This window comes from Paracoccus sp. J55 (assembly GCF_000513975.1).
In the GTDB taxonomy this organism is placed as follows: Bacteria; Pseudomonadota; Alphaproteobacteria; order Rhodobacterales; family Rhodobacteraceae; genus Paracoccus.
The window spans coordinates 1-57,671 of record NZ_AZVA01000013.1 but is presented as its reverse complement, the minus strand read 5'-3'; the positions used below and the strand labels follow the sequence as shown (position 1 = coordinate 57,671).

General features: G+C 65.4%; 46 protein-coding genes (1 of these 46 running past the window's edge). 22 read left to right on the top strand and 24 right to left on the bottom strand.

Annotation, left to right across the window (positions count from 1 at the left end; genetic code table 11):
• From PARJ55_RS0113090 to PARJ55_RS0113065, 5 genes are all read left to right on the top strand, one after another.
• Positions 1 to 1,090: the 3' portion of a hypothetical protein gene (locus PARJ55_RS0113090; protein WP_028713460.1), read on the top strand. 29 nt of this gene lie to the left of the window's left edge; only the last 1,090 of its 1,119 coding nucleotides appear in the window; its start codon lies off the left edge, out of view; the stop codon is at positions 1,088 to 1,090.
• Between the two features lie 127 nt (positions 1,091 to 1,217).
• Positions 1,218 to 2,027 (top strand): enoyl-CoA hydratase/isomerase family protein, encoded by an 810-nt coding sequence (locus PARJ55_RS0113085; RefSeq protein WP_036714128.1) that lies wholly within the window; start codon positions 1,218 to 1,220, stop codon positions 2,025 to 2,027.
• Between the two features lie 224 nt (positions 2,028 to 2,251).
• Entirely contained in the window at positions 2,252 to 3,307 is a 1,056-nt protein-coding gene (locus tag PARJ55_RS0113080) for an MBL fold metallo-hydrolase (protein WP_028713458.1), read from the top strand.
• A 162-nt stretch (positions 3,308 to 3,469) separates the two neighbouring features.
• Positions 3,470 to 4,720 carry a cytochrome P450 gene (locus PARJ55_RS22030; protein WP_051419508.1) on the top strand — a complete coding sequence of 417 codons (1,251 nt, stop codon included), beginning with the start codon at positions 3,470 to 3,472 and terminating at the stop codon, positions 4,718 to 4,720.
• A gap of 318 nt (positions 4,721 to 5,038) precedes the next feature.
• Positions 5,039 to 6,196, top strand: a complete 1,158-nt coding sequence (locus PARJ55_RS0113065) for a hypothetical protein (protein WP_051416263.1) — start codon at positions 5,039 to 5,041, stop codon at positions 6,194 to 6,196.
• 299 nt (positions 6,197 to 6,495) lie between these two features.
• On the opposite strand, the gene PARJ55_RS0113060 is transcribed toward PARJ55_RS0113065, so the two are convergent.
• Complete coding sequence (locus PARJ55_RS0113060; RefSeq protein WP_028710054.1) at positions 6,496 to 6,813, bottom strand: 2Fe-2S iron-sulfur cluster-binding protein; 318 nt, start codon at positions 6,811 to 6,813, stop codon at positions 6,496 to 6,498.
• Positions 6,814 to 7,083: 270 nt separating this feature from the next.
• Between PARJ55_RS0113060 and PARJ55_RS0113055 the strand changes: the two genes are divergently transcribed.
• The 5 genes from PARJ55_RS0113055 to PARJ55_RS0113035 all read left to right on the top strand — a co-directional run bounded on the left by PARJ55_RS0113055 (position 7,084) and on the right by PARJ55_RS0113035 (position 12,738).
• Positions 7,084 to 8,001, top strand: a complete 918-nt coding sequence (locus tag PARJ55_RS0113055) for an SDR family NAD(P)-dependent oxidoreductase (RefSeq protein ID WP_028713456.1) — start codon at positions 7,084 to 7,086, stop codon at positions 7,999 to 8,001.
• A gap of 124 nt (positions 8,002 to 8,125) precedes the next feature.
• Entirely contained in the window at positions 8,126 to 9,307 is a 1,182-nt protein-coding gene (locus tag PARJ55_RS0113050) for an acetyl-CoA C-acyltransferase family protein (protein ID WP_028713455.1), read from the top strand.
• Between the two features lie 242 nt (positions 9,308 to 9,549).
• The gene (locus tag PARJ55_RS0113045) at positions 9,550 to 10,740 is read left to right on the top strand and encodes an acyl-CoA dehydrogenase family protein (RefSeq protein ID WP_028710051.1); all 1,191 of its coding nucleotides are present in this window, start codon (positions 9,550 to 9,552) and stop codon (positions 10,738 to 10,740) included.
• 3 nt (positions 10,741 to 10,743) lie between these two features.
• On the top strand, positions 10,744 to 11,814 hold the full coding sequence (locus PARJ55_RS22020; RefSeq protein WP_051416262.1) for an acyl-CoA dehydrogenase family protein: 1,071 nt from the start codon (positions 10,744 to 10,746) through the stop codon (positions 11,812 to 11,814).
• A 132-nt stretch (positions 11,815 to 11,946) separates the two neighbouring features.
• Positions 11,947 to 12,738 (top strand): enoyl-CoA hydratase/isomerase family protein, encoded by a 792-nt coding sequence (locus tag PARJ55_RS0113035; RefSeq protein ID WP_028713454.1) that lies wholly within the window; start codon positions 11,947 to 11,949, stop codon positions 12,736 to 12,738.
• 50 nt (positions 12,739 to 12,788) lie between these two features.
• Here PARJ55_RS0113035 and PARJ55_RS0113030 read toward each other — a convergent pair whose 3' ends face one another.
• The 4 genes from PARJ55_RS0113030 to PARJ55_RS0113015 form a co-directional block, all read right to left on the bottom strand.
• The gene (locus PARJ55_RS0113030; protein ID WP_028713453.1) at positions 12,789 to 14,402 is read right to left on the bottom strand and encodes a GMC family oxidoreductase; all 1,614 of its coding nucleotides are present in this window, start codon (positions 14,400 to 14,402) and stop codon (positions 12,789 to 12,791) included.
• Positions 14,402 to 15,859, bottom strand: a complete 1,458-nt coding sequence (locus PARJ55_RS0113025; protein WP_028713452.1) for an aldehyde dehydrogenase — start codon at positions 15,857 to 15,859, stop codon at positions 14,402 to 14,404. Before PARJ55_RS0113025 ends, PARJ55_RS0113030 begins: the two co-directional genes overlap by 1 nt.
• Before the next feature lie 122 nt (positions 15,860 to 15,981).
• A complete protein-coding gene (locus PARJ55_RS0113020) occupies positions 15,982 to 17,178 on the bottom strand; it encodes an MFS transporter (protein ID WP_028713451.1) in 1,197 nt (398 codons plus the stop codon).
• A 356-nt stretch (positions 17,179 to 17,534) separates the two neighbouring features.
• On the bottom strand, positions 17,535 to 18,716 hold the full coding sequence (locus PARJ55_RS0113015) for an acetyl-CoA C-acyltransferase (RefSeq protein ID WP_028713450.1): 1,182 nt from the start codon (positions 18,714 to 18,716) through the stop codon (positions 17,535 to 17,537).
• A gap of 148 nt (positions 18,717 to 18,864) precedes the next feature.
• On the opposite strand from PARJ55_RS0113015, the gene PARJ55_RS0113010 reads away from it, so the two are divergent.
• The 4 genes from PARJ55_RS0113010 (at position 18,865) to PARJ55_RS23355 (ending at position 23,170) form a co-directional block, all read left to right on the top strand.
• Positions 18,865 to 20,913, top strand: a complete 2,049-nt coding sequence (locus tag PARJ55_RS0113010; RefSeq protein ID WP_028713449.1) for an FAD-dependent oxidoreductase — start codon at positions 18,865 to 18,867, stop codon at positions 20,911 to 20,913.
• A gap of 153 nt (positions 20,914 to 21,066) precedes the next feature.
• The gene (gene dctP / locus PARJ55_RS0113005; protein WP_028713448.1) at positions 21,067 to 22,194 is read left to right on the top strand and encodes a TRAP transporter substrate-binding protein DctP; all 1,128 of its coding nucleotides are present in this window, start codon (positions 21,067 to 21,069) and stop codon (positions 22,192 to 22,194) included.
• A gap of 75 nt (positions 22,195 to 22,269) precedes the next feature.
• Positions 22,270 to 22,452, top strand: coding sequence for a thiamine pyrophosphate-dependent enzyme (locus PARJ55_RS0113000; protein ID WP_028713447.1), 183 nt, complete (start codon positions 22,270 to 22,272; stop codon positions 22,450 to 22,452).
• Positions 22,453 to 22,459: 7 nt separating this feature from the next.
• Entirely contained in the window at positions 22,460 to 23,170 is a 711-nt protein-coding gene (locus PARJ55_RS23355; protein ID WP_084637850.1) for a hypothetical protein, read from the top strand.
• Here PARJ55_RS23355 and PARJ55_RS0112995 read toward each other — a convergent pair.
• The 8 genes from PARJ55_RS0112995 to PARJ55_RS0112960 form a co-directional block, all read right to left on the bottom strand.
• Positions 23,101 to 24,447, bottom strand: coding sequence for an FAD-dependent oxidoreductase (locus PARJ55_RS0112995; protein ID WP_028713446.1), 1,347 nt, complete (start codon positions 24,445 to 24,447; stop codon positions 23,101 to 23,103). The two genes, PARJ55_RS23355 and PARJ55_RS0112995, sit on opposite strands and share 70 nt — an antisense overlap.
• Positions 24,448 to 24,602: 155 nt before the next feature.
• Positions 24,603 to 25,712, bottom strand: coding sequence for a TRAP transporter substrate-binding protein DctP (dctP, locus tag PARJ55_RS0112990; RefSeq protein ID WP_198019358.1), 1,110 nt, complete (start codon positions 25,710 to 25,712; stop codon positions 24,603 to 24,605).
• A 51-nt stretch (positions 25,713 to 25,763) separates the two neighbouring features.
• A complete protein-coding gene (locus tag PARJ55_RS0112985; RefSeq protein WP_028713444.1) occupies positions 25,764 to 27,356 on the bottom strand; it encodes an AMP-binding protein in 1,593 nt (530 codons plus the stop codon).
• Between the two features lie 26 nt (positions 27,357 to 27,382).
• Positions 27,383 to 28,255: an alpha/beta fold hydrolase gene (locus PARJ55_RS0112980; protein WP_084637848.1), complete on the bottom strand. Its 873-nt coding sequence runs from the start codon at positions 28,253 to 28,255 to the stop codon at positions 27,383 to 27,385.
• On the bottom strand, positions 28,255 to 29,376 hold the full coding sequence (locus PARJ55_RS22015) for a CaiB/BaiF CoA-transferase family protein (RefSeq protein ID WP_051416260.1): 1,122 nt from the start codon (positions 29,374 to 29,376) through the stop codon (positions 28,255 to 28,257). Before PARJ55_RS22015 ends, PARJ55_RS0112980 begins: the two co-directional genes overlap by 1 nt.
• A 99-nt stretch (positions 29,377 to 29,475) precedes the next feature.
• Positions 29,476 to 30,861 carry an FAD-dependent oxidoreductase gene (locus tag PARJ55_RS22010; RefSeq protein ID WP_036714120.1) on the bottom strand — a complete coding sequence of 462 codons (1,386 nt, stop codon included), beginning with the start codon at positions 30,859 to 30,861 and terminating at the stop codon, positions 29,476 to 29,478.
• The gene (gene fdxA / locus PARJ55_RS0112965; RefSeq protein WP_028710036.1) at positions 30,858 to 31,202 is read right to left on the bottom strand and encodes a ferredoxin; all 345 of its coding nucleotides are present in this window, start codon (positions 31,200 to 31,202) and stop codon (positions 30,858 to 30,860) included. The genes PARJ55_RS22010 and fdxA overlap by 4 nt, the downstream gene beginning before the upstream one ends.
• Positions 31,203 to 31,227: 25 nt before the next feature.
• Positions 31,228 to 32,466, bottom strand: a complete 1,239-nt coding sequence (locus tag PARJ55_RS0112960; protein WP_084637847.1) for a cytochrome P450 — start codon at positions 32,464 to 32,466, stop codon at positions 31,228 to 31,230.
• 179 nt (positions 32,467 to 32,645) lie between these two features.
• Here PARJ55_RS0112960 and PARJ55_RS22005 point away from each other — a divergent pair, with 179 nt between their 5' ends.
• Positions 32,646 to 33,488, top strand: coding sequence for a LysR family transcriptional regulator (locus PARJ55_RS22005; protein ID WP_051416259.1), 843 nt, complete (start codon positions 32,646 to 32,648; stop codon positions 33,486 to 33,488).
• 18 nt (positions 33,489 to 33,506) lie between these two features.
• Here PARJ55_RS22005 and PARJ55_RS0112950 read toward each other — a convergent pair whose 3' ends face one another.
• The 10 genes from PARJ55_RS0112950 to PARJ55_RS0112905 all read right to left on the bottom strand — a co-directional run bounded on the left by PARJ55_RS0112950 (position 33,507) and on the right by PARJ55_RS0112905 (position 42,936).
• Positions 33,507 to 34,280 carry an SDR family NAD(P)-dependent oxidoreductase gene (locus PARJ55_RS0112950; protein ID WP_028713441.1) on the bottom strand — a complete coding sequence of 258 codons (774 nt, stop codon included), beginning with the start codon at positions 34,278 to 34,280 and terminating at the stop codon, positions 33,507 to 33,509.
• A 24-nt stretch (positions 34,281 to 34,304) separates the two neighbouring features.
• Entirely contained in the window at positions 34,305 to 35,219 is a 915-nt protein-coding gene (locus PARJ55_RS0112945; protein WP_028713440.1) for an electron transfer flavoprotein subunit alpha/FixB family protein, read from the bottom strand.
• Positions 35,219 to 35,980, bottom strand: coding sequence for an electron transfer flavoprotein subunit beta/FixA family protein (locus tag PARJ55_RS0112940; protein WP_028713439.1), 762 nt, complete (start codon positions 35,978 to 35,980; stop codon positions 35,219 to 35,221). The genes PARJ55_RS0112945 and PARJ55_RS0112940 overlap by 1 nt, the downstream gene beginning before the upstream one ends.
• On the bottom strand, positions 35,980 to 36,873 hold the full coding sequence (locus PARJ55_RS22000) for a CoA ester lyase (protein ID WP_198019357.1): 894 nt from the start codon (positions 36,871 to 36,873) through the stop codon (positions 35,980 to 35,982). The genes PARJ55_RS0112940 and PARJ55_RS22000 overlap by 1 nt, the downstream gene beginning before the upstream one ends.
• Positions 36,870 to 37,325: a MaoC family dehydratase gene (locus PARJ55_RS0112930; RefSeq protein WP_028710032.1), complete on the bottom strand. Its 456-nt coding sequence runs from the start codon at positions 37,323 to 37,325 to the stop codon at positions 36,870 to 36,872. Before PARJ55_RS0112930 ends, PARJ55_RS22000 begins: the two co-directional genes overlap by 4 nt.
• Before the next feature lie 23 nt (positions 37,326 to 37,348).
• The gene (locus PARJ55_RS21995) at positions 37,349 to 38,614 is read right to left on the bottom strand and encodes a MaoC family dehydratase N-terminal domain-containing protein (protein ID WP_051416258.1); all 1,266 of its coding nucleotides are present in this window, start codon (positions 38,612 to 38,614) and stop codon (positions 37,349 to 37,351) included.
• Positions 38,615 to 38,657: 43 nt separating this feature from the next.
• Positions 38,658 to 39,833 (bottom strand): acyl-CoA dehydrogenase family protein, encoded by a 1,176-nt coding sequence (locus tag PARJ55_RS0112920; RefSeq protein ID WP_028713438.1) that lies wholly within the window; start codon positions 39,831 to 39,833, stop codon positions 38,658 to 38,660.
• Between the two features lie 11 nt (positions 39,834 to 39,844).
• The gene (locus PARJ55_RS0112915) at positions 39,845 to 40,843 is read right to left on the bottom strand and encodes an acyl-CoA dehydrogenase family protein (protein ID WP_028713437.1); all 999 of its coding nucleotides are present in this window, start codon (positions 40,841 to 40,843) and stop codon (positions 39,845 to 39,847) included.
• 297 nt (positions 40,844 to 41,140) lie between these two features.
• Positions 41,141 to 41,977, bottom strand: coding sequence for a ferredoxin--NADP reductase (locus PARJ55_RS0112910; RefSeq protein WP_028713436.1), 837 nt, complete (start codon positions 41,975 to 41,977; stop codon positions 41,141 to 41,143).
• A gap of 95 nt (positions 41,978 to 42,072) precedes the next feature.
• Complete coding sequence (locus PARJ55_RS0112905; RefSeq protein WP_232215704.1) at positions 42,073 to 42,936, bottom strand: MaoC/PaaZ C-terminal domain-containing protein; 864 nt, start codon at positions 42,934 to 42,936, stop codon at positions 42,073 to 42,075.
• 137 nt (positions 42,937 to 43,073) lie between these two features.
• On the opposite strand from PARJ55_RS0112905, the gene PARJ55_RS0112900 reads away from it, so the two are divergent.
• Both PARJ55_RS0112900 and PARJ55_RS0112895 read left to right on the top strand, forming a co-directional pair.
• Positions 43,074 to 44,048, top strand: a complete 975-nt coding sequence (locus tag PARJ55_RS0112900) for an NADPH:quinone oxidoreductase family protein (protein WP_028713434.1) — start codon at positions 43,074 to 43,076, stop codon at positions 44,046 to 44,048.
• 151 nt (positions 44,049 to 44,199) lie between these two features.
• The gene (locus PARJ55_RS0112895) at positions 44,200 to 45,375 is read left to right on the top strand and encodes a lipid-transfer protein (RefSeq protein ID WP_028713433.1); all 1,176 of its coding nucleotides are present in this window, start codon (positions 44,200 to 44,202) and stop codon (positions 45,373 to 45,375) included.
• Positions 45,376 to 46,275: 900 nt separating this feature from the next.
• On the opposite strand, the gene PARJ55_RS0112890 is transcribed toward PARJ55_RS0112895, so the two are convergent.
• Entirely contained in the window at positions 46,276 to 48,183 is a 1,908-nt protein-coding gene (locus PARJ55_RS0112890; RefSeq protein WP_232215703.1) for a DUF927 domain-containing protein, read from the bottom strand.
• A gap of 997 nt (positions 48,184 to 49,180) precedes the next feature.
• On the opposite strand from PARJ55_RS0112890, the gene PARJ55_RS21990 reads away from it, so the two are divergent.
• The 5 genes from PARJ55_RS21990 to PARJ55_RS0112860 all read left to right on the top strand — a co-directional run bounded on the left by PARJ55_RS21990 (position 49,181) and on the right by PARJ55_RS0112860 (position 57,383).
• Complete coding sequence (locus tag PARJ55_RS21990; protein ID WP_051416257.1) at positions 49,181 to 49,717, top strand: hypothetical protein; 537 nt, start codon at positions 49,181 to 49,183, stop codon at positions 49,715 to 49,717.
• Positions 49,718 to 49,876: 159 nt separating this feature from the next.
• Positions 49,877 to 51,043 (top strand): GIY-YIG nuclease family protein, encoded by a 1,167-nt coding sequence (locus PARJ55_RS24315; RefSeq protein ID WP_084637844.1) that lies wholly within the window; start codon positions 49,877 to 49,879, stop codon positions 51,041 to 51,043.
• A 333-nt stretch (positions 51,044 to 51,376) separates the two neighbouring features.
• A complete protein-coding gene (locus tag PARJ55_RS0112875; RefSeq protein ID WP_232215702.1) occupies positions 51,377 to 53,650 on the top strand; it encodes an AAA family ATPase in 2,274 nt (757 codons plus the stop codon).
• Between the two features lie 341 nt (positions 53,651 to 53,991).
• Positions 53,992 to 54,909, top strand: coding sequence for a hypothetical protein (locus tag PARJ55_RS0112870; protein WP_028713429.1), 918 nt, complete (start codon positions 53,992 to 53,994; stop codon positions 54,907 to 54,909).
• A gap of 761 nt (positions 54,910 to 55,670) precedes the next feature.
• Positions 55,671 to 57,383: a recombinase family protein gene (locus tag PARJ55_RS0112860; RefSeq protein WP_028713427.1), complete on the top strand. Its 1,713-nt coding sequence runs from the start codon at positions 55,671 to 55,673 to the stop codon at positions 57,381 to 57,383.
• Positions 57,384 to 57,671 lie beyond the last annotated feature (288 nt).

Sequence of the window (57,671 nt, the reverse complement as noted above, 5' to 3'; positions counted from 1 at the left end):
TGGCATCTTCCGGGCAAGGGTGATCGGCAGCATCACCGGCTGCACCAACCCCGAAAGCGCCGAGCTTCTGCCGGACGGCGAGACCTTCGTGTTCGGGAACTGCGCCCTGATGGTCGGCCACCCGGCCTATCGCGGCGGCAAGGGGATCGTCTATCTGGACAAGCAGGCCTTCATCAGCCGGGCGAAGATCGTCAATCGCGATACCGTCGTGCTGGATGAGCGCAAGCTGATCGACGGCCTGACCGCGACGCTGGGCTGCGACGTGCTGCCGGTGGCGACGGACAATTTCCCCGCCGGCACCGTGTTCATCTGCGAAGGCGCCAACCCGATCACCGCGCCGGGCGGCGATTCGCTGTTCGACCCGGACACCACCTATCCCCGGCTGCTGGCCTTTGATCCGGTCGCGGGCAAGATCCTCGGCCAGATCCCCCTCGAGGAGGAGGGCGAGATCGGCCAGGTCTATAACCGCATCGACCAGCCGAACGGGCTGGCCATCAACGGCGCCGGCGACATCTTCTTTGGCGACATTCCCAACGGCAACCCGGTCAGCCAGCTGCCGCCCCCGGTGCCGTCGGCGATCTATCGCATTCCGCATGACGACATCGACTACATCTCGGACAACATGCGCAGCACCGGCGATGCGGTGCAGCGGATCCCGACGCCGGGCTTCGTGAACGGGCTGACCGTCTCCAAGGACGACGACACGCTGTGGATGGTCAGCTGCTCGGTCCATGACCCGGTCAAGGGCGGCTGCTACCGCATCACGCTGGAGGATTTCGAGGCCGGCGTTCAGCCCGAGCCCGTCATCAAGGGCCTGGGCATCATCGACGGCATCGCGGTCAGCAAGCGCGGCACCGTCTTTGCCTCGACCCCGCAATCGGGCGAGATCCACGCCTTTGGCAAGGACGGCAGCCATAAGGTGATCCGCATCGGCGACCAGGACGACAGGATCGTGCCGATGCCCGCGGATTTCAACATCTGCTATCCCAAGGCGCTGGACGGAGAGCCGGCGCTGCTGGTGACGGATATCGCCGTGGGCCGCGCACCGGAGACCGCCAGCGTCGTGGTGGTGGACATCACCGGCTTGTAACCTGCATCGGCGGCGGTAGGACAGTCGGCCTCGGGCCGGTCCCGCCGCGTCCGGGCGCAGCAAAAGGCGTGGCCGCACCGTGCCGCACCGCGCGCAAGCGCAATTCAAACCGAATGGGAATGATGCAATGAATGTTTCGGACGAAGCCGACCCGCTCTTGCGCAGCGGAGACATCATCACCGAAATCGTGGACCGGGTTCTGGTGATCCGCCTGAACCGTCCCGACAAGCTGAACGCGATGACGCGCGCGATGCTGAATGAACTGGGCGAGATCTTCACCCTGGCGGGTCAAGACCCGCGCATCCGCTCGCTGGTCCTGACCGGCACGGGCAAGGGATTCTGCGCGGGCGCCGATGTCGGCGGGCTGAAGGCATCCGCCGAACAGGATCTGGACGAGCGTCTGGCCGCCCGGCCGCGCTTCACGCCCCGCATGGTCGGGCTGTGGAAGCCAACGATCTGCGCCGTGAACGGGGTCTGCGCCGGCGCGGGGCTGCATTTCGTCTCGGACCTGGACATCGTGATCTGCAGCGAGAACGCGGCCTTCACCGATACCCATGTCAACGTGGGCCAGATCACGGCGATGGAGCCGATCGGCCTTGCGCGCCGGATGCCGCTGGGCTCGGTGCTGCGCATGGTCATCCTGGGCAAGGCCGAGCGGCTGACCCCGCAACAGGCGCTTGAGGCGCATCTGGTCAGCGAAATCCTGCCGGCCGATGCCCTGATGGATCGCGCGATGGAACTGGCCCGGATCGCGGCATCCGTGTCACCCGCGGCCGTGCAAGGGTCCCTGAAAGCGGTCTGGGGCAGTTTCGACATGCCGCTGGAAGACGCGCATACCATGGGCTTCGAGGAAGTGATGCGGCACCGCAATCACCCGGACGCTGCGGAAGGGCCGGCCGCCTTCCTGGAAAAGCGCGAACCCCGCTGGCAGGACTGATATGGAAGCGGTCCGCGGCAGGCGAAACGCCGTGACCGCCGGCCGCGCCAAGAGGATCTGGCCGCAGTCGGCAGCACTGCAAGGCTGGCGCTGTCGGCGCTCGCATTCCGACTTTGGCGGCAACAGAGACCATCGCCTTTCGCCGGCGCCGGGCCAGTGTCTCGCAGCGTGCAGCAAGCTTGCGCATGGCGCAAGGCGCGGACCGCAGCATTAGGAGGAAGGGAATGGCAAGGTTACCCGATCTGCTGACCGGCGAGGTCGATCTGCTGGAGCGCCGACTGGCGGAAGCCACCCCTCCGCCCGGAGAATTCGCCCGAATCGGCAATGATCTGTGGTGGTATCGGATCGCGCTGAACTTCCCCCCGAACGAGGTGAATGTCTGGGCCTTCGGCCCCCCCGATGACATCACCCTGATCGACACCGGCTTCAACCTGCCGAATGTCCACGACGGACTCGCGCGCTTCATTTCCGCCCTGCCCGGCCCGGTCCGCCGCGTCTTCGTGACCCATCACCACGCGGACCATATCGGCAATGCCGGATGGCTGTCGCGCAATTACGGGCTGCCCGTGTACATGGGGCGGCTGGAATGGATGATGGCACGGGTCGAGCAACTCGCCACGTTCGAGGCGCAGATCGCCAACCTGCGGCGGTTCTTCGCAAGCTGCGCAGTGCCCGAGGAATTCATGCAGGTGATCGAGACGCAACGACGCCCGATGTATCACACCAGTTCCGACCTGCCGCTGAACTATCATCCGGTCCAGAACCGGGAACGCTTTTCCACCGGCGCTGCCGAATGGGAAATCCGAGAGTATGGCGGCCATTCGCCGGCCCAGCATCTCTATTGGAATGCGCAGGGCCGAATCCTGTTCGGCAGCGATCACGTGCTTCCACGCATCGCCCCCTTCGTCGGCATCCATCCCGACGAGCCGGACGCCGATCCCGTCGCGGACTATCTCGACTCGCTTGCCGACCTCCGGGGACTGCCCGCCGAAACGCTGGTCCTGCCCTGCCACGGCCTGCCCTTCCGCGTCCTTCATGACCGTCTCGGCCGGCTGTCCTGGCATCACGAATACCGGATTAGCAAGGCCGAGGCCGCCTGCCGCGACCAGCCCGTCTCGGCCTTCGCGGTGGCGAAACGGGTGATCAACCGCCCGATCGACAAGGTCTCGGTGTGGGCGGCTGTCCGTAACGTGCAAGCATACTTGAACAATCTGTGTAACCGGCAAAGGATCAGAAGCATCCGGCAGCAGGACGGAACCCTTGCCTATATTGCCGCCTGACCTGCGACCGCACCAGGCCGACACGGCGACAGAATCTATTGAGATATCTGTTTGGATGGTTTAGCAGTGATGACAGAGTCTCACCGCGTGAATCCTACCCGGCACAAACACCCTGCCCCAGGCCAGGACGCGCGAAGGTCGTCTTCATGAGGAGGAGAAGCGATGAACCAGCACATCACGGCAGCCCCGGAGCACGTTCCGGCGGACCTCGTGGTTTCGTTCGATCAGTTGAACGGGCCAGAGATATTGGCTTTCCCGCCCACCGCCGCAAAGCGCGTCGCGAATGGCCGCCCGATCTTCTATTCGAACTACTATGGCGGCTACTGGGTGGTTGCGAACTACGAATATGCGCGGGAAGTATACCAGAACGCGGAGCTGTTTCAGCAATGGCCGAACGGCGTTCCGTTCAACCCCTTCAGCAAACTGTTCAAGCCGCTTTACCTGAACCCGCCGGAGCATGGAAAATGGCGCAAGGTGCTGACGCCGCTGTTCTCGCCGCGCGCCCTGCAAAAACAGGAAGACTTCATCCGCGGCATCGCCCGGGAACAGGTCGCCCTGCTTGCCCCGCGCGGCAAGGCCGAGCTGGTGCAGGATTATGCCGAAATCATTCCTTCGCGGATGTTCGGCTTCTTCCTCGGCCTGCCCATGGAGCGGTTTGAGGAATTCGCCCAGATGGGCTTTGACCTGATCTTCGGCCCCGCGCAGGCAATCAAGAACGGCGCGACGGCGGAACAGGCCAAGGCCGTCCGGGCCAAAGCCAATGCCGAGATCGACGAGTTCATTGCTCGGCTCATTCCCGAGCGCCGCAAGAATCCGGGCGACGATCTCGTTTCGATCCTGCTGGCCGGTGAGGTCGACGGCCAGCCGCTGAGCGAAGAGGACGTCATCAACATGACGACCCTGCTGTTCTTTGCGGGCACCGATACCACCCGCGCCGTGCTGACCTTTGCCTTCATGCATCTGGCCAACCATCACGAGTTGCGCGACCGGCTGGTTAACGATCCCGCTATCGTGAAGAACGCCTCGGAAGAACTGATCCGCCTGCACGGTTTCCACCTTTCCGCCCGGCAGCTGACCGAAGACGTCGAATTCCATGGCGTCCAGATGAAGAAGGGCGAGTTGGTGCTGCTTTCGACCGGCGCCGCCGGACGGGACGAGAACAAGTTCCCCGATGCGGAAACCGCCGATTTCGACCGCCGCAACGCCCACAGCCACCTGACCTTCGGCGCGGGCATCCACCGCTGCATCGGCTCGCATTCCGGCACCCTGCAACTGCGCATCGCGCTGGAAGAATTCCACAAGGTGATCAAGGACTATCACAACGACCCGGACGGGCAGCCGACCCGCTTCGTTGGCGGTCAGGGCAAGGTGATCCCGGAAAACCTGGACTTGGCCTGGACGCCGGTGCGCTGACCTGCCGATTGCCCTTCCCCTGGTGGTGTCCCGCCGGCTCTGGGAAGGGTCTGCCCCGGTCCGCGCATCCTGCCTGGACCGGCATCGGCCGCCAGGCCCGCGCCCTGCCGTTCCTCCCCGGCCGGGCGCGGGCTGGCTAGTTATCGTGCTGCGGATCAGGAGGCCGCCGCAGGCCGGCGTCCCGCCGCCGCACCGGCCCCTGGAACGAAACTGTCGCGGCGCATCCGCACGCGCGACAGGACCACGCGCGACAGACGTTGTCGCGGCCTGCACACTCCCGTTAGTCGACCTGTGCCTCAGCACTGAAAAGGAAGAAGCATGACCACCTGGATGGATAGGGAAAACCTGGACGTGAAGCCCACGATCCACATACCGGGCTACAAGTTCCGCACCATCATCCCTTATGGCGACGTTCTATACGACCCGCACCTGTGCAACTGGGTGGCGCCGGACGGCAGCGTCCCGATCTGCGATGTCGGCGGCCAGCCGCGCAACAGCGTCTTCGACCCGCATCACGGCCATGGCGCCATCTGGTGGCTGCGGCCCGACGACAGCCTGGAGCCCGCGGTTCCGTGGGGCCATGTTCACCTGGGGATGCCGATGTTCCCCCGCCGCGCCCCCGTGTCGTTCGGTCACTGGGCCGGGCACTTCCTGATCCTGGCCCAGCTGCATCCGGGCCGGCCCGGCGCGCATTGGGACCACGTGATCCATAAATGGGACGGCCGGAGCGATCAGTTCGAGATCTTTGCCATTCTGCCGCGCAACAATTCCGCCCAGGGCGAAGGCATCCCCTCGGCCCTGATCCCCGGCGAGTTCGGCCCCGAAGGCACGGAATACGAAGGTTCGTATTTCTGCACGGCGTTGCGCAACAACACGATCTATCGGATCCATGGCAACGGCCGCGCCGATTCGCACGTGATCCTGGACGGCGCCGACAACCCCTCGCTGCTGCCGCGCGCCTTCTGCTTTGGCAGCGACGACATCTTCCCGGACTATCCCGAGGTGCGGGGCAAGATGATCGTGGGCGGCGTGCCGAACACGAACTTCACTGCGACGGGCGACGACAACAAGGGGCGCGTGGTCGGGCAAGAGGTCGCCTTCCACGTGATCGAGAACGGGCGTTGCGCCGCCGAGCCCTTTCATGTCGGCAACCGGATGCTGGCCTTCCCGACCCGCGGCTCTGCCGATTTCGGCCCGCTGTCGAACGCGCTGCTCTATACCGACCACGGGTCGATCATGCAGTCGCAGTCGATCCGGGATTTCGTCGCTTATCCGCATGACGCCCAGATCCTGTATCGCAGCGAGGATGGCAGCCTGCAGCCCTTCATCACCGGGCTTCGCGGCGGGCGGAACGATTTCCAGTTCGCCGGCAACCGCCTGCTCATCACGAACTGGGGCAAGAGCTACTCGACCGGCGAGTTCCACGAAGCGGACGGCGCGATCTGGGAGGTGACCTACGATCCGGCCGCGGCCTGATCCTGGCAGCCACGGTTCCCCGCGGAACCGTGGCCGCAAGCAACATTTGCGCCGGCGCCCGGTCCAACCAGGCAGGGCGCCGGCCATTTCAAGCCGGCGGGGCCCGTTCAGATCGAAGCCGCTGCTGGCGGTTCGGCCCGTGAGTGGCGCGGAACGGAACGTGCTCCGGGCCGCCCAGCCGTCATTCCTGCCGGCCGGCAGCCAGAATGAACCGAGGAAAGGGTGGCAGACGCGGGGTTTCTGGCCTCGCAGCGCCGAAGAGCCCCCGCACCTGAAGCAAGGGCTCGATCCGATATGCGTCAGTCGCCTTCCGGAATGACCAGGCTCAACCCTTCCAGCTCGCTCGACATCGTGATCTGGCAGGACAGGCGCGAATTCTCGCGGCGGTGCAGACTCCCGTCCAGAAGATCGTTCTCGTCCTCCGTGATCGGCGGCATCTTGTCCATATAGGCCGGATCGCAATAGACGTGGCAGGTCGCGCAAGAGCAGCATCCACCGCAGGTGGCAAGAATGTCCTCGAAATCATTGTCCCGCAGCGTCTGCATCAGCGAGATGCCGTCCTCGGCGTCGATCTCGCGCGTTTCGCCCTGGCGGTCGGTTACAGTTATGCGGGTCATGGCTCCTCCTCGTCAGCTTCCAAAACATTTACTTCAATTGGCAGGCAATGCAATGCCCCCAATTCCGGCCGATCTTTCGCGACCGCGGCGCCCGCCCCCTCCTCCGACAAGGAAGCCGCCGTGAAATACGCGGTTCTCCGGCCGCACGCCCGGCATTCATGCACGATCCGCCCAAGCAGGGGCAGCGGAGCTTGATTCTATTAAGGTATCTCTATTGTGTTCCTGGGCGTAAGGCAATAAAGTCGGCGCCAAATTCGAGGAGTTGGGAAAATGACGATTCTTTCTGGTCGTGTCATCATGGTGACCGGCGGCGGCCGCGGGATCGGCCGCGAGTGCGCGCTGATCGCTGCGCAACTGGGCGCGAAGGTTCTCGTGAACGATCTTGGCGGTTCGATCTCGGGCGACGGGGCCGAGAAGTCGAACCCCGCGCAGCTTGTGGTCGATGAGATCGTGGCGGCGGGCGGCACCGCGGTCGCCAACAACGAAAGCGTCACGGAAATCGCCGCCGTGCGCCGCATGGTCGAACAGGCCAGGGACGAACTGGGCGGACTGCACGCGGTGGTCAACCCCGCCGGCATCCTGCGCGACAAGATCTTTCACAAGATGGACGAAGCGGACTGGGACAGCGTGATCCACGTTCACATGCGCGGTTCGTTCAACGTCGCCCGCTGCACCATCGAGCATTTCCGCGAGCAGCGCGACGGGAACTATGTCTATTTCAGCTCCACCTCGGGGCTGATCGGCAATGCCGGCCAAGCCAATTACGGCGCCGCCAAGATGGGCATCGCCGGCCTGTCGCGCATCCTGGCGATGGAGGGGCAGTCGCGCGGCATCCGCTCGAACGTCATCGCACCCTTCGCCTGGACCCGGATGCTGGACGGCGTGAAGCCTGCCGACGACGAAATGGCGGCGCGGCTGGAGCGGATGAAGAACACCATGCGTTCGGACCAGGTGGCGCGGTTCGCCCTGGCCCTCTGCGCGCCGGGCGCCGAGGCCAGCGGCCAGATTTTCGGCGTGCGCGGCGACGAGATCATGCTGTTCAGCCAGCCGCGCCCGATTCGCTCGGTTTCGCGCGTCGGCGGCTGGGAGGTCAAGGACATCCTCGATCACGGCCTGGGCGCGCTGGCGCCGTCCTATGTCGATCTGGGGGCCCCGTCTGCGGTCTTCCCATACGACCCGATCGGCTGAACACCACATTTACAGATTGGGTGCCGCAGCGATTCACACGCGTAAGTTTGTCGAAGCGGACTGCTCAAGCAAATCTGCATCTTGAACTTCACCTCACAGATTGCAGCATTTTTCTGGAGGAATCATGTCCGAGGACGAAATCGTCATCCTGTCCGGCGCGCGCACGGCCATCGGCACCTTCGGCGGCAGCCTGGCGGGCGTGCCTCCGATCCAGCTGGCCGCGACCGTGACCCGCGCCGCGATCGAGCGCGCCGGCATCGGCGCCGATCGCATCGGCACCGTGGTCTTCGGCCATGTGCTGAACACCGAGCCGCGCGACATGTATCTGTCGCGCGTGGCGATGCTGGAAGCCGGGGTGCCCGACACCACGCCGGCGATGAACGTGAACCGGCTCTGCGGCTCGGGCGCGCAGGCCATCGTCTCGGCCGCGCAGTCGCTCATGCTGGGCGATGCGGATTTCGCCGTGGCGGGCGGCGCGGAAGCGATGAGCCGCGCCCCCTATGCCGTGCCCGCCGCGCGGTTCGGCGCCAAGATGGGCGACGTGCAGATGCTCGACATGATGGTCGGGGCGCTGACCTGCCCGATGGGCACCGGCCATATGGGCGTGACGGCCGAGAACGTGGCGCGCGAACATGACATCTCGCGCCGGGCGCAGGACGAATTCGCGCTGGAAAGCCAGAAGCGCGCCGCCGCCGCCATCGCCGAGGGCCGCTTCAAGGAGCAGATCGTCCCCATCGAGATCAAGACCCGCAAGGGCGTCGTGGCCTTCGACACCGACGAGCATCCGAAAGCCACCGATCTCGAGAAACTGGCCGGGCTGAAGGCGGTGTTCCAGAAGGACGGCACGGTGACGGCCGGCAATGCCTCGGGCATCAACGACGGCGCGGCGGCGCTGGTGCTGGCCCGGGCCGATGCGGCCAGGGCGGCCGGTGCGACGCCGCTGTTTCGCGTGCTGGGCTATGCGGTCGCGGGCGTGCGCCCCGAGGTCATGGGCATCGGCCCGGTGCCCGCGGTCCAGGCGTTGCTGCAACGCACCGGCTTGAAGGCCGGCGATTTCGACGTGATCGAATCGAACGAGGCTTTCGCGGCGCAGGCGCTGGCAGTGAACAAGGGCCTGGGCTTCGACCCCGCCCGGGTGAACCCGAACGGCGGCGCCATCGCGCTCGGCCATCCCGTCGGTGCCACCGGCGCCATCGTCACCGTCAAGGCGATGTATGAACTGCTGCGAACCGGCGGTCGCAAGGCGCTGATCACCATGTGCATCGGCGGCGGCCAGGGCATTGCGCTGGCGATCGAGCGGATCTGACATGCCGCGGGAGTATTTGGAAAACGGTGAAAGGACAGGGGAAGGCGCCCCGTTTCACCGTTTGACAAATGCTCCGTGACGCATACCGCATGCCTTTGAGAGATATCGCACAAAAGCTACCCAGAGCATCTTTCGCTTGCTCCAATAGAGATAACTCTTTATGACTCCTTTTGAGAAACAGGTCGGGCGATTACCCCTGCCCAATGTTCCCTGAAAGGGCCGATTGTAGGAGACTGCACAACATGAAGCTGAGCTACTCTGCCGAGTACGAAGCGTTTCGCGACGAAGTCAGGCGCTTTCTTGCGGAAGAATGGTCGCGAGAGAAAGCAACGCAACGCGAATCCGGCGCCGAGTTCGTCCGCTCCTTCCGTGCCAAGGCCACCGGAAAGGGATACCTCTACCGCGGAATCCCGTGTCGTTTCGGCGGCAGCGAACAGCCCGCCGATGTCATCAAGGCGCAGATCATCTCCGAGGCCTTCGCCGAGGCCGGCGCGGCGGGCGAAGTGCCCGGCATCGGCATGATGATGCTCGTCCCCACCCTGCTGGAGGTTGGAAGCGAGGAGCAAAAGGAGATGTTCGTCGCCAAGACCGTGGCGGGAGACTACAAATGGGCGCAAGGCTATTCCGAGCCTGGCTCGGGCTCGGACCTTGCGTCGCTGCGTTCGACGGCCGTGGTCGATGGCGATGAATGGGTCATCAACGGCCACAAGATCTGGACGACGCGCGCGCAGGACGCGAACTACATGTTCGCCCTGCTGCGCACGGAACCGGATGCGCCGAAACATGCCGGCCTGTCCTACATCCTGCTGGACTTCAAGCAGCCGGGCGTGACCGTGCGGCCGATCAGGCAGATCAACGGTGACCAGGAATTCTGCGAGGTGTTTCTGGACAATGTGCGCACGCCGCTGTCCTGGACCGTCGGCAAGCGCGGCGAAGGCTGGGCGGTGTCCAAGGTCAATCTGAAGCATGAACGCAATGCCGTGGGGTCCTCGGGCCGCTCGGGCCCGGTGTTCCGCAGCCTGATCCGCCTTGCCAAGGAGGTCGAGATCGACGGCCAGCCCGCGATCAAGCATCCCGCCATCCGCGGCAAGCTGGTCGAGGTCGAGGGCTATCTGAAATCGCAGCTCTATTCCGGCTACTATCAGCTGACCCTGAACGCGCGGGGCGAGACGGCGCCGCTGCTGGGCATGACCAACAAGCTGACCACCACCAATGCCCTGCAAGCCATGGCGGACATCGCCACCGAGATCCTGGATGCCGCAGGCCTGCGCGCGCCCGGCCGGCAGGCGGGCAAGCGGCCCGGAATCGAGCGCTGGAACAACCAGATCCTGGGCTCTCTGGGCCTGTCGATCGCGGGCGGCACCTCGAACATTCAGCGGAACATCATCTCGGAGCGCGGGCTGGGCCTGCCCCGCCAGGAAGCGCAGGACTAAGCCATGCATTTCGATCTGACCGACGAACAGAAGTCGATTCGTGAAACCATCGGCCGACTCCTGACAGACCGCCTGGACATGACCAGGGCGCTGGCGCTCAGCAATGCCGGCGGGCTCGATCCTGAACTGTGGCGCGAGGCCGCGGACCTTGGCGTCACCTCGGTTCTGGTGGGTGAGGATGACGGCGGGCTGGGCATGGACCTGCTGACCCTTGCCGTGATCGGCGAGGAGCTGGGCCGCGCCGCCGCCGGTCTGCCCGTGGCCGAAACCGCCCTTGCCGCCTGGGCCGTCGCCCGGTTCGGCAGCGAGGCGCAAAAGGCGCAATGGCTGGAACGGCTGGCGACCGGGGCTGCGGTCGGCGCGCTGGCCCTTGCGCAAGAGGGTGTCCGGCCCGATCCGCGGAACTGGAGCCTGACAGAAGGGTCCGCGACCGGGGCCTTCTATCCTGTGGCCTGGGCCGGGCAAGCGGACGTGCTGATCATCGGGCTGGCGGATGGTCGGCTGGGCCTGATCGCCGCCGATGCGCCGGGCGTCACCATCACCGAGGCCGATCCGCTGGACCGGACCCGGCCGCACGCGACCGTGCAGCTGGACGGCGCCGCGGTCGAGGCGCTGCCGGGTTCGGCCGAGGCCGGGGCGCTGCTGTTCGACGCGGTGCTGGTGATCCTGGCCGCCGACGCCTATGGCGCCGCCAAGCGCAGCATCGAGATCGCCACCGACTATGCCAAGGAACGCAAGCAGTTCGACCGGCTGATCGGCTCGTTCCAGGCGGTGAAGCACCAGCTGGCCAATCTGGTGGTCGAGATCGAGCCGTCGCGCGCCTTGGTCTGGTATGCCGCCCACGCCTGGGACGCGATTCCCGAGGACCGCAGCCGCGCCGCAGCGCTGGCGAAGTCGCATCTGGGCAGCGTTGCGGTCCGCACCACCCGGCTGACCGTCGAGCTGCATGGCGGCATCGGCTACACCTGGGACTATCCGCTGCATCTGTGGCTCAAGCGGACCATGTTCGACAAAAGCTATCTGGGGCTGCCCAGCCATCACGCCCAACGCGCCGCCGATCTGGCGGGTTGGTGAACCGGGCGGCAGGGTTCTGCGCCCTGCCCCGTCGGAACCGCAATCGCGCGGGGGGTTCTGCGGAAGCCCCCGTGTTTTTTCTGGTGCCCCGCCTTTGCGGGACCGCATGACGCCAAGGAGGGTGAAAGGGACATGCCCGCAGCTTTGCTGTTCGATTTCGATGAAAAGACCGGCATCGCCCGGCTGCTGTTCAACCGCCCCGAGGTGCTGAACGCCATCGACCTGGACATGGCCCGCGCCATCCGGGATGCCGTCTCGGCGCTGGCCGCGTTGACCGGGTTGCGTTGCATCGTGCTGGCGGGGAATGGCCGCGCCTTCATGGCCGGCGGCGATGTCGCCGGCTTTTCCGGGGCCACCGAGGATGTGCGCGCCTGCCTGAACGATCTGCTGGACGCCCTGATCCCGGCCATTACCGGAATGCGGGCGCTGAATGTGCCCATTGTCGCCGGCGTGCGCGGAGTCGCCGCCGGGGCCGGGCTGAGCCTCGCGCTTTCCGCCGATCTGGTTCTGGCCGAGGAAGGCGCACGCTTCCTGATGGCCTATGACCGGATCGGCGCCGTGGCGGATTGCGGCGGCAGCTGGTTCCTGCCGCTGAAGGTCGGGACCGGCCGCGCGGCCGAGCTGATGCTTCTGTCCCGCACCCTGACCGCGGCCGAGGCCGGGCAATGGGGCATCGTGAACAGGGTGGTCGCGGATGATGCGTTCGATGCCGCGCTGGACGACCTGGTCCGCACGGTGGCGGCCGGTCCGACGCGCAGCTTTGCCGCCCACCGCCGGCTTGTCGAAAGCCTGGCTGGCCACGGCCTGGCCGAGCATATGGAACGCGAACGGGCCGCTTTCCTGGCGTTGATGGGAACCGATGATTTCCGCGAGGGGGTTTCCGCCTTCCTTGGCAAGCGCAAGGCCGATTTCCGGGGTCGCTGACTCGCGCCGTCCGGATGGGGCGCCGGATCGGTGCCCCACCCTTGCCGGTTTCAGGCCGCGCGGGCCTCTGCGCCCTTTTCCGCTTCCATCAGGTCGCAAAGCCGCCACGCGACAGCAGCCACCGGGCCGGTGGTGTTGGCGGCCACGATGGCCGGGAAGGACGACGCATCCACGACACGCAGCCCCTCGACGCCCTTGACACGCATATGGCCGTCAAGCGGCGCCTCGGCGTCTGCGCCCATACGGACCGTGCCGCAGGTATGGTACCCCCAGGCGCCGTTCTTCCGGACATAGGCCAGGATGTCCTCGTCCGACGCGACCGATGGCCCGGGCATGGTTTCCTTCACCACATAGTTCGACAGCGGCGGGGTTGCGAACAGCTTGCGCACATAGCGCACCATCGAGACGACGATGGCCTGGTCGTGTTCGGTCGTCACCGCGTTCAGGACAAGCTCGGGCATCACATGCGGATCGGCCGAGCGCAGCCGCACCGTGCCGGTGCTGGTCGGGCGTCCCGGATAGATCAGGCAATAGGCACCCGGCTCGGCCTCGAAGGCAACCTTGCCCTTGTCGAAGACGCGCGAATAGGACGAGATGAACAGCTGGCTGTCGGCGGTCACGGATTGCGGATGTGTCTTGGCAAAGCCCACCAGCTCATGCGGCCCACAGGCCATCAGCCCGCGCTTGAACAGGAAATAGTTCAGCGCATGCCACCACAGCTTCGGCGGCTCGAACTCGCGGTTCAGCCCCTTGGTGTTGCGGATGCGGAACTGCAGCTGCGCGCCGTAATGCTCCTGCAGATTCTCGCCCACGCCGGGACTGTCGTGCAGAACCTCGATGCCGTGGTCCTTCAGATGCGCCGCCGGGCCGATGCCGCTGAGCATCAGGATTTTCGGGCTCTCGAACGCACCGGCGCAAAGCACGACCTCGCGGTTGGCGCGATAGACGACGCGGCCGCCGGGGCCGTCGCATTCCACGCCCACGGCCCGCCGGCCCTCGAAGATCACCCGTCGGGCGACGGTCGAGGTCACGACCGAGACGTTGGGCCGTTGCATCGCCGGACGCAGGAAGGCGTCGGCGGCGCTGAACCGCTTGCCGTCCTTGATCATCTGGCAGGCCCAGCCGATGCCGACCTGGTCCTCGCGGTTCATGTCGTCCCGCGCCGGCATGTCCAGCGCCGGCCCGGCCTTCAGCACCGCGTCGCCGAATTCGGTGCGCAGCGGAGTCACGCCCACATGCAAGGGACCGCCCGAGCCGCGCAGCTCGTCCCGACCCAGCTCGTGGTCCTCGATCTCCTGGAAGGCCTTCTTCATCGCCTGCCAGTTCCAGCCCTTGGCCCCCAGCCGTTCCCAGTTGTCGTAATCGTCGGGATTGCCGCGGGTATAGACCATCCCGTTGATCGAGGTCGATCCGCCCAGGGTGCGGCCGCGCGCCCAGTAGTGCTCGCGACCGGCATCATCCTTTTCGCTCTTGTAGATGTTCGAGAATTTCCCGCCGCCCAGCAGCTTGGCAATGCCCTTCGGCATGGTGATCAGCCAGTTCTTGTCGGGAACCCCCGCCTCGATCACCAGCACCGTCGCCTTGCCGTCACGGGACAGCCGGTCGGCCATGACCGAGCCGCCCGGACCCGAACCGACGATGACATAATCATGCGCTTCGGCCATCAGAGCATCTCCTCGGTAACGCCTTCCAGGGTCTTGACCTCGGTAAAGAGCGTCAGGCCCTCGCGGCTGTTCTCGCGGCCGATGCCCGAAGCCTTGAAGCCGCCAAAGGGCAGCATCGGGTCGATGTAGAAGGTGTTGTAGCCGATGGTGCCGGTCCTGATCCGGCGCGCGGCGGCGATGCCGCGGACGGGGTCCTCGCTGAACACGGCGCCGCCCAGACCATAATCCGAATCATTGGCGATGGCGATCGCGGTCTCGTCGTCGCCGTCATAGGGGATGACGACGCCGACCGGGCCGAAGATTTCCTCGGCGGCGATCTTCATGTGGTTGTCCACATCGGCGAACAGCGTCGGCTCGACGAACCAGCCGCGGTTCAGCCCCGCCGGCCTGCCGCCGCCCTGGATCAGGCGCGCGCCCTGGCTGCGGCCGGCCTCGATATAGCTTTCGACGCGGGCACGCTGACGCTCGGCCACCATCGGTCCGACATCGGTCACGGGATCCGAGGGATCGCCGGTGACGAGCTTGGCCATCTCGGCCTGGATCGCATCGACGAATTCCTGCTGGCGCGCGCGCGGCACCACCACGCGGGTCAGCGCGGCGCAGGCCTGGCCGCTGTTGAACGCCAGGCCCTGATGCACGACACGCGGCGCCAGCTTGGCCGGATCCGCATCGCTCAGCGCCACCGCCGCCGACTTGCCGCCCAGTTCCAGCGAGACGCGGCGCAGGTCATGGCCGCAGATCTCGCCGATGCGGCGACCCGCGGCGGTCGAGCCGGTGAAGGCGACCTTGTCCACGCCGCGGTGGCGGACCAGATGCTCGCCCACCTCGCGCCCGCCGGGAACCAGGTTGAACACGCCCGGCGGCATCCCCGCGGCCTCGCAGGCGGCCGCCAGCACATAGGCGTCAAGCGGCGCCTCCGGCGAGGGTTTCGAGACCATTGTGCAGCCGGCCACCAGCGCGGGCGCGAATTTCATCAGCAGCAGGTGCAGTGGCCCGTTCCAGGGCGTGATCGACGCGACCACGCCGACGGGTTCCCGAAGCACCAGCGCCGGGCCAAGCAGCCCCTGCCGGGTTTCGACGAAGGGGAATTCCCGCGACAGCTCGACGTATTTGCGAATCATCAGCGCCGGCATCGGCGCGGCCGGGGCCATGCGCTTGATCGGCCCCCCCATTTCCAGCGAGATGAGCTTGACCGTCATCTCGCCATGTTCCTGCATGTAGTCGGCGACCTTGAGCAGGATCGCCCCGCGCTCCTCGACCGTCATCCGGGGCCAGGGGCCCTGGTCGAAGGCGGCACGCGCCGCGGCCACCGCATCGTCGATGTCCGCGGTGGTGCCGGCGGGAACCTTGCCGCAGACCTCTTCGGTGACGGGCGAGATGATCTCGATGATGTCCGCGCCCTTGGGCTTCACCCACTGGCCGTTGATGTAAAACTTGTCCTGCACTGTCGGCAGCATGCTGTCCCTCCCTTGGCCTTCCAAAAGCGGGCGACGATAGCGCCCGCACTCACCTGCAAAAGAGTAAACTCTAATGTGGATAGTGTTGACAAGCCCTTATGCGCGGCAAACCCCGCCGCGGCCTAGTCGGCGTCCGCCTGCCGCAGGACGTATCCAAGCCCGGCCACGACCAGCAGGCCCAGCCCGGCGATCTGCATGGCCGGCCCGGTGCCGAAATGCTGCGTGACCACGCCCCAGATCCAGCCGCCGAACGCGATGCCGCCGAATGCCGCCATGAAGGCAATGGCCATCACCCTGGCCTTGAGCGCCGGCGTGGCCAGCAGCTGGGCGGCGACGACGTTCACCGACAGGACCGAGGACCAGGCACCGCCGCCCAGCACGAAGGCGGGCACCACGATCCAGAAATTGGTGAAATAGGGCACCAGCAGGTGGGGCAGCCCCATCGCCACCGTGCCCACCGCCAGAAACGCCGCCGTTCCCATGCGGTTGCGCAGCGGCGCCATCAGCAGCGCGCCCAGGAATGCACCGACGCCCAGCATCCCGAAAAGCAGGCCGTATGTGCCGGCGTCATGCCCCAGGTCCTGGCGTGCCAGCAAGGGCAGCAGGCTGAAGACGGCGGTGCCGAACAGAGTGAAGGCACAGCTGCGCAGCATCACCACGCGAAGCGGCGACGAGCCCGCCACGTAGATGAAGCCGTCCAGCATCGCGCGCGAAAAGCCCGAATGGGTGCGCGCCCCGGGCTGTGCCGGTTTCCAGACCGCCAGCACGCCCAGCATGGGCAGATGGAAGAAGGCCGCGATCAGGAAGGTCGTCGGCGTATCGAGCCAGACGAGCAGGATGCCGGCGATGGCCGGCCCGATGGCGCGCGAGCCGTTGGCGGCGACCGTGTTCAGCGCCACCGCGGCAGGGATCTCGGACTCGGGCACGAAATCCCCCAGCGAGGCGTGCAGCACCGGCAGCCGAACGGCCGAGCCGCTGTGCACCAGCACCGTCAGCGTCAGCAGGATGGCCGGGGTGACCAGCCCGCCCCACCCCAGCAGCGCAAGCCCCAGGGTCGCGGCGAACATCATGCAGTAGCTGAAGAAAAGCGTGTTGCGCCGGCTCCACAGGTCGGCCACCGCGCCCGCGGGCAGGGAAAGCAGCAGGACCGGCACCGCTGTCGCCGACTGGACGAGCGCAACCATGTCGGCGTCGTCGGTCAAGGTCGTCATGTGCCACGCCGCCGCCGCAAGCTGCATCCAGACCGCAAAGAACGACAGGACGCAGCAGAACCACAGCGCGAGGAACATCGGCCGCAGCAGCGGCTTGAACGTTTCCATGTAGAACCTTCTCGCTTGCACGAAACCGGGGCGGCCCCGGCCTCTTTTCCTCCCCGGCCCGGCAGGAATTGCCCTGGAGGCGCCGGCCGCGATGGCTGCGGAAGCCGGCGCCAAAATCCGGCAGGCGAAGAAAGCGCAGCCTCACCGAATCTTCTTACGGCCCGAAAACAGTTACTTCAATAGAGATGTTCTTGCCGCCACGCCGCCGGGACGCAGCGGGGCATGACGGGACCGCTGCCGCGCGGCAGGCCCGCGGCCGGTGGCGGGGCGCCGGTAAGCCGCGCCCCTTCGACAACTCGGGGTTCCGGCGCGCGGCCCTGAGGCGGGCTGGCCGGCCGGCCGGGACCGCGCCCGTCTCATAGCACCTCGAACAGCGCGGCTGCACCCTGGCCGCCGCCGATGCACATGGTGACGACGGCGTATTTCGCCTTGCGCCGCCGACCTTCGATCAGCGCGTGGCCGGTCATCCTGGCGCCGGACATGCCATAGGGATGCCCGACCGAGATCGCGCCGCCATCGACGTTCAGCCGGTCCATGGGGATGCCCAGCACATCGGCGCAATACAGCACCTGGCTGGCAAAAGCCTCGTTCAGTTCCCACAAATCGATGTCCGAGACCTTGAGCCCGGCGCGGTCCAGCAGCCGCGGCACGGCATGGATCGGCCCCACCCCCATCTCGTCCGGCTCGCAGCCGGCGGCGGCAAAGCCGCGGAACAGGCCCAAGGGGGCGATGCCGCGCCGCGCCGCCTCGTCCGCCGCCATCAGCACGCAGGCGCTGGCGCCGTCCGAAAGCTGCGAGGCGTTGCCCGCCGTCACCGTTCCGTCCTCGCGCACCGGCTTCAGGGCGCCCAGGTCGGCGGCGGTGGTGCCGGGCCGGTTGCCCTCGTCCCGCGCCAGCACGACGTCCTCGAAACGCTCGGCGCCGGTGTCCTTGTCCACGACCTTGCGCACCGAGGGCAGCGGCACGATCTCGTCATCGAAACGGCCTTCGGCCTGGGCGGCGGCGGTCCGCTGCTGGCTGGTCAGGGCATAGTGGTCCTGCCGCTCGCGTCCGATGCCATAGCGGCTGGCGACCACCTCGGCCGTGTCCAGCATCGGCATGTAGATCGTGGGCCGGTTCTGTTCCAGCCAGGGGTCGCGGGCGTAATACAGGTTGGTGTGGTCATTCTGGACCAGGCTGATCGATTCGACCCCCGCCGCGACCGCGACGTCCAGGCTGCCGTCCATGATGCGATGCGCCGCGCCCAGGATCGCCTGCAGCCCCGAGGCGCATTGCCGCGACACCGTGGCCGCCGGCACCGACACCGGGAAACCCGCCCGCATCGCGACGATGCGGGCCAGGTTGTTGCCCTGGGTCGCCTCGGGCCGGCCGCAGCCCAGCACCAGTTCGCCCACTTCCGCGGCCTCCAGTTCCGCGCGTTCAAGGGCATGATGGACCGCATGGGCCGCAAGCGTCGGCGCATGGGTGTTGTTGAAGGCGCCCCGGTAAGCCTTGCCTATCGGGGTCCTGGCGGTCGATACGATGACGACATCGCGCATGGCTCTTCCCATTCAATTAGTTGTTTTCTTGCTTTCACGGCCATACTCGCAGCATTTCGCTTGAAAATGCAAGGACGCGCCTTATTAGAGATATATCTATGGCCGCATCGCGGCCGGATGGGATTTCCTTGCTGCGGGAGGTAAGACGATGGACAGCGCTGGCACCGACAAGACGGTCAAATTCGCAAGAGACGGTAATATCGCGATCCTGACCATCGACAACCCGCCGGTGAACGCCGGCTCGCCGCAGGTCAAGGCGGACCTGACCGAGGCGGTGGCCCGCTGTCTCGACACCGCCGGCCTGACCGCGGTGGTGCTGGTCGGTGCGGGTGGCACCTTCATCGCGGGCGCTGATCTCAAGGAATTCGAGAATCGGACCGTGCCGCCGGTCCTGCCCGACCTGCTCAAGCGCATGGATGCGGCGGCCATTCCCTTCATCTGCGCCATCGACGGCAGCGCCTTGGGCGGCGGCTTCGAGGTGGCGCTTGGCTGCGACTATCGCTTGGCCACGGCCACGGCCACCGTCGGCCTGCCCGAGGTCACGCTGGGCATCGTCCCCGGCGCCGGTGGTACCCAGCGCCTGCCCCGGCTGACCGGCATGCCCACCGCCATCGAACTGATCGTTTCGGGCCGCCACGTTCCGGCGCCCGAAGCGCTGCGCCTGGGCATGATCGACCGCATCGTCGAGGGCGACCTGCTGCAGGCCGCTCTGGCCTTTGCCCGCGAACTGCCGCCGCGCCGGCGGCTGCTGCAGGAGACCGTTCCGCCGGCTGCCGAGGCCGAGATTGCCGCCGCCGAGCAGGCCGTGCTGCGCAAGGCCAAGCGCAATCCCGCCGCGACCGAGGCCGCCCGCCTGGTGCGCCTTTCGGTGCAGACCTCCGCCGAGGAGGCCCTGGCCGAGGAACGTGCCGTCTTCACCCGCCTGCGGCTGTCGAACGAGGCCCGCGCCCTGCGCCACCTGTTCTTCGCCGAGCGCAAGTCCGGCCGCATCCCCGGCGTCTCGGGCCGGTCCGAGCGCCAGATTCGCAAGGTCGGCATCATCGGTTCGGGCACCATGGGCGCCGGCATCGCCATTGCGGCTGCACGCGCCGGCTATGACGTGACCGTGGTCGAGCGCGATGCGGATTCGGCCCGTCAGGGCACGCAGCGCATCGCCCAGATCGCCGGCGAACAGGGTCCCGCGCTGGAGGTGCGTTCGGACATGGGGCTGCTCGCCGATGTCGACCTGATCGTCGAGGCCGCTTTCGAGGACATGGGCGTCAAGAAGGACCTGTTCGCCAGTCTGGACGCCATCGCCAGACCCGGCGCGATCATCGCCTCGAACACCTCTTATCTGGACGTGAACGTGCTGGCGCGCTGCACCTCGCGCCCTGGCGATGTGCTGGGCCTGCATTTCTTCAGCCCCGCGCATATCATGAAGCTGATCGAGATCGTGCGCACCGACCTGGTCACGCCCGACACGCTGAAGGCCGGGCTGGGCTTTGCCAAGACGCTGGGCAAGATCCCGATCATCGCCGGGGTCTGCGACGGCTTTGTCGGCAACCGCATCTTTGCGGTCTATCGCAACCAGTGCAGCTTCATGATGGAGGACGGCACGCTGCCCGACCGGATCGACCAGGCGCTGCAGAAATTCGGCTGGGCGATGGGACCATTCGCGGTCTCGGATCTGGTGGGGCTGGACATCGACTGGGCCGGGCGCAAGCGCCGGGCGCCGACCCGACACCCGCAGGCCCGCTATGTCGCGGTCGCCGACCGCCTCTGCGAAGAGGGCAACTTCGGCCGCAAGACCAGCAAGGGCTGGTATGTCTATGATAACGGCAAGTCCACCGGCCTGAACCCGGATGTGCCGGGCTATCTGGAGGCCGAGCGCAAGGCCAAGGACCTGCCCCGCATCGACCGCGACGACGACGCGATCGCCTTGCGCGCGCTGGCCTCGCTGGTGAACGAGGCCTGCCTGACCATCGAAGACGGCATCGCGCAACGCGCCTCGGACATCGACGTAGCCTTTACCCGCGGCTATGGCTTCCCGCGGGACCGCGGCGGCCCGATGTTCGCCGCCGACCTGATCGGGGCCGACAAGGTCCTGGCGGATGTAGAGCAACTGGTGGCCGAGAACGGCGTGGGCTGGCACATGTCCCGCCTGCTGCGCGAGACGGTCGCCGCGGGCAAGAAGCTGGCCGACATCGGAGCGGCCTGAACCTTGGAAAGGGGCGCCTCGGCAGAGGCGCCCTTTTGCTTCGCCTGCCCGGCCACCGAGGCGTGACAGGCAAAAGCGGCGAGCGGCATCTGTCTTGCGAAACGACGAGGCGGGACAACGGGAATTCCGGCATTGCAAAGACTTGGGGGGAAAATGAGACATCTGAACATCTGCGTCGCACCGCTTGCCCTGGTGCTGGCCTTCGGCAGCCCGGCGCTGGGACGTGAGCTGGTCTACAGTTCGCCGGTGCCGGATTCGCACCTGATGAACTCGGCCGTGGCCCGGCGGGCTTTCACCCATATCGAGGAACAGGCGCCCGACACGCGCATCCAGCTCTCCACCGGCGGGATGCTCGCCAGTTTCCAGGATGCGCTGGCTTCGGTTGGCCAAGGGGCCATCGACGGGTCGATTCTGAACTTCAACTACTACCCCTCGGATCTGGCGGCGACCGTGTTCCTGGCCGAACTCAACGCCGAGAACCCGCTGGAAGCCGGCCCGGCGATGACCGAGACCATGCTGCTCCACTGTCCGCAATGCCTTGAGGAGCAAAAGCGGGCCGGGGTGATTGCGCTGCACAACGTCTCGACGGACCCGTCGATCATCATGTGTCACGACAAGCGGGTCGAGACGCTGGACGAGTTCAAGGGGTTGAAGGTGCGCGGGCTCGGCTCGATGGCTGGAACCGTGGCGGCGTTGGGTGCGGTCCCGGTCAATATCCCCGCCAACGAGGTTTACCAGGCGCTCCAGCACGGCCAGATCGACTGTACCGCCCAGACCTCGAGCAACATGGAAAGCTTTGGCTTGGCCGAGGTGGTGAAATATGCCACCGACCTGCCGCTGGGAACGTCCAACGGCATCGCCATCCTGGCGTTGAACCGCAGTCAATGGGACGGATTCGATGCCGAGGAGCGCAAGGTCTGGATCGAGGCGGCAGTCCTGGCGACGGCCAGCATGGGCGTGGACTATACCGAAACCGGCCTGCGCATCCGCGATTCCGCGCAGAAGGACAAGGGCATCCAATACGTGCAGCCCGATGCGCAGCTGTCCGCCGCCCTTGCCGCCTACCGCGAGCGTGAGCGCGAGCTGCAGATTCAACGCGCGGCTTCGCGCGGCGTGGACAACCCCGCAGAAATCGCAGCCGCCTACGACCGGGCGCTGGAGAAATGGCGCGGCATCGTGGCCCGCATCGGCGACCCCGCGCAGCCTTGGGACGACGACCAGCGCTCGGCCTATGAGAAGGCCATTCGGGACGAGATCTTCTTGCACGTCCCGCTGGACTGAAACGCAGCCGCCGCGCCGGTTCGGTCCGGCGGCGGCGCTGGTGATCGGCCGCCCCGGCCGCCAGGACCAGGGCACATGCGAGGTGTCGCGTTCACCGGCGACGGCGGCTCGAACCAGGGCCAGGTGCTTGAACCGGTGAACATGGCAGCCGTGCTGGACCGCCGGCTATGGTGGCCGAGAACAACGATGACCGTCAGCTGCGCCGTCGGCGCCGACAGCATCACCGAACGCACGGCGGGCTTCGGGTTACCCGCATGAGGCGGCCGTGGCCGCCGCCGTCGCGGCGTCCTTCCGCCAAGTCCGAGGCGCTGCTTCGGGACGTCCATGTTGTCACTTACCGCTGAGCGTTGCTCATACTTCCACACGCCAGGCGCCAAACCTCGCCCTGATCGAGAAGAGGCCCGACGAGAACATCGTCGTGATGGGAGAGAGATGTCTCGTGCGCCCGGGCTGCACCGGCGAAATCACCCAGACCGGTGGCGGGATGGGGATCACCCGCAAGCTGTTCCCGCGTTTCGGCCAAGCCCGCGTGATCGAAACCCCCATCACCGAGGCGGCCATGCTTGGCATGCCGGCCGGGGGCGGCGATCACCGGCCTTCGCCCGGTCGCGGAACTGATGCATCGGACTTCTTGGGGGTCTGCTTCGACCAGATCTATGACCAGGCGGCCAAGTTCCGCTGTATGGTCGGCGGCAAGATCCAGACATCCCTGACCACCCGGGCGATGATCGGCGCGGGCCGCAACTCCGCCGGCCAGCATCCGCAGTCGATCTTCCCCCATGTGCCGGGGCTGAGGTGGTGGTGTCGTCGAATGCCTGTAACGCCAAGGCCTTTGGCTGCCGCTATCCGCGACGGAGGGCGCGGTGCCTTCCGTTACCGCGCGCAGAGACGGCGTGTAGCGGCGCTTTACCCGGCCAGCAATTCCTTTGCGCATTCGATACCGAATATTCCCGCCATGGAAAGACCGCCTGCGTAAGACCGGTGATAGGTTCCGCCCGCATCGGCCCCCGCCGCGAACAATCCGGGAATGGGCTTGCCGGCAACGTCCAGTACACGCGCCTTTTCGTCGATGCCGAGCCCGCCGTGGGTAAAGGTGATCGCCGGCTGCACCTCGATGGCGAAATATGGCGGCTTCATCAACGGGCGGCGGTGGCGGAACCGCGGAGGATCCAAGTTCGGATCCTCATCGGCGATCCGGCGATTATAGTCCTCGATGGTTTTCGCGACATTGGCATAGCCCCATTCAGCGGCGATGCGGCCCACTTCCTCCCAACTGTTCGCCTCGGCCACATGCGCGCCGATCTGCCGGGCGACCTGCGGGCGATCGAACCCGATATTGGCTTGGTCGGCATCCTCGCTGCGGGATTGCTCGTCGAAAACCAGCAGGGCACGCGCGTCCGGCTGGTCGGCGACGATTTGCGCATTATAGTAATACGCCCGCGACTCGTCCAGCAGGCGGCGGCCCTGACGATCCAGCAGCACCGAGCGCGGGCTCAGCCCGAATTGCGCCAGCGGGATATAATCCCGCTCGGTAATCTCGCGGTTCAAGGGCCAAGGCAGCGTATGGCCGTACCAGCTCGACATTTTCGGAGAAAGCGCCGCGCCCGCCTCCAGCCCCAGACGAAGGCCGCAGCCGTCGCTGTCCGGGTTCGAGCGCACCAGGAAATACGCCGCCCGTTCGCTGATATATTTGCGCCGCAATTCATTGCTGTTCTGGAAGCCGCCGGTTGCCAGCAGCGTGGCGCGGGCCCGGACCTCGACCCGCTCGTCGGTTTCTGTCAGGATATGTGCCCCGACGACGCGCCCATCTTCGACGATCAGCGAGGCAGGCGTGCTCTTGACCACGATATTGCCGCCCGCGTTCGTGACATAGGCCTTGCAAAGACCGAAATAGTTCACGATATCAATGAAATTGAACCGGGTATCGAACCAGGCACCGCCGACGCGGTTGTAAACGGGATCCACCCGGACGCCCATTTCCTTGATCCATCCGATCAGCTCTTCGTAGTGGTCGGAAATAACGCGCGCCTGGTGTTCATTGCCTTCGGGGTTCATCAGGCGAAAGGTATCGTAATCCAGCGCGGTCCATACCGCGCCGCCCGAGATGATCGCCGAGCCGCCGATATCCTCGGCCTTTTCGACCACCAGCACGACAAGTCCGTGATGCGCCGCATAGGCTGCGGCGGTCATGCCGGCCATTCCTGCCCCAAGCACAAGAAGATCGCAATTCAGCACATCGCTGTCGTCACTCATTTGTCAGGTCCTATCATGCTACGGCTGCGCAATGCCCGGCATCCCGCAATTCGGGCCGCGAGGAGCGCCCCGGCGCGCGATATTCCCGCGTAAAAATCCCAGAAAATCGAAGCCTGCCCCCGGAAACCAGGGGCAGGATACAGGCAAACCGCGATTTACTGAAGCTTGCTGTAGATTTCGCGGTCGATTGCCTCGCCATAGGCGTTCCACTGCTCGTCGGTCCAATTCGGATCCGTACCGATTTTCTCGACGATGGCAGACCATTTCTTCAGCGACGCCGTGAAAGCATCCGCGAGCTCCTGCGGATTCCTGACGCCGCGGCCTTCCGCCTGCGCGATCAGCGAGGCGGTCTGGTTCTGCTGCACATTGTGATAAGCGGTGACCAGCTCTTCGCTGGGCTCGACATAGGTCACGCCATGCTCGGCCTTCGCCAATTCGCGAATTTCCGCCGGCTTGGCCGAGAAAATCCGCTCGGTCCGCGCCAGGGATTCAGCACCGGCTTTCCACCAGGCGGCTTTTTCCTCGTCCGAGAATGCGTCCCAGGTATTCAGGTTCAGCGACAGCGGAGAAATACCGCGCGGCACGTCCATCGGCAGGTCGGTCACATATTTGGCGACATCCCAAAGCGAAAAGCTTTGCAGCGTGGCGACGGGCTGGACCGCGCAGTCGATCTGGCCACGCTGAAGCGCTTCGTAAACTTCGGACGCAGCCAGATTCACCGGGGTCGCCCCCAATTCGGCCAGCATGTTGGCAATGCCGAGGATGGCGCGAACCTTCTTGCCCTTCAGGTCCGCCGTCTTTTCGACCGGCGTCTTGCACATCAGCACCTGCGGCTCGGTCGCGACGTCGTGCAGGGAAACGATCCCGGCGTCCTTCAGTTCTTCCAGGCATTGCGGGCAATGCTGCAAAACCACCTCGGTATTCGCTGGGCCGGCAATGCGGTTGTCGCTGGCTGCAAGGCTGGAGACAAAGTTCAGCGTCGGCAGTTCGGTCGGGTTATACAGATAGACCAGAAGCGCCCCGTCGATTGCCCCGCTGCTGAGGGACGACAGCGAATCCCTGGACCCGGCCAGCGCGCCGCCAACCGTAACGCTCACCGCTTGCCCGGTCTTTTCCTTGACCAGGTCAAAGGCCGGCGGCAGCACGCGAGCGTTGAATTCATGATTGGCCGGTGCAAACGAACTATACACCAAGTCACGGGCCGAAGCCATAGGAACGAATGCAGCGGTAAAAGCCGCCGCAGTAACTACATCCTTCAGTCGCAATTTACTTCCTCCCATTTAACGGCCTGCGGCCTGTTATTTCAATCGCCCGCCCTATCTGCTGGGCCGGAAACCTTCTGCTTTGGCGTCCCATTTTCTAGGAGAGCTCTTGCTTAGAACTTCCTTGACGACACGTCCATGACCATTCAGCGGCAGGCTTTCCACGCAGTCTATATACCGGGGAACCAGGTAATAGGGGGCGTTCTCGTCGATGAAGCGCGCAATATCCAGCGGCTGCAAGGTGGCAGACTCCAACGGAACGGCGGCCACCGCAAGCTCGAATTCGGATTCCACTTCTTCCGATTGGACGCCATAGGCTGCGACCGTCGAAATCCCCGGCATTGCCGCCAGCAGTTCCTCGACTTCGCCCAAAGCGATGTTCCGACCCTTGTAGCGGATATAGTCCTTTTTCCGGCCGCAGAAATAGTAAATCCCGTCCTCGTCCTTCCAGGCCGTATCGCCGACGTGATACCAATAATTGGTCATCACCTTGAGCGTCGCCTCGGGGTCGCCGAAATAGCCCGAGAACATGATGTCCGGCTTGCGCGGCCGCAGGCATATTTCGCCGATCTCGCCGACCGGGACCTCGTTGCCGTCGTCGTCCTGAAGCTGCACCTCGTAATGCGCGACGGGACGGCCAAGCGCGCCGTTCTTCCAGGGCGTTCCGTCATCGGGCGCCTCGAAGATCGTGGTGGTTTCGCTGGCACCGAACGCTTGCGGAAAGGTCTGGATGCCGAAGCGCTGGCGATAGGTGTCCATCTGGTCATAGCGCAGCGGAACGAAGAAGCCGTTGCGCAGCGTGTGGTCGCGGTCGTCCGGCCGCTCGGGCGCCTGAAGAAGATGGACGTGCATCGCCCCCAGCAGGATGGTGCTGGTCGCCTGATAATAGCGGATGCGGTCCCAGAAGCGCGAGACCGAGAAGGCCGGGTCGATGGCCGTCTGTCCTGCACCGACCAGCGACTGCCAGATCGACACGTTCCACGGGCTGCCGAGATACATCGGCGTGCAGGCGTAAAGCACATCGTCCGCAGCCAGCTTCTGCCCGCCGCGCCAGCCGCGATAGACGGTGGAGCTGTGCGTATGCGTCACCCCCTTCGGACGGCCAGTCGTGCCCGAGGACCACCAGACGATCGCCGGATCGCTGGGATGGATGTCTCCCTCGGCCAGCGTGCCGGGGTTGTCGGCCAGGTGCTCCAGCGTCATGCCGACATGGCCGGGGCAGTCACCGTTCACGATCACATGCTCGATCGTGGCCATGGTGCTGGCGCCCGCCAGCCGCTCGTGCAGATCGGCATCGACCACCAGGATGCGGGCGCGGCTCAGTTCAAAGGAATTGCCCAGGAAGGCGGCCTTGTAGTCGGTGCAGAGCGGCATGAATATCGCCCCCAGCCGCGCCGCGCCAAAGGCGACCAGCACCAGATCGGGCGAAGGCTTCATCAGCAGGGCCAGGACATCGCCCTTGCGCAGGCCCATCTCGTAAAGGCCCTGCGCATAGCGGCGGACCAGCGCGTCGGTATCGCTGAAGGTAAAGCGCCGCTCGTCCTGGCGCAGGAATAGGCGGTCCCCGTTGTTGTCGGCCTGCCACGAGATCACGCGCGGCAGGATGCGGTTCTGATAGGTATCACCGTCATAAAGTCTGTTCGGCATCGGCACTCCCCCGGGCCTGATCTGGATCACTTCGCCGGAACGTTCTTCTCGATGAAGTCGAGAATCGTCCGCGTGAAAGCGTCGTTGTCGTCTCCCGAAACCATGTGCCGTGCGCCTGGCACGACGGCATATTCGGCTTTCGGCTGGAGTTGCAGGAACTCCTCGGCCAGTTTCTCGGTCACGATTTCGCTCTTTTCGCCGCGCACCAGCAGGATGGGATCCTCGATGCGACGCGCGCATTCGGCCAGCAGGTCGGCATTGGCCGCGCCGCCGTCCGCCCGCGCCATGAACGCCGGGTCCCAGTGCCAGCGCCAGCGGCCGTCCGACCCCTGCCGCAGGTTGTGCTGCAAGCCGGAAAGGTTCCGCGGGCGCTTGCGGTGCGGAAGATAGGCCGCAATGCTGTCGGCCGCTTCCTCGAGCGTGGCGAAACCCTCGTTCCCCGAGGCGGTCATGAAAGAACGCACCTCGCCGGCACCCTCCGAATCCGGCCGGTGGACGACATCGACCAGGATCAGCGCGCTGCCCTTGGGCAGCAGGTGGTGGCCCAGCGCATAAAGGCTGGTGATCCCCCCCAGCGAGGCACCGATCAGGATCGCCGGCCTGTCGCCCAGCTGGTGAAGGATTCCCGCCAGGTCATCGGCGAAATAGCGCAGCAGATAGCGCCCCTCGGGGTCCCAGTCGCTTTCGCCGTGCCCGCGCTGGTCCACGGTGATGGCCCGGAATCCCTCTTGCGCCAGCTTGGCCTGGGTGGGCCGCCACGAGCGGCGGGTCTGCCCGCCACCATGCAGCAGGATCGCCAGCCGACCGTCCTGCGGGCCCAGCGCATCGGCGGCAAGAATCCCGCCGTGGCTGTTGGCAAAGGTCAGCTTTTCCGAGGTTTCCTGTCCGTCCATCGCCATCAGCGTTTCTCCAGTCGTTCGGCCAGCCCGTCCCAGCCATGCGCTGCCACGTGCTCGCTGTCCTCGCCCAGCCCTGGGGGCCGGACCCGGCGCAGACGCTCGATCCCAAAGATCGGCAGGTCGGCATGAAGCGACGGCTCGCGGTGCAGCATCTCCAGCGAGGCCACCTGCGGGTCGTCGAACACCTCGGAGGGCCGGTTGACCGGCGCGCAGGGCGCGCCATGCCGGTCCATGAGATCGAGACATTCCTTGAAGTTCAGCGTCCCGACAAAGGCGCTGATGCGCGCATTGATTTCCGCGGCATGTTCGCGCCGCCCGGCCATGTCGCCAAAGCGGGGATCGGCCGCCATGTCGGGTGCGCCCATGGCGGCGCACAGGTCGGCAAAGACGTGATCCTCGACCGCCGTCACCGTCACATAGCGGTCGTCGGCGGTGCGGAAGCAGCCGACGGCCGGCAGTTCCCGATGCACCGCGCCGGCGGATTCGGCCTCCAGTTCGCGCACGATCTTCGGGAACATCCAGGCCAGGCCCGCGGCCATCACCGGGACCTCGACATGCACTGCCCGCCTTGGCTGGCGCCCGTATTCGCCCAGGGCGGCGATCACGGCATACATGCCGGCGGCATAGTCCGAAATCGGCATCGGCAGATCATACATCGGCACCCCGCCGGGGCGCGGCGTCACGCCAAGGGCGCCGATCCGGGCCATGTAGTCGGAATCATGGCCGCGTTGCTGGGCCAGCGGCCCCCACGAGCCCAGGCCGTTCAGCGAGATATAGATCAGCCGGGGATTGATGGCGGAAAGCGCAGCGAAGCCCAGGCCCAGCCGCTCCATGACGCCGGGCCGGAAACCGTCCAGCAGGATATCGGCCTCGCGCACCAGTTCGCGGGCCGCCTCGATGGCCTCGGGGCGTTTCAGGTCCAGTTCGATGCTGGCCTTTCCGCGGTTGTAGGCGGCGAAATAGGCCGGAACCGTGACCCGTTCCAGGTCTCCCACCTTGGGCCGTTCGATCTTCAGAACGGTCGCGCCCAGATCCGCCAGGATCTGCGAGGCGAACGGTCCAGGCGTGAACATCGAGAAATCGGCGACTTTCGCCCCCGACAGGTAAGCATTTGCAGTCAAGCTTCCCCCCTCAGAGCGCTCCTCAACGCTCTTGCTAGATTCAGTTTACTCAATTGGCAGGGCTTTGGCTATCCCTGATCGACATTTCTGAACGGTGGTTCAGGAGCTGGTCGCAAGCTGCGCATCGCCGGACAGCGCCGCCGCGGGAGCGCGCAGCAAGTCCCAGCTGTGCAGCGAGGTGCGGTCCCGGCCCCGCGTCGCGCCCAGCGATTTCTCGGCGGCGTCAACCTCGGGCCAGTGGTTGGCTTCGAACACCCTGACCCCGCGCTGTTCCAGCAGGGGCTTGATATCCTCGGCCGGCGCCCCGCGCTCGGGCGCGGCGGCCAGATCGGCAAGCACCAGTTGCGCCACCGCCTCGGCGTCCATCTTGTTGGCGCCGATGATCCCCTTGGGACCGCGCCTGATCCAGCCCGTGCAGTATTCGCCGGGAGCCGTCACACCGTCGCGCAGCACGCGCCCGTCCCGGTTGGGGATCACGCCGCGGCCACCGTCATGCGGAACGTCGCAAAGCCCCTGCCCGCGATAGCCGACCGCGCGAATCACGACATCGGCGTCGATCGTCACCGCCTCTCCGGTGTCGGCGGCCGAACCGTCCTCACGGTGGGCGGTCCGCGCCAGGACCACACGTTCCACCCGGCCCTGCCCCTCGAAGCGCACCGGACGCGCAAGGAAATGCAGGTGGACGCGGCGCCTGCGCCCGGCCGGCTGGCGCTCGGACCAGCCCTTGATGACGTCGAAATTGCGCTTGGCGACGCGGTTGGCCGCCAGCTCGCGCTCGGAGGGCGGATCGGGCGCCAGGTGGCGCGGATCGACCAGCACATCGGCCTCGGCCAGCTCGCCCAGTTCGCGCAACTCCTTGGTGGTGAAGGTGCCAAAGGCGGGACCTCGCCGCCCGACCAGGTGGATATCGGTGATCGCGCTGTCGCGCAAGGCGTCCAGCACATGCTGGGGAATATCCGTCCCCTCCAGCTCGGATGGAGATTTGGCCAGAATCCGCGCCAGATCGACGGCGACATTGCCCAGGCCAAAGATCGCCACGCTGCGCGCAGCGCGAAGCTGCGCCGTCATCGACTGGATGGCGGCGTCGGGATGGCCGGTATACCACCGCACCACGTCAATGGCGCCGTGGATGCCGGCCAATTCCTCGCCCGGAACGTCCAGATGCCGGTCGCTGGCCGCGCCATAGGCATAGACCACGGCATCGTAGCGGTCGCGCAGCTCGGCCGCGGTGATGTCCGTCCCGACCGAGACATTGCCCAGGAACCGGAGATTCTCGCGCTCGAACGTCCGCCACAGCGTGTCGCGCACATTGCGGATGCTGATGTGATCGGGCGCCACCCCGTAACGGACCAGCCCGAACGGAATGGGAAGGCGGTCGATCAGATCCACCTGCACCGGAAGTTCCGCCTGTCCGGTCAGAAAATCCGCCGTGAAGATGCCCGATGGACCCGAGCCGACGATGGCCACCCGCCGCAACGCGCTCATTGCAGCTGCCCCGCCTCGGTCTGGACCAGCGGCGTGTCCACGCCGACATCGCCCAGATTGCGCGCGCCGCCGGGGTTCCCCAGCGGGGCGCTTCGCCCCGGCAGGATGTCGCAGAAGAACCCGGCGTTGTCCGTGACATGCGCCGCCTCGTCCTCGGGCACGTCGTCCTCGTAGAACACCGCCTGGACGGGGCAAGCCTGTTCGCAGGCGCCGCAGTCGATGCATTCGTCGGGATTGATGTAGCGCGCCGCGCTGCCAAGATAGATGCAGTCCACGGGACAGACCTTCACGCAGGCGCCGTCCAACTCGCCGATGCATCCTGATGTGATGACATAAGTCATTTCAAACTCCGATCCGAAAGCTGTTTCAGTCCCAGGCCAGATACAGCCGCCGCGGCACCGTCTTGGCCTGGCTGGTCATGATCTCGATCGGGTTGCCACCCGGCGCGCGCTCGGGATCGAAGCGATAAACCGGAATTTCCTTGTGCCATTCCTCCAGCGCGATCCGCAGCTGCAGTCCCGCGAAATGCTGGCCCAGGCAGCGGTGGACGCCGGCGCCAAAGGTCAGGTGCTTCAGCGCGTCCTCGCGGTCGAAGTTCATCGTGTCGGGGTCCTTGAACACGTGCGGATCATGGTTGGCCCCGCCCGTGGGCAGCAGGACCAGGTCGCCCTTCTTCATCTGGACGCCGGCGAACTCGACATCCTCGGCCACTTGGCGCCGGATCTGGTGGAAGCCGTGATAGCGCACGATCTCGTTGATGGCCTTGGGGATGATCGCCGGATCGTCGATAATGCGCTGGCGATGCTCGGGATGCTGGGTCAGGAACTGGAAGGCATAGGTGATCATCGCCGCGGTGGAATCGGTGCCGGCAAAGAACAGCAGCGAGGCGATGCTGAGAATCTCGTCGTCGCGCAGCTTGCGGCCTTCGTATTCGGCATCCAGCAGGATCGAGATCGTGTCCTCTCCCGGATTCTTCCGCCGTTCGGGGATGAGCTTTGCCAGGATTTCGTCGATCTTGGCGCTGGTCTTGATACGGAATTCCCGCGCCGCGTCGGCCCCCTCGGCCGCCAGCACGTCCGCCACGCCGAAGATCAGATCCAGCGAAAGTTGGTTGAACGCCTCGAAATCCGATTTCGGCATGCCAAGCTGCGCGCAATACAGCGCCGAGGGCGTCGACAGCGCGAATTCATCGACGAATTCGCAATGCCCCTTGGCCTTCAGCTTTGCCACCGTCTCGACCGCGACCTTGCGCAGGATCGGCTCCATCAGCTTCATCTGACGCGGCGAGAAGATCGGCGCCATCAGCTTGCGATAGCCGGTGTGTTCCGGCGGGTCCAGCATCAGCGGGATCAGCGTCTTGGTATAGGGGTTCGCCGGCAGCCCGCCGCTGTGCTGAAGGAACAGGTCATTACGGCGGAACGCCTCCTGGATATCGTCATAGCGGGTCAGGACCCAGAACCCGCCATAGAAGGAGCTGTAGAATACCGGCGCATCCTCGCGGAAGGCGTTCATCGCCAAGGGGGCGAAGCCCATGACTTCCTTGCCGTGGATGTGATCGTAGTCCCTGATGAGGCCCGGTTGAACGGTTTGAACAGTGTTGCTCATCTCACCCCTCCTGAAGATGTGGCTTGAACCGCGTTTCCACGGATGCTTGTCGCGCGCTCCCCCGACGGCATCCGGTCGGGAATAGGTATCTCTATCCTTTTTACCTCGCAATCGTGATAATGCAGATATATATATCGGCCATCATGATTAAGTCCTCGCAGCTCTTCAGTCCGATGCTCATGCGCTCCTTCGTCGCGGTGGCCGAAGCCAACAGCTTCAGCATGGCGGCGCGGCGCCTGGGCCTGCAGCAGTCCACCGTCAGCCAGCACGTCCAGAAGCTGGAAGAGGCGGTGGGACGAAAGCTGCTGGAACGAACGACGCAGAAGCTGTCTCTGACCCATAGCGGCCTTGAGATGCTGGAGATTTCCCGCGACATCCTGGCGGCCTACGAACGCATGGGACGGCGGTTCGAGTCCAAGCAGCTGACCGGCACGATACGTATCGGCTCGATCGAGGATTACTCGATCGAGCAGATGCCGCGCATGCTGTTGCAGTTCCGTCGCCTGCACCCCGGCGTGCAGGTCGAACTGAAGGTGGGTCCGATGGCGCAGTTGCAGGACATGCTGACCCGCGGCGACATCGACATCTTCGTCGGCATCCGGCGGACCGGCAGCCAGCTGGGACGGCTTGTGCGCCGGGAAAGCATCGGCTGGTATTCGCGCCCCGGCTTCCAGATCGACGTGGACGAGCCGCTGCCCCTGGTGCTGTATTCCGCGCCGAACGTCATGCGGGACGTCACGATAGAGGCCTGCGAAAAGGCCGGTCGCGCCTGGCGGGAAACCGGATCCTCGCCCAGCTACCTGGGCCTGCGGGCGGCGGTGCTGGCCGGCCTGGGCGTGATGGCGATCGGGGAAAGCGCCGAGCCCAAGACCGTCCAGCTGGCGCAGGCGACGAACGACCTGCCCCGCATCGAGGATGTCGAACTGATCCTGATGCAGCGTTTCGAGGGCGGCGTCGCAAAGGAACTTGCCGACATGGTGCTGGCGCAGAAGTCCTCGCCCCGGCAGGGCGCGATCGCCTGACGGCGCCGCAGCGGCGGATCAGGATCCCAGCATGGTCCGGCCGCCGTCCACGGCAAAGGCCTGCCCGGTGATGTAGCGGCCGCCGGGGCCGATGAGCAGTTGCACAAGCGGCAGCAGGTCCTGCGTAGGATCGCCCAGCCGGCCGCCCATGGGCGTGATCTCGCGGACGCGCGCCTCATAGGCGTTGCGCTCGGCCTCGCTCAGCGTGGCGATGAAGCGGTCGGCGGCCTCGGTGCGCATGACCGGGGCAATCGCGTTGACGGTGACGTCATGCGGACCCCAGGCCTGCGCGACCGAACGGGTCCAGGCAAAGACCGCGCCCTTGGCCGCGGCATAGGCAGCGCGGTCGGGCATCCCCCGGATACCGCCGAAGGAGCCCAGGTTGACGATGGCCCCGCCCTGTCCCTTCATCAGGCGAAAGGCGGCCTGGTTGGTCAGGAAGGTTCCGCGGGCGTTCACGGCCAGCACCAGGTCCCAGATTTCGGGCGGAATGTCCTCGGCGGCATGGCCGGGCTTGTCCAGACCGGCCGAAGCCACCAGCGCGTCCAGGCCGCCCAGCCATTCCGCCGCCCCGGCAAAGGCCGCGGCGACCGAAGCGGGGTCCGAGACGTCGCATTGCAGGAACCGTGCCGCCGCGCCGATGCTTTCGGCGATCTCGCGGCCGCGGTCCTCGCGCTTGTCCAGGCAGACGACGCGGGCACCCGCGGCGGCCAGGCCGCGGGCCAGATCGGCGCCGATGCCGCGCGCCGCGCCGGTGATGACGACGCGCAGCGCCGCGGGGGTATCCAGCATGGTCCGGGACCTCTTTCCGTCGGTTCAGAGCTTCTCGGTCAGTTCCGGCAGCGCCTGGAACAGATCGGCGACAAGCCCGTAATCCGCAACCTGGTAGATCGGCGCGTCCTCGTCCTTGTTGATCGCAACGATGATCTTGCTGTCCTTCATGCCCGCAAGGTGCTGGATCGCGCCGGAGATGCCGACGGCGATATACAGTTCCGGCGCCACCACCTTGCCGGTCTGCCCCACCTGCCAGTCGTTCGGGGCATAGCCCGCATCCACGGCGGCCCGGCTGGCGCCGACCCCCGCGCCCAGCTTGTCGGCCAGCGCCTCGACGATCTGGAAATTCTCGCCCGAACCGATTCCGCGCCCGCCCGAGACCACGATCCGCGCCGAGGTCAGTTCGGGCCGGTCGGAAACCGCCACCTTGTCCTCGACCCAGGCCGACAGGCCGGGATCGGCCGCGGCGGCCAGGGTTTCCACCGGAGCGGCCCCGCCCCTGGCGGTGGCGGCGAAACTGGCGGTGCGTACGGTCAGCACCTTTTTCGCATCGGTGGATTTCACCGTCTGGACGGCGTTGCCGGCATAGACCGGCCGCTTGAAGGTCTCGGCATCGACCACCGCGACCACGTCCGAAATGACCATCACATCCAGAAGCGCCGCCACGCGGGGCAGCAGGTTCTTGGCAAAGGCCGTCGAGGCCGCAGCGATATGGTCATAGGAACCGGCAATCCCGACCACCAGCGCCGCCAGCGGCTCGGCCAGGCCATGGCCGGCGTCCTCGACATGCAGCACTTTCGCCACACCCGACAGCCCGGCGGCCTCGGCCGCCGCTTGGGCCGGACCGGCCACCAGCACATGCACCTCGCCCAGCGGCGACACCGCGGTCAGCGCCTTGCCAAGCGCATCGGCGGCAAGCTGGCCGCCGGTCACATCCGCAATCAGAAGAACAGCCATCAGATCACCCCCGCTTCGTCTTTCAGCTTCGCAATCAGTTCATCGACCGAGCCGACCCGGACGCCGGCCTTGCGGCCTGCCGGCTCGGCAGTCTCCACCACCTGCAGCCGCGGCTTGATATCGACGCCATAATCGGCCGCGGTCTTTTCCTCCAGCGGCTTCTTCTTGGCCTTCATGATGTTGGGCAGCGAGGCATAGCGCGGCTCGTTCAGGCGCAGGTCCGCGGTGACGATCGCCGGCAGCTTGACCCGCACGGTCTGCAACCCGCCGTCCACCTCGCGCGTGACCCGCGCGCTGTCGCCCTCGATCACCACCTCGTTGGCAAAGGTCGCCTGGCCCCAGCCCAGCAGCGCGGCCAGCATCTGGCCGGTGGCGTTCATGTCGTTGTCGATGGCCTGCTTGCCGGCGATGACCAGCCCCGGCTGCTCGGCATCGACGACCGCCTTCAGCAGCTTCGCCACGGCCAGCGGCTCGATGTCCTGATGCACGTCGCTGGCCGCCTCGATCAGGATGGCGCGGTCCGCGCCCATGGCCAGCGCCGTGCGCAGCGTCTCGGCCGCCTGCTTGACGCCGATCGAGACCACGACCACCTCCGAGGCGGTGCCCATTTCCTTCAGCCGGACCGCCTCCTCGACCGCGATCTCGTCAAAGGGATTCATGGACATCTTGACGCTGGCCAAGTCGACACCCGAACGGTCGGCCTTGACGCGAACGTTGATGTTATAGTCGATCACCCGCTTGACGGGCACCAGAACCTTCATCAGGCACTCTCCTCTGTTTCATGGGCTGCATTACCCAGCACGGCTCGCTGCAAGATGCGTTGCGCAAGACGCTGATGTGGCCGGTCGATCATTCGTCCGTCCAACTGCACAACGCCGCTTCGGGGCGCCAATTCCATGGCGTCAAGGACGCGGCGGGCATAGGTGATCTGGGCATCATGTGGGGTAAAGGCCGCATTCACCGGCTCGACATGCGCCGGATGAATCACCGCCTTGGCCTCGAACCCGTCACGGCAAGCGAGGCGCGCCTCGGCCGCAACCCGATCGAGATTGGAAATATCGGCGCATATGGCGTCGATGGCGGGCACGCCCGCAGCCGCCGCCCCGGCCAGACACAGGGCCCGGGCCAGCTCGAAGGGCGGGGTATAGGCCCCTTCTTCGGCATTGGTATAAGCGCCCAGCTCGGCGCTCAGATCCTCGGCGCCCCACATCATGCCCGACAGGCGCGGGCTGGCGCCGCGGTAATGGCCCAGCGAGAACAGCGCCGCCGGCGTCTCGGTCACGATGGCGACGATGGCCGTGCGGCCGATGGTCTGTCCCAGGCCCGCCTCGACCCCGTCCAGGATATGCGACAGTCGCGTCACCTGCGCGGCATCCTCACACTTGGGCAGCACGATGCCGTCGGGCGCGCAGGCCATCACCGCCGCCAGGTCCTCAAGCACCAGCCCGGTGTCGAAGGCATTGACCCGCACGAACAGCCGCGGCCGCGCGCGCGGCATCGACAGGCAGTCGCGGACGCAGGCCCGGGCCGCGGGCTTGGCCTCCGCCGCCACCGAATCCTCCAGGTCGAGGATCAGCGCATCGGCTGCGCCCGCGCGCGCCTTCTCGAACTTGCGGCGGCTGTCGCCGGGAACGAACAGATAGGACCGGATCATGCTGCCGCCTTTCTGCGCATCAGCGCGACGCGGCGGCATTCCGCCACCACGACATGGTTCTGGTTCAGGCAGCGATGCCGGAACTCGACGATCCCGGCGTCGGGACGCGAGCGCGACTCGCGCAGGGACAGCACTTCGGTTTCGGCGTGCAGCGTGTCGCCGTGGAACACCGGCTTGGGAAAGGTCACGTCCGTCAGCCCAAGCTGGGCGACCAGGGTGCCCAGGGTGGTGTCCTGGACGCTGAGCCCGACCAGGATGGCCAAGGTCGCCATCGAGTTGAACAGCGGCTGCCCCCATTCGGTGCCGGCCGCATAGGCGGCATCGACATGCAGGGGCTGCGGGTTCATCGTCAGCAGGCTGAACCAGATGTTGTCCGCCTCGCAGACGGTTCGGCGCAGCTCGTGACGAATGATCTCGCCCGGCGTGAACTCATCGAAATATCGTCCCGGCATGTCTCTCCCCTCCTCCTGTCGGATCAGGCTTCCAGCCGGCGGTGCGGCGTGACGGCCGGCGGCTCGGGCAGTTTCGCCAGGCCGGTCTGCCGCGAGGCCACCAGGATCGTCGCCTTGGCGTTGATGTTGGTTTCACCGCGCTGGTTGGTGCCGGTGATCTCCAGCTCGACCAGCGGGCCCAGCTTGTCGTCCACGCGGGCATCGGCGATCCGGGCGGTCAGCCAGGTCACGTCGCCCATGTAGTTGAAGTTGCGCAGTTCGTAGCGGATGCGATGCACGAAGGCGTCGTCGCCGGCCCAGTTCGAGACATAATGGCAGATCATGAAGAACCGCATCGGCCCGATGTCATAGACATGCGGCACACCGACCTTGCGCGCCAGTTCGGGATCCCAGTGCACGCGCTGCACGGTATCCCAGTAATTGCTTTCGTTGCGCGAATAGAAGCCGCGCAGCCGCTTGCGGTTCTCATAGGCCAGCCGATAGGGAGGGTTGCCATAGGTCAGCCAGCCCGCCCCCATATGGATGTTGATCATGTCGGTGATGGTCAGCGGTCCCTTGACCATGCGCGGCAGTTCCTGCCCGATGGTCACGTCTTCCAGATACAGCGTATCGGTGCCGCGGATGTATTCGGCATCATAGGCCGCCTCGATCTCGGCGATGGCGTCGTCGTTGTAATGGCCCAGTTCGACCTTGGGCTTGGCGCGCTTCTCGGCCTTTTCCTCGGCCGACAGGTTGCGGCGCTCGGCATGGACGAACCAGCGGTTCGAGGTCACGTGAACGCGGTCCTCGGCGTCCCACCAGCAGGTTTCGTTGTCCACCAGTACCGAACGGTTGGCGAACCTGCTTTCCTTTTCGGTGACATTGGCGAGCACTTCCGACTTATAAAGCCGCGTGCCCTCGGTGATCGGCGCGTAATAGACATATTCCGCGCCCGAGTGATACAGCTGCACGCCGCGCAGCGCTTTGTGCGTGCGGCGATACAGGTCCTCGCTGACGATCGGGTTGCGGTCGTAGCCGGTGGACCATTCGAAGCCGGGCTGCGCCACGGGGGCGCCCCAGCGCGAGGCGCGGGCGTGGTCCTCGTCGTTGTAGAGCGGATTCATGTCGCCGGTGCATTCGGCCAGCTGCCGGATCGCATCGGCGCTGCAGACGGTGTTCCAGGGCGTGGTCAGGTAGCCCTTGCGCAGGGTCGGGTTCGGCGTGCCGATACGCGCCCGCATCATGGCAATGTCGGTATCCGTGATCCGCCCCAGGATGAGGCCGCTTTCGTCCATGGCATCGTCGCGCATCTTGGTGTTCCTTTGGACTGGGGTTGCTGGGGGCTGTCTGCTGTCACCGGGCACGGGGCAGCTCCAACAGCCGGTCGGCGATGATTTCCCGCTGGATCTCGGAACTGCCGCCGGCAATCGTCAGGATCGAGGCCCACATGAGTTCATAGGTCCAGCGGTTGGTGGTCCGGTCGCTGCCATAATCCAGCGCATTCAGCCCGATGATATCGACCGCCAGCTGCGCCACCTCCTTGTAGGTGGTGGTGGTGAACAGCTTGACGATCGAACCCTCGGGTCCGGGTTGCGACTGCCGGGCCAGGATGCTCATGGTGGACAGCGCGATGGCGCGCAGCGCCAGGCACTTGGCCTTGAGCTGGCCGAGCCGCTCGGCGATGGCCCCGTTCTCGATGGCCAGTTCGCCGGTCTCGGTGCGGACGCGGGCGGCAAGTTGGCGCAGGGCTTCGACTTTCTTGACCAGGCTGATCTGCTCGGTCACGAAATAGGTCCCCCGCTCGAAGGACAGGGTGGACATGGCGACGGACCAGCCGTTGCCCAGCCCGCCGACCACGTTCTTCAGCGGGATGCGCACGTCGTCATAGAAGATCATGTTGACGTGGCGTTCGCCCATCATGTTCGGGATCGGCTGGATGGTGATGCCGGGCGCGTCCATCTCGGCGATGATCCAGGTCAGGCCCTTGTGCCGCTTGCTGTCCGGGTCGGTTCGCACCAGCAGTTCCTGATAGGTCGCGTGATGGGCGTTCGAGGTCCACATCTTCTGGCCGTTCACCACCAGGTGATCGCCGTCGATGGTGCCGCGGGTCTTGATCGCAGCCAGGTCGGAACCCGCGCCCGGCTCGGAAAAGCCCTGGCACCACAGCGTGTCCGCATTCAGGATCTTGGGCAGATAGAACTGCTTCTGTTCCTCGCTGCCGCGCACGATCAGCGTCGGGCCGGCATGGTTCAGGGCGATGCCCATGTCCCCGGCATGGGGGGCGTCGGCCCTTGCCACCTCCTCGAACCAGATCAGCTGCTCGATGCCCGACAGGCCGGCGCCGCCGTATTCCGCCGGCCAGTTGATGCCGGCGAAACCGCCCTCCTTCAGCTTGCGCTGCCAGGCGCGATCGTATTCCGAGGCGGCCGAGCCCTCTGCCGGCCGCTTCTCACGCGGGGCGTTTTCGGCAAGCCAGGCGCGTGCCCGCTCACGGAAGGCGATTTCGCTGTCCGAGTAATCCAGGTTCATCCTCGCCCCCTTTATTCCGCAACCTGCGCTTCGCGGATGCGCTGCTTGAGCAGGTGATCGCCCCCGAACAGCAGCGCCATCAGCCGCGCCCGCTTGAAGAAGAAATGTGCGTCATGCTCGGCCGTGGTTGCGATCCCGCCGTGCAGCTGGATGTTCCAGTCGCAATTCTCGACCGCCGCCTCGTTCGCCAGCAGCTTGGCCGCGTCGATCTGAAGGGCGGCATCGTCGCGGCCGTCCCGCTCGCTGATCGCGGCATAGTAAAGCTGCGCCCGCGCCACTTCCGAACGCACGGCCATGTTCGCGATCTCGTGGCGCACCGCCTGGTAAGAGCCAATGGCGCGGCCGAAGGTCTCGCGCACCTTGGCGTATTCGTTGATCCTTTGCGTCACCGCGTCGGCGATGCCCGAAAGCTGTGCCGCGGCCCCAAGCCGGGCCCGGCGCGCGATGTCGGGGCCGGAGATCTGGGCCACCACGTCGGCATTGCGGAGATCGGCCAGCGCCATCGGCACCGACTTGTCCAGGCAGGGAACCGGAACAGTCTCGATCCCCGAGAGCGACAGCAAGGCCGCCCCCTCGGGCTCGATCCGCAGGGCAAAGCCCGCCCCCACGAACTCGAAAAGCCGCCATTTCTCTTGCGGAGCGTCAAAGCCAGCCGGAACCGCGAGGGCGACGGCATGGCGGCCGGCGATAAGTTCGTCGCGCAGGCCCGGCAGCCCGGCAGCGGCCGCAACCCGCGCCGCGAGCCCGATCGCCAGCACGCCGAACGGTCCCAGATAACGTCCCATCTCGCGGTGGAACAACACCTCCTCGACAGCGGTCATGCCGACGCCGCCCTGATCCTCGGGCAGGGCGATGCCGAACCACCCCAGGTCGGCAAAGCTCGTCCGGCCGTCCGAGGAAAATTCAAAGCCGATCAAGCCATGAAGACGCTCACTCGGCCATTCCTGACGCAGGAAATCGGCCGCCGCATCGATGATCTGCGATTCGTCAGTATCGGGAAACAGATCCATGTTCTTCCTTGCTCAACTTCCTTCGCAATGCGGCAGTGCCCGCCTTTCGTTACACGGCCGGCTTATTGAGATAACTCAATAAGGGTATCGGCCCCGGGGCGCAAGCGCTGAAAACTTCCTTCGATATGGGAACGGCCCGAAAGGTTCAGGACAGCCCGCTGCCGGGCAACGCTCGCCGCCCATCCCCCATGCGCCCGCAGTGGCCAGAATCGGCCCCGCGCTTCTCCGGCTGCTGATTTTTCTTTCTTGTCCAAATATCCTGCGGGGGTCCGGGGGGTGTGAAACCCCCGGGCAGCCTCAGATGCCGTCGCCGACGAACGCCTTCTCGACCACGAACTCCTTCGGCTCGCTGTTCGCGCCCTCGCGCAGGCCGAAGCCCTCCAGCACCGCCTTGACGTCGGTGTTGAAGTCGAGGCTGCCGCAGATCATCGCCCGGTCGCTGGCCGGGTCCATCGGCGGCAGGTTCAGGTCGGCGAACACCTTGCCCGAAGTCAGGTTGTCCGTGATCCGGCCCATCCAGGGCGAGGGCTCGCGGGTCGTGGTCGGATAATACAGCAGCCGGTTGGCGAAATCCTCGCCATGGATCTCGCTCAGCAGCGGGTCGTGCTTCAGGTTCTCGACCAGTTCGCGGCCATAGGCCAGCTCGTCCGCGGTGCGGCAGGTGTGCATCATGATGACCTGCTCGAACCGCTCATAGCTGTCGGGCTCGCGCATCAGGCTGGCAAAGGGGGCGATGCCGGTCCCGGTGGCCAGGAACCACAGCCGCTTGCCCGGCAGCAGCGCGTCCAGCACCAGCGTGCCCACCGGCTTCGGGCGCAGGATGATCTCGTCCCCGACCCGGATGTTCTGCAATTTCGAGGTCAGCGGCCCGTCCGGCACCTTGATCGAATAGAATTCCAGCTCGTCGTCCCAGGCCGGCGAGGCGATGGAATAGGCCCGCAGGATCGGCTTGCCGTTGTCGCCGGGCAGGCCGATCATCACGAATTCGCCCGAGCGGAAGCGCAGCGAGGCCGGCCGCGTCACGCGGAACGAGAACAGCCGGTCGGTCCAGTGCCGGACCGCGGTCACGGTCTGGGCATCGGGAAGGGTCTTGACGGGTTTGGCGGCATCGGCCACGGAGGGATTCAGTGTCATGTTCAAATTTCCCTAGACTTTTGCATCTGCCGAAGAAGGAACTTTCCCTGTCTTTCCACCTGCGGCACCCGCGCCATTGAATACCATCCACCGGGTCAGCTGGCGGAAATCTCGGCATAACCGTTGTTCAGCACCATTTCCTGCCGCTTTGGCACCCAGCAGCGGAAATGCGCGGCCTTCCCGCCCTCCTCGGTCCAGATTTCGGTAACAATCTGATCGCCAGGATAGACCGGGCGCGAAAAGCGCACGTCGAAGCGCTTCATCCGTGCGGGATCGTTGCCGCAAACCGCTCGGATCACGGCGCGGCAGGCGACCCCGTAGGTGCAAAGGCCGTGCAGGATCGGGTTGGGAAACCCGGCCTTCCGTGCCACCTCGTGATCGACGTGGATCGGATTGTCATCTCCGCAAAGCCGGTAGAGCAGCGCCTGCTCGGCGGTGGTTGCGGATGTCACGACCATCTCTGCCGGGCGCTGGGGAATCGGCCGCGGCTCCGCCACCGGGTCGTTCTGCCCACCGAAGCCGCCATTGGCCCGCAGGAACGAGGTGATGCGCACGGTGGCAATAGCGTCACCGGAATCGGCATCGGTGATCTCGCGCTTCATGACCAGCAGCGCACCACGGCCCTCGCCCTTGTCATGCAGCGCCTCGACGGTAAGCTGGCCGCGGATCGTGCCCGCTGCAGGCAGCGGCTTGTGGATCTGGACGCTTTGCTCGCCATGTAGCAGCTTGGTCACGTCGATTCCATATTCGGGATCATGAAGCCAGAAGCGTTCGCGGGCCATGATGACCGATTGCGACGGCAGCGTCAGGAGGTTCTTCTCATAAACGAAATTCTGATCCTCGGGGTCGCTCCCAGCACCCACGCCAAGCGCATAGAGGATGGTGGTCCTGTGATCGTAGCTCTGCAGCACCGGCTCTGACCGATGCGCGCGGACGCGCGCGGGATCAATCCTTGTCAAGTTGAATTCCTCCTCCTCTTTCGGCTTGTATGGCCGCATTTGTCCCGTTGCATCGCGCAGAACATCACATTACAGTTAATTCTATTACGGTCAAGTCGCCGAACAGGCCACTGGAACGGCACGGAGGGGAAAGGCACATGCGGGCATTGCAGGTAACGCGGCTGAGCGAAGACCTGGGCGGGGTCGAGCTGCGCGATATCCCGCAGCCTGCACCGGGGCCGGGCAAGGTGCTGATCGCCGTGCGCGCCGCCAGCGTCAACTATCCCGACCTGCTGATGGCCCGCGGCGAATATCAGATGAAGCCGGACCTGCCCTTTACCCTGGGCGGCGACCTGGCCGGAGAGGTGGTCGCGGTGGGCGAAGGCGTGACCCGCGTCGCGCCCGGCGATCTGGTCACGGCGATCGGCATCGGCGCCTTCTGCGACTGTGCCCTGATGCCCGAGGCGACGGTTGATCCCTGGCCCGAGCAGCTTGCGGCTCCGCAGGCTGCCGCTTTCGGGGCGGCCTACCTGACCGCCTATGTCGCGTTGGTCGAACGTGGCCGAATGCAACCGGGCGACTGGGTTCTGGTCCACGGCGCCTCGGGCGGGATGGGACTGGCAGCGGTGGACCTGGCCAAGGCGCTTGGCGCACGGGTCATCGCCACCTCGACCTCGGACGAGAAGCTGGACGAGATCCGCAGGCTCTATGCCCCCGATCAGGTCATCAACATCCGCTCGGGGTTCCGCGACAAGGTGCTGGAAATCACCGGCGGCAAGGGCGCGGATGTGATCTTCGACCCGGTGAACGGCGATGTGTTCGACGAAAGCGTGCGCTGCGTCGCCTTCGACGGCCGGCTGCTGGTCGTGGGCTTTACCGGCAACCGCATCACCAGCATCAAGACCAACCTCACGCTCATAAAGGCGTTTTCGGTGGTGGGCGTCCGGGCGGGCGAATATTTCCGCCGCTTTCTCGACCGGAGGCCAAGGGCCACCTCGGCCTTGCAGGAGCTTGTGCGGGACGGTCGGATTTGCCCGCATGTCTGCCGCGAGTTCCCGATCGAGGACTGGAAATCGGCCTTCGGGCTGGTCGCGGGCCGACAGGCACTGGGAAAGGTGGTGCTGACTCTGTGACCACCCGTCAGGACAGGACGCCCGCCATAGCCATACCGCGGCGCGCGCTGGGGAAATGACCTCGGCAGATCGGAAGAGGACCGGAGGCGGTCGCCTGCGCCCGCCGAATTGATATACCCATATTCCAGAACAAGCACTCGAGGAGAAAGACATGACACGCAAGACCTACGTCGCCGGCGTCGGCATGGTGAAGTTCAGCAAGCCCGGCCAGCAGGAATCCTATACGGTGATGGCGCCCGAGGCGATCCGCATCGCACTCAAGGATGCCGAGGTCGATTACAAGGACGTCGAGCAGGCTTATGCCGGCTATTGCTATGGTGCGACCACCTGCGGGCAGCGGGCGCTTTATGAAGTCGGAATGACCGGCATCCCGGTCTATAACCTGCGCAACGCCTGCGCCACCGGCTCATCGGCGCTGGCCTTGGCCAGGCAGGCCGTCGCCTCGGGCATGGCCGAGGTCGCCCTGGCTTTCGGCTTCGAGGAGATGCGGCCCGGCGCCCTGCTCAACGACGACTTCCGCACCAGCCCGGTCGATCACTTCATCAAGCGCGACAACGAGCTGGGTTATCCCGTCGAGGACGCGATGGCCGCGCCCGGCTTCTTCGGTGCCGCCGGCGCCGAATATATCAGGAAATACGATGCGGACGCCCGGATCTTTGCCGAGGTTGCCGTCAAGACCCGCACCCATGCCGGCAACAACCCGATGGCACTTTTCGTCAAGCCGATCACGGTCGAGGAGGTGCTCGAGTCTCCGGTGATCTGGGGCGACTACCTGACCCGGCTGATGGCCTGCCCGCCCACCTGCGGCGCCGCCGCCGCCATCGTGGTCAGTGAGAAGTACAAGAAGGAAAAGGGCCTGACCCGCGCGATCGAGATCGCCGGACAGGGCATCGGCTCGGACCGCAGCGACACCTATGACAGCGCCATCGACGTGGTGGGCCGCAAGATCACGCAGCGCGCCTCCCGGTCGGCATACGAGCAGGCAGGAATTGGCCCGGAGGATGTCGACGTGGTCGAGCTGCATGACTGCTTCACCCCAAACGAAGTGCTCAACTACGAGGCCCTCGGCCTGTGTCCCGAAGGCGGTGCGACGAAGTTCATCGCTGACAAGGACAACACCTATGGCGGGAAATTCGTCGTGAACCCGTCGGGCGGGCTGATGTCCAAAGGTCATCCGCTGGGAGCCACAGGACTTGCGCAATGCACCGAATTGGTCACGCAGCTGCGTGGCGAGGCAGGGCAGCGTCAGGTTCCCGGCGCCAAGGTCGCGCTGCAACACAACATCGGCATGGGCTCGGCCGGCTTCGTCACGATCTATAAGAGCTAAGGCTGGCAGGTGGGGCGCTAGCAGGGCGCTGAAATACTCGGCCAGACGGTGGCCGTGGATGGCGAGGCGCTGGCCGGGTTCTGACCTTCGGGCTTGGCGTGAGACAGCGCTGACGACCCAAGCCACAGAGGCCTCGGCCGGAACGGGGGTAAGGCCGCGGTAATGCACTCATCCCGCCGCGCGTGTCTCCTTCAATGCAGCAGCATAGGCACCTGGGCCGGCCAAGAGGTCAATAACGAGCGGCTGCGCAATGGCGGCTGCCGATCTGACGCTGGACAAGCTGATCCTGCAGAAGGTTGCGCGGGGACCAGCGGCCACAAACCGGACAGCCCGGCGATCGGCGTGGTGCCCGTCGACTGGCGGCTGTGAAGCTTGGAGGGTGGATGGGAATCACTGATGGTGCAAGCGTGAAGGGCGGAGGCTGTGTAAACAACCCCGTTTTATGCTCCCCTCCCGCATGGTTGAGGGCTTTGCACCTCGGGTTTCATTAAGGGCGTGAGTTGGGATCAGACGGCGCTTTTCTCTCTGGAGGACTGAATCGGCGAAGATGGCCCTGTCCGTGTCGTCGTCGATGATCTCGCTCTGGCCTCCCTGGGTTTCCACACCACATCCCGGCGATCCGACCGGGGCACGAACTGCTTGTATTGCTCGATAACATGGCGAAACGCCCCTCACCCCCTATTATCGAGCTTTGTAAAATGCTGCCGTTCCGCCCGTGAGGCCCGCCAAGAAGGGGAAAGGATTGACAGGGCATGACCGGAGATCCTGCCGCCTGAGGCGCCGAGAGCAGACAAACGGCTTTTATTCCGATACCGAATGATGCCGGAAAGCCTGCCTGGGGCGGCTCGGAAACCGCCACGATAAACATCTGACGCGTGGCAGGGTGCAGCGCCTGCGAGACTATCCCCCCTCGATCCTCTGCCTGTCGAGGCGATAGACCCGCGCCCTGTCCGGATCGACATGGCGAGGCAGGCGATACTGAAACGACCTCTGCTCACCGCCGGGGACCAGCAGACCCGCATCGGCCAGAAGCTTCACGGCCAGGCCGGCGGGCATGCCGGAGGCGATCTCCGTCCGGAAGGCCTCGATGCCGAGATAGATCCAGCGCGCATCGCACCAGCCGATCGCATCCGGATCCGGCTCGCCTCCGGCCGGGCACAGACGGTGGCGGTTGTGGCGCAGATATCCGGCCAGGCGTTCCGACATGGCCTCGGCGGTCGAGGGCGGACGCGCCGCATGGGCTTTGTGCCAGATCACCGCGATCTCGACGAGGGCGCCGGTCGCCATGCCTTTCCGCCAGGGCAGGATGCCGAGCCGGCTGCCGATTTCGCCAGCCGCGGCGATCAGGGCCAGACGGTTCAGAACGCGCAACACCGGGCCCTCTTTCGCACTCGGGGGCAGCCCGATCGCCGCCAGCATCAGGGTGCGCAGGCGCGTGATCATCGGGCGCAGGACCTCCTTCATCAGGCCATGTTGCGCGATGATCCTGTCCACGAACGCCGGCAGGACATGTCCATAATGCTCCCTGGCAGCATTCTGGAGCGTCTCGGCGAAGGCGTGGCCCGAGCCATGTCCATGCAGCGTCCTGAAGAGGCCGAATTCCCATGACCGCGCGGGAATATCGATCAGGCGAACGCCGATCCCTTCGGGCATCTGGATCCCGGCAGCAGCCAGGATCCGCTCGATCGGTTGCTCCGAGGTCGAGAGCAGCACCGTCTGCCAGCGTGCCGTCTCTTCGAGTGTCAGCCTGCGGTTGCCGCGCCCCCGGCCCGTGCCATTGCCGATCATGTAGAGCGCCTCGATGATCGCGGGCGAGGGTCGGGCCGGGAATTCGTCGAGCATCAGGACGCCGTCATGGGCCAGCTGGCAAGAGAGTTCCAGCGCCGTATTGGTGGCGTTCCAGCGATCAAGGTCGGGCGGACCCATGCAGCTCTGCGCGGCGATCAGGGCGGTGGTCTTTCCAAAACTGGTCGGGGCGTGGAAATTCAGGCCGAGCGTCTCGATCCCGGCATGTTTCAGAAGCGGTCCGGCCAGGACTGCCGAGATGGCGCAGATCAGCGCCGGATTGCCTGCGGCCAGACGGCCGACGGTGTCTTTCCATCCCTCCAGCGAACCCGAGGGTGGCGCCGCGGCGCGGGCATGGACCAGTTCGATCTGGTCATCAGGCTGCGGATCCGCCGAGAGCAATCTGCCGTCGGGCAACAGATAGGCGGGTTCCGCATCCGTCCCTGCCATCCAGCCGGGACGCGAAACCGACAGGATCCGGGCCTCCACCGGCCAGCGGCGGATCAGGTCGATGATGTCATGCCGGTTGCCCTCGATGGCAAGTCCCGCCGAGATCAGCTGCGCACAGACGCTGCGCGGCTTCTCGAGAATATCGGCCTCGGGGATGGTTTCCCGGCGCAAGCACCCGTCGCGATCGAGAAAGCGGATGCGGCGGCTCCAGTTCCTGCCGCTGCCATCGCGCGTCAGGGCCTCGACACGCAGCGGCCCGCACATCGGCACCCATTCGTCGTCGATGCCGCCGTAGCCGAGCATCTGCTCGCGGGGAAGATGGGTCCAGAACGGCGGAAGCTCCTGGCGCATGTCGGCCAGGAAGGCGGCGATTTCCGGGTCATGATGAAGAGGAACGGGCAGCCGGGCCTCGGCCGTCTCATCAGTGACATCATCCGACCGGAAGGCCTGTCCGGCCTCCGCGGAAACGGGCGGGGTTTCGGGGAAAGCGCTGTGCTTCTCTGCGTCGATCATGTTGTTGTCAGGCATCGCTTTTTTTCCGTGCAAGGCGCGGGACTGCGCTATCCCCACCATGATGTGCCGAGGCGGCATGCAAGTCAGCGGCAGGGATACGGGATATTGTGGACAACGGCACCAGATGCCCGAATTTTGGGGATAACCCGCATGGGCAAGGCATGGGGATGCAACAGGAGAGGTGAAGCGGCATACACCGCAATTGCAGAAAATCCGGAGAAATCGCCCTTGGCCGTCTACCGGTCCGTTGGATCTGTTGGACCATTGGACCGGGCTGAGCACTGCTAGGCCGTGCGGGTTGAAGGCCTCGGCAGCAGCCCGACTGTCCAACGATCCAACTGGTCCAACGGACCAGGACAAAGAGATGCCTTGAGTCAGCGTCAGGCGACGATCCCAGTTGCACAGCAAGGCATTGCCGAAGCTGAGCGAGGAGATGGAAAAGCCTGTCTCTCTCAGGCCTCCAGAGCAGCCAAAGGTATATGTATTCGGTATGCTTCCTGCCTATAAGCAGGCCCAACCACTCAAAGCAACGCCGTCGAGAAATCATACACTCGGGTCAGCAAGACAACCGTGGGAATGAGCGCGGACATCGAAACCCAACCGTGATCACGCTCTATGAGTTCGCCCAGGTGCTGGGCGTAAATCACGTTGAACTGGTCAGACCACCGGAAGAGAACGGATCCTGCGATCCGCGTTCAAAGCGTATCCTATCGATACCATTGAGGATCCGCTTCGGGTTTTGGTAATCACGTATCGCCCGGCCGGATCAGTTGTCTAGGTAACCTCGCTCCCGCAGGTAGTCTGTCAGAAGCTTTTCAATCAATGACGTGAGAGATCTCTGATCTGCTGCGGCCGCCTGATCTGCCGCAGCCTTTAAAGTAGGCGTTATTCTGAGATTTACCTGCGCAGTCTTATTTTCTCTCATTTTGTGTAGATAACCTCTTTACATTCCATAGAAGAGTGTATATATATTTACTACACAACGCAAGCGGTCCCCGCCGATGCGGTAACATCGACGGGGGACCTCACCACACTGATCTCGGTTGAGGAGACCATCATGGCTATTCACACGTCTATCATTTCGCCGCGCCATTCGGAAGCAGCACCGTCGTTTTGCCCGACGCCCGTCACCATCCAGTTTGGCGCCGTGCTGCGCGATCTTTCGGCCTACATCGAGGCGGAACGCGACCTTGAGCATTGCGACAGCTGGGATCCGGCCTGCGACGCGTGGATCCGCGATGCCGAACGGGCCCGGACCCGCGTGCTCGACGGGATCACCGCTCTGCGCGTAGCGCCTATCCGGCGCCGCGAGGATCTGCCGCTCCGGCGCTGTGCAGACCTGGCACAGATGCTGATCGAGAGTGACAGCCCGGAGCAAGTCCGGGATATTATTGTCCTGCCCGAACGTTTTCCTGATGTCTTCCGCTGCACCAGTGATGGCCCCGTTGCACGGCGCGTGGACCTGATGGTTGCGGCCTTCCAGCAGCATCTGAACGCCCTTGCGCGCCTCCCGGATTTCACGGGGATGGTTGAGGCGGACTATGTTGTGATCGAGCCGGGCGAACCCGCGACCATGCTGGTCCCTGCGGCCTGATCACTTCGCCTATCTGACGGCCTGTCCCTGCGATCAGCTGCAGTCAGGTCGCTGAGTCCAACCCCATTTCCTCCGCCACAGGCTTCTGGTCGCACGCCCTGCGTGCCTCTCCTCGGCCCGTGGCTTCCCATCATCCTGCTTTTTTCGGGAGGACTTCCTATGTCCAAGACCACCTGTTCCTCGCACGATACCCTCGCCCCGCTCTCTGCCACTGACCTGCCGCTCGTCATTCATCATGGCGAACTGCATGCCCATTGGGCTGAGGCCGCCCGCGCCAAAGGCTTCGATCTGATCGCCCGCGTCCGCGACCGTCTGCATGTCGCGCTGCGCTGCCAGACCTGCGGCTGGGTCCATGTGACGCGGCACTCCGTTGTGATGAATGCGCAGCCGCTGTGCCCACACTGCATGGAGACCCGTTGGCGCGAGACTGCCCTCGTCGCTGGTCTGACCTGGCTCGGTCGGGACCCGGATCACCGCCATTACGGCCGCTATCTCCTGCCCTGCGACCATACTGCGCGGCGCCAGTTCACCTTCGTTGAGCGTGTCGCATCCGGCGCAGTTTCGGCACGCTGCGAGACCTGTCTCGTCCATCGCGAAGGAGAGGAGGCACTGCGGTTCGGCTGGGCGCGCCTCAGCCGCGATCCGACCGGCAATCCGAGCTACCGCCTCTATCGCCACAGCTGCGGGCACACCCAACGCATCGCGGTGGCCAATATGCGCTGGGGCCAGTGCGACTGCGCCGGCTGCGGCCAGAGCTGGACCGCCAAGCCGAGCTATATCTACCTGCTCGACATCCGTCATTCCGGAACCGGAAGGCACTATCTCAAAGTTGGATACTCGTCTCATCCCGTAAAAAGACACAAACACCAGTTGGGACTTCCCAAAGATGCTCAAGTCGAGGTTCTCCGGGTCGTGGCCATGCCCACCGGCCACGCTGCCTGCGCGATGGAGAAGGCCGCCCATGCGGAGCTGCGTCGTCTCTATCCGGAAGCCCTCGTCCCTCACCGGGAATTCAGTGATCTGATGAACGTGGTCAGCGAGATCTACCGGCCTGAGTCGCTTTTCATGCTCCAGGCGACCCTCGACCGGATCGAGGCAGAGATCATCGATGCGGACCGCACACGGAGACCTGATACTCTGTCCGCGCCACCCAAAGCTGCGGCAGGCAACAATCCGGAAGCCCCGCTCGGTGCCCCGGAAACGCCCCCACCCGGCGCATCGGCCACCCCGACTCCGGCATCCCAATCGCACCGCAAACCCCGCCCCGCTACCGTTCCGCGTGATCGCCATCCGATCCTGCGCCGCCATTGGGGACTGACCGGGTAACGCGGTCGGGTCGGGGCGTTCCGGATCACACGAGGAGACCATGTCTCTGATCCGGATGCCTCCTGCGGCAAGGAGGCAGTAGCCCGCCTCCTTGTCATCCGGAAGCCACGCGGCGCCGAAGCAATACCGAGTTTTCTGGTGGTTTCTATCCCGGAGTCCGGATCCGACCAGGCCAGCCGCTCCTGAAGCCGGAAGGCTTCCGGATCTCCGTGCGCGCTCGGCCCGACACCGCCACCGCATTCCGCCCCCTGCGGGACCGCGCCCCTCTGCAACCGACCCTGTCGCCATCCGGAATGCCGGACGGCTCACCCTCTTCATACCCGGAGTCCTGCCATGACCCAGACAATCTCCATCCCGTCCAGCAATCCGAACTCCGAATCCGGAACCCGTCATCCCGCACCCTGGGCTCCCCTCGCGCGTCATGCCATCCATCGCCTGCAGGCTGATCTCGCACAAAAGCTGACCCCCGCGTGGGATCCGGCGCTCGATCCGGAGGACATGGATCTGCCCGAACTCCTGGAGGCCGCGATGCAGGCACCGGGCTCCTCGGCGATCGATGCGCTGAACTCCGGCTCATCCGCGCAAAATGTTTCGCCCGAAGAGTTCGACGCGATCGCGGACGCCGGCGGCGATCCCACCGCCACCGCAAGCAATGGGTCATCGCAGCCGCGCATCCGCCTGCCCGCCAGTAAACTCATCCCGCTTCTCCGCCTCGTGGCGACGATCGACGCCGTCCGGGACCGCGACGCGATGTTGGCACCTGGCGCGATCACCGTCATCACCGGCGTTCCCGACGACATGCTCGACCAGTTGAAGAAGTTGCTGACCCATATCCTTCCGGCCAATTGGTCGGTGGCAACCTCGCTCAAATATGGCACCCAGAGCCAGGACTGTCTGATCACGCTCAACCCAGACGTCTCAGACGGCAAGATCTCACGCTATGCACAGACCGCTTTCGAGCGCGACCTTGTCGTGGCGATCGATCGCCAGGCCCCGCTCCTGGTGCTGCTGCCGATGGCCGCTGCTGCCACTGCACCCACGGTCCTTGCCAATCCGCTTGTCTCTCGGAAAGCGTTCGCGCCCCTCGATAGCGAGATCCTGATCATGGCGCTTCGTGCGACACACAGCGCCACTGGCCGCATCGACGAGGCGGCGGTCCGCGCTGCGCTGCCCAATGACGCAACGCTCGCCGAACTGGACGCGCTCGCGCTGACCCTGGCGATGCGGGCGCCGGTGGCGAAGGCGGTGGCCGAACAGATCACGGCCATGACCACTGGCCCGCAACGATCTGCGGCCGACGGTCCCTGGCTCGAGGACATTCACGGCGATACGCCTGCGCTCCGCGCCGCGCGACAGATCGTGCGCGACCTGCGTATGTGGAAGAAAGGCGAGATCGGCTGGGCCGACCTGACCCGCACGCTGCTGCTTTATGGCCCGCCCGGCACCGGCAAGAGCTGGATCGCCCGGGCCATGGGCAACAGTGCGGGCTTTTCGGTCGTCAGCGGCACCTTCGGTGAATGGCAGGCCGCAGGCCATCTCGGCGACATGCTGCGCGAGATGCGCAAGAGCTTTGCCGAGGCCCGGTCGAAAGCGCCGACCGTGCTGATCATCGACGAGATCGATGCCGTCGGATCGCGCGAGGATCGCGAACAGCATAGCCGGTCCTACCGCACCCAGGTCATCAATGCCTTCCTCGCAGAGATGGACAGCATCGCCCGGGAAGAAGGTGTCATCGTCGTCGGCACCTGCAACCATCCGGACATGATCGATCCGGCGGTGCTGCGCGCCGGACGGTTCGACATGAAGGTCGCCCTGCCGCTGCCGGATGCCGATACTCTCTTCGGCGTGCTGCGCCACTGCCTGCCGGACTGGCGGGAGGCCGATCTGCGCGATCTCGCGCAACGCGCCGTCGGCTGTTCCGCCGCAGAGATCGACGCCGCGATCCGGCAGACGCGCGCGATGGCGCGGGGGCAAAAGCGGGACATGACCGTTTCGGATCTCCAGCATGTTTTCCGCGTCATCCATGACCCGGCCATTGATCGCCGCGTTGCCCTGCACGAATGCGGCCATGCCATCGTCTGTGCGGCGCTGGATCTCGGCCCCGTGCGGCGGGTTTACCTGAACCGTGACGGCGGCGGAGGGACAGTGTTCGACACCACCGCCAAACACGGCCTCCTCTGTGACATGCAGGACCGCATGGTGCAACTGCTCGCCGGTCGCGCGGCCGAGCGTTTGGTGCTGGGTGACGTATCGGCCGGTGCCGGCGGCGGACCCGAATCCGATCTGGCAATGGCCACCGCCATCGCCTCGGGAATCCAGACGCGCTATGGGCTGGGTGCCCAGGGCCCGGTCTGGACCGCAGATCCCGAGACCTTGCTCGCCCTGGACCCTGACGTGCTGTTTCGTGTCCGCCGCGAGTTGGAGGCTGCCGAGAAGCGCGCCGCCCAGATCCTCAGCACCCACCGCAACCTGCTCGAAGAGATGGCAGAGGCGCTGGCGGCATCGCGCGACATGGACCGCGCCGAAGCGGAGGTCTGGCTCGCGCGGGTGCGCAATGCTGCGCCGGATGAAGACTACAATGAGTGCCCCGCACAGCAACCAGAGTAACAGCGCAGGGATGACGCCCGCCCGAGACGAACTGCGTCGCCTCATCGAATTGTGCTCCCACAAACAAAAAGACAAAAACAATAGAAAGCGGCAGAGCCGCCAATAAAACCCTCAAAACAAAAAACGGCACTCCCTGCGCCGGGCGTGCCCGCCGCCCACTCCATGCCCAGGGAATAAAAACGAAAGAGAGCAGAGAACCAAAAATCAAAAACAAAAAGACCCAGGAAAGCCTCGGGTAATTCGGCCCACAGCGCAACCAGCTAAAAAAGGAGAAAGAGATACGGCGCGCCAGACCCAAATCTCCGGCCTTCATGATGTTCCCCCAGACGAGGAAACCAGCAATGATCCACCATCCAGATCCAGCGGTCTGGATCCCTCCGGTGATCCGCTTCATCGGATCCAACCTGCCTGTCCTTGATCGCAAGGGCGAGGAATGGGACCATATGTTCACGACCGCTTACCAGTTCGGCTGTGAGGCGCTGATCGCCCTCGGGCAGGCGGAGGAGACCGGGCGCGGAGCCCGGCCACTGGCCCACCCCCGACTGCCAGAGGTCCTGCCCAGATGGGACGATATCTGCGTCACCGTGCTCAGCCTCGCCCATCAACGCGGGCTGCTCTCCTACCGGCTGCCCAACGGACACGAATCCCCCGAGACTGCCGCATGGTGGGGCCGGCGCGAGGGCGAGGTCATGCCGCAGCCGAACATCACGGCCGCACACGGGCTTGGCCCAGCCTGGGCCGCCCCGCAGGCGCTTTCGGTCCTCTGCGCGCTTGGTTTGGTCGAATCCAGCCAATGGGCCGCAGCCGCGGAACCGGTGCTCTGGCGCGAGGAGCCGCCGGAATGGCGTCTCGACATCGCCGCCGATCCGCGCTTCCAGCAAGCGCTGGAACGGGCCGTCAACAAAATGCCCGACGACATCCGCGCGGATATCATCCGGCTGGTCACCGTCACCGAGGCCGATGTCACAGAGGGGCTGATCCGGCGCGAGGCCCATCAGGAGGGGCTGCGCGCGGAACACGGCGCCAACCGGGTGATCTGCCTGCCGCTCACCCGCGACTCCGTGCGTCAGGGCCTGATCTTCCTCCGCATCCATGATCTGGACTGGCTGTTCTTTTCGAACTGGCGCCTTGCGGATGGCTGGCTCTCCTTGCCTGAGCGGCAACGGGCGATGGAGATCTTCCACGACAGCCTCGCCATCCGCATGCGCAGGGCCGTCGTCACCCGCCTATACCCGGACCGGCCGGAGTTTTCCGGGTGAGGACTCGGCGATCCGCAAGCCCGATCACAGGCGTCAAGGACCATCACACCACTGCGTCGTTGCGCGGAAGTGCAACCATTTCAGAGAGTGCGCAGGACAGGCCCCGACGCCCCGGCTGATCCGCGTTCGCAGTGATCGCAGGACGGAAATCCGGAACGACAACAGCGCACTCCCCCAATGGCCCGTCCCCTAGCTTCCATGAGATCACGAGGCAGAGCCAAACCAGGTCACGCATCCCGTCCTGTAAAATCCGGATAATTCGCGCCCGATGCCTGTTGAGAGCGAGGGCCAGCCCTTCGACTGATCGGGATACGACCGTCGCGCACCTCAGTCTGTCACCTTCTTCTCCGGCTCACCCCTCTTGAGAGTGAGATTTCTGTATTTTCAGTTGGTTATCCACATTCACGAAACCCGAGAACCCTGTTTTCAGCTTAGAGAGACGTTCCCATGCCCTATGATCATCCCAACAGCAGCGGGGCCGTTCCCGCACAGGATCATCATCAGCGAACGCCGACGGGCCATGTCCCACGGCGCAAGGAGCAGCTCGGCCGATGGCACGAGACCGGAGAGACATTGCTGACAGGGAAGGCGCCGCGCGGACGGCGGCCTCCGCTTCGGCCACTCCGGCCTCCAGCCCCCTTGCCGAGAATCGCGAACCGCCGCACCCTGACCTCATTCGCCTTGTCCGGGTGCTGGCGCGCCACGCCGCCCTGGCCGACATCGCCGCGCAGAAGGCAGCGCATCGCCCGAAGGAGTAACGCATGATCCAATCCCCCGCACTACGCGCCGCGATCTATGCCCGCTATTCTTCGGACAATCAGCGCGAAGCCTCGCTTGAGGACCAGATCCGCATCTGCCGACGCCTGGTCGCGCAGAAGGACTGGACCATTGCCGAAGTCTATACCGATGCCGCCATCTCCGGCGCATCGGCTCTGCGCCCCGGTTACCAGAAGTTGCAGGACGACGCCCGGCGCGGCCGGATCGACGTCATCGTCGCCGAAAGCCTCGACCGGATCAGTCGCGACCAGGAACATATCGCCGCCTTCTACAAACAGGTCAGCTTTCTCGGCATTCCGCTGATCACCGTGGCCGAAGGCGAGATTTCCGAACTGCATATCGGGCTGAAGGGCACGATGTCGGCGCTCTACCTCAAGGACCTGGCCCAGAAGACCCATCGCGGCCTCGAAGGCCGGGTGCGCGACGGCAAGAGTGCCGGCGGCATCAGCTATGGCTACAGCGCCCGGCGCGAATTGCGCCCGGATGGCACGCTCACCACCGGCGAACGGATGATCGACCCGGATGAGGCCGCGATCGTCACCCGCATCTTCACCGAATACGCCTCGGGACGTTCCGCCCGCGCCATCGCGGCGGCGCTGAACGACGAAGGCATCGCCTCGCCCGACAGCGGCAAGGGCGCGGGCACCTGGGGGCCGTCGACCATCTCCGGCAACTGGAAGCGCGGCACCGGGATCCTGAACAACGAACTCTATATCGGCCGCCTCGTCTGGAACCGGCAGCGCTTCGTCAAGGATCCGGTGACGCAGAAGCGTCAGGCCCGGCCGAACCCGCCCGAGGAATGGATCATCGAGGAGGTGCCGGACCTGCGGATCATTCCCGATGACCTCTGGCATGCGACCAAGGAGCGGCAAGGCGCGATCCGCACCGATATGAACCCGGCGGGCGTCCAGTCTGCCCGGCCCCGGCCCGAACGCGCCCGCCGTCCGGACTACCTGTTCTCTGGCCTCGTCAAATGCGGTTGCTGCGGGGCGAGCTATACGCTGATCAACAAGACCCGCTACGGCTGCGCGGCGGCACGCAACAAGGGCAACAGCATCTGCAGCAACCGCGCGACGATCCTGCGCGAAGAGGTCGAAGCCCGGGTGCTCGACGGGCTGCGCGACAAGCTCCTGCACCCGGACCTGATCGCCGCCTTCGTCGAGGAATACCGCAAGGCGTTCAACGCGGCCGCGGGCGACCGCAGCACCGAGCGGGATAATGCCAGGCGCGAGTTGAAGCAGATCGGGAAGAAGACCGCCGGCATCCTCGCCGCCATCGAGGACGGCATGTATCACCCGTCGATGAAGACGAAGATGGCGGATCTGGAAAGCCGGAGGACCCAGCTCACAGCCTTCCTCGAAGATACGCCGGAGCCCCCTGCCCTGCGGCTGCACCCCCGCCTGTCGGACCTCTATCGGGAAAAGATCACGAACCTGTCGAAAGCGCTTCAGGAACCGGGGATGAAGCTGGAGGCGACAGAGATCCTGCGCAGCCTGATCGCCGAGATCCGGATGGTGCCGGAGACCTCCGCGCCCGGCGGACACGAGATCGAACTCTTGGGCGAACTGGCGGGCATCCTGGCGCTTTCGGAGGCGGATACGACAAAGCCCCCGCGATTGGCGAGGGCTGGTAAATCGGTCGAGTCGGAAACGATGGTTGCGGGGGCAGGATTTGAACCTGCGGCCTTCAGGTTATGAGGCTATGTTATTGATATTGTGAGAACGGCGGTGAGAAATTCGTCCACGGTAGCGGTGGCTTGGTGCTGCTGCGGGCGGCGTAAAAGTCGTCCACCTATTCCCTTTCTGCGGCGGCAGGGAGGGCGTGAGGATTTACAGCGTGGACCTATATCTGAGAGTTCGCCAGGCTTGCGCGGAAGGCATGAGCCAGCGGGAAGCGGCGCGGGTGTTCAACATCTCGCGTGACACGGTTGCGAAGATGATGACCTTCTCGGTGCCACCGGGCTACCGACGGACGGCCGAGGTCAG

Excerpts from the sequence above, each read along its gene's own strand:
- PARJ55_RS0113085 (WP_036714128.1), top strand. The coding sequence starts at position 1,218 with ATGAATGTTTCGGACGAAGCCGACCCGCTCTTGCGCAGCGGAGACATC.
- PARJ55_RS0113080 (WP_028713458.1), top strand. The coding sequence starts at position 2,252 with ATGGCAAGGTTACCCGATCTGCTGACCGGCGAGGTCGATCTGCTGGAG.
- PARJ55_RS22030 (WP_051419508.1), top strand. The coding sequence starts at position 3,470 with ATGAACCAGCACATCACGGCAGCCCCGGAGCACGTTCCGGCGGACCTC.
- PARJ55_RS0113065 (WP_051416263.1), top strand. The coding sequence starts at position 5,039 with ATGACCACCTGGATGGATAGGGAAAACCTGGACGTGAAGCCCACGATC.
- PARJ55_RS0113060 (WP_028710054.1), bottom strand. The coding sequence starts at position 6,813 with ATGACCCGCATAACTGTAACCGACCGCCAGGGCGAAACGCGCGAGATC.
- PARJ55_RS0113055 (WP_028713456.1), top strand. The coding sequence starts at position 7,084 with ATGACGATTCTTTCTGGTCGTGTCATCATGGTGACCGGCGGCGGCCGC.
- PARJ55_RS0113050 (WP_028713455.1), top strand. The coding sequence starts at position 8,126 with ATGTCCGAGGACGAAATCGTCATCCTGTCCGGCGCGCGCACGGCCATC.
- PARJ55_RS0113045 (WP_028710051.1), top strand. The coding sequence starts at position 9,550 with ATGAAGCTGAGCTACTCTGCCGAGTACGAAGCGTTTCGCGACGAAGTC.
- PARJ55_RS22020 (WP_051416262.1), top strand. The coding sequence starts at position 10,744 with ATGCATTTCGATCTGACCGACGAACAGAAGTCGATTCGTGAAACCATC.
- PARJ55_RS0113035 (WP_028713454.1), top strand. The coding sequence starts at position 11,947 with ATGCCCGCAGCTTTGCTGTTCGATTTCGATGAAAAGACCGGCATCGCC.
- PARJ55_RS0113030 (WP_028713453.1), bottom strand. The coding sequence starts at position 14,402 with ATGGCCGAAGCGCATGATTATGTCATCGTCGGTTCGGGTCCGGGCGGC.
- PARJ55_RS0113025 (WP_028713452.1), bottom strand. The coding sequence starts at position 15,859 with ATGCTGCCGACAGTGCAGGACAAGTTTTACATCAACGGCCAGTGGGTG.
- PARJ55_RS0113020 (WP_028713451.1), bottom strand. The coding sequence starts at position 17,178 with ATGGAAACGTTCAAGCCGCTGCTGCGGCCGATGTTCCTCGCGCTGTGG.
- PARJ55_RS0113015 (WP_028713450.1), bottom strand. The coding sequence starts at position 18,716 with ATGCGCGATGTCGTCATCGTATCGACCGCCAGGACCCCGATAGGCAAG.
- PARJ55_RS0113010 (WP_028713449.1), top strand. The coding sequence starts at position 18,865 with ATGGACAGCGCTGGCACCGACAAGACGGTCAAATTCGCAAGAGACGGT.
- dctP (WP_028713448.1), top strand. The coding sequence starts at position 21,067 with ATGAGACATCTGAACATCTGCGTCGCACCGCTTGCCCTGGTGCTGGCC.
- PARJ55_RS0113000 (WP_028713447.1), top strand. The coding sequence starts at position 22,270 with ATGCGAGGTGTCGCGTTCACCGGCGACGGCGGCTCGAACCAGGGCCAG.
- PARJ55_RS0112995 (WP_028713446.1), bottom strand. The coding sequence starts at position 24,447 with ATGAGTGACGACAGCGATGTGCTGAATTGCGATCTTCTTGTGCTTGGG.
- PARJ55_RS0112985 (WP_028713444.1), bottom strand. The coding sequence starts at position 27,356 with ATGCCGAACAGACTTTATGACGGTGATACCTATCAGAACCGCATCCTG.
- PARJ55_RS0112980 (WP_084637848.1), bottom strand. The coding sequence starts at position 28,255 with ATGGCGATGGACGGACAGGAAACCTCGGAAAAGCTGACCTTTGCCAAC.
- PARJ55_RS22010 (WP_036714120.1), bottom strand. The coding sequence starts at position 30,861 with ATGAGCGCGTTGCGGCGGGTGGCCATCGTCGGCTCGGGTCCATCGGGC.
- fdxA (WP_028710036.1), bottom strand. The coding sequence starts at position 31,202 with ATGACTTATGTCATCACATCAGGATGCATCGGCGAGTTGGACGGCGCC.
- PARJ55_RS0112960 (WP_084637847.1), bottom strand. The coding sequence starts at position 32,466 with ATGAGCAACACTGTTCAAACCGTTCAACCGGGCCTCATCAGGGACTAC.
- PARJ55_RS22005 (WP_051416259.1), top strand. The coding sequence starts at position 32,646 with ATGCGCTCCTTCGTCGCGGTGGCCGAAGCCAACAGCTTCAGCATGGCG.
- PARJ55_RS0112950 (WP_028713441.1), bottom strand. The coding sequence starts at position 34,280 with ATGCTGGATACCCCCGCGGCGCTGCGCGTCGTCATCACCGGCGCGGCG.
- PARJ55_RS0112945 (WP_028713440.1), bottom strand. The coding sequence starts at position 35,219 with ATGGCTGTTCTTCTGATTGCGGATGTGACCGGCGGCCAGCTTGCCGCC.
- PARJ55_RS0112940 (WP_028713439.1), bottom strand. The coding sequence starts at position 35,980 with ATGAAGGTTCTGGTGCCCGTCAAGCGGGTGATCGACTATAACATCAAC.
- PARJ55_RS22000 (WP_198019357.1), bottom strand. The coding sequence starts at position 36,873 with ATGATCCGGTCCTATCTGTTCGTTCCCGGCGACAGCCGCCGCAAGTTC.
- PARJ55_RS0112930 (WP_028710032.1), bottom strand. The coding sequence starts at position 37,325 with ATGCCGGGACGATATTTCGATGAGTTCACGCCGGGCGAGATCATTCGT.
- PARJ55_RS21995 (WP_051416258.1), bottom strand. The coding sequence starts at position 38,614 with ATGCGCGACGATGCCATGGACGAAAGCGGCCTCATCCTGGGGCGGATC.
- PARJ55_RS0112920 (WP_028713438.1), bottom strand. The coding sequence starts at position 39,833 with ATGAACCTGGATTACTCGGACAGCGAAATCGCCTTCCGTGAGCGGGCA.
- PARJ55_RS0112915 (WP_028713437.1), bottom strand. The coding sequence starts at position 40,843 with ATGGATCTGTTTCCCGATACTGACGAATCGCAGATCATCGATGCGGCG.
- PARJ55_RS0112910 (WP_028713436.1), bottom strand. The coding sequence starts at position 41,977 with ATGACACTGAATCCCTCCGTGGCCGATGCCGCCAAACCCGTCAAGACC.
- PARJ55_RS0112900 (WP_028713434.1), top strand. The coding sequence starts at position 43,074 with ATGCGGGCATTGCAGGTAACGCGGCTGAGCGAAGACCTGGGCGGGGTC.
- PARJ55_RS0112895 (WP_028713433.1), top strand. The coding sequence starts at position 44,200 with ATGACACGCAAGACCTACGTCGCCGGCGTCGGCATGGTGAAGTTCAGC.
- PARJ55_RS0112890 (WP_232215703.1), bottom strand. The coding sequence starts at position 48,183 with ATGGTGGGGATAGCGCAGTCCCGCGCCTTGCACGGAAAAAAAGCGATG.
- PARJ55_RS21990 (WP_051416257.1), top strand. The coding sequence starts at position 49,181 with ATGGCTATTCACACGTCTATCATTTCGCCGCGCCATTCGGAAGCAGCA.
- PARJ55_RS24315 (WP_084637844.1), top strand. The coding sequence starts at position 49,877 with ATGTCCAAGACCACCTGTTCCTCGCACGATACCCTCGCCCCGCTCTCT.
- PARJ55_RS0112875 (WP_232215702.1), top strand. The coding sequence starts at position 51,377 with ATGACCCAGACAATCTCCATCCCGTCCAGCAATCCGAACTCCGAATCC.
- PARJ55_RS0112870 (WP_028713429.1), top strand. The coding sequence starts at position 53,992 with ATGATCCACCATCCAGATCCAGCGGTCTGGATCCCTCCGGTGATCCGC.
- PARJ55_RS0112860 (WP_028713427.1), top strand. The coding sequence starts at position 55,671 with ATGATCCAATCCCCCGCACTACGCGCCGCGATCTATGCCCGCTATTCT.